Consider the following 57,671-nt stretch of genomic DNA (forward strand, 5'->3'; position numbering starts at 1 on the left):
TTTATAATCTATACGACCGGCAGACGTTTGAGACGGAGTATCTTTCGTTGGTACAGGATCAAAATCTGGCCGTGCTAAATTATTATGCATTGGCTAGTGGCTTTCTTACCGGCAAGTATCGAACGGAAGCTGATTTAGGCAAAAGCCAGCGAGGTGAAACGGTAAAACAATACTTGAATGAACGCGGTGAAAGAATTCTGGTTGCCTTGGAAGAAATCGCCGCCAATAAAAGTGCAACGAAGGCGCAAATAGCCATTGCCTGGTTGCTCCATAAACCTTTTATTACCGCGCCTATTGCCAGCGCAACCAATGAGAAACAGCTGCATGATTTAATTACGTCGGCAGACATCGCACTGAGTTCGGAGGAAATAAAAATATTGGATAACGCAAGTAGTTATTAGGGAGCAGTTAGCAGGGAGTAGTTATTAGGGAGTAGTTAGCAGGGAGTAGTTATTAGGGAGTAGTTAATAGGGAGTAGTTATTAGGGAGTAGTTAATAGGGAGTAGTTATTAGGGAAATAGTTAATAGGGAGAACTTTTTTCTTATCTGTTACCTAGCCTTTAACTAGTTCCCTAGCTCCAACTCACCGGTTCACTGTTCCCTACTCACTGTTCCCTTGTTCCCTATTAACCGGTTCACTGTTCCCTTAAAGTGCTTGAATGTACTGATGAAACAATTGAATCGCTTCTCTTTTTTTATCAGTAAGCGCAAAGTCGATAGCGTGATTAAGGTAATGAGCGATATCAAAATCGTCCCTTTTAGGCAAGTTGTCGATAACCTTATCTCGATTATCCAATCCGAATTTCATTGATTTATTGAAAAGTTCAATAAAACTGCTCGGTAAAGATTTGTTAGCGGCCCATACGGCGAAAGCAAAAGGTAAACCCGTAAAGTTCATCCACTCAGCTCCCATATCATAAACAAAAGGAAAGCTTTCCTTTTTTCCAAACGTCCGATCACCTATTTCGACGAATGCATCGGCATTTTGGTCTTCCGTAAGTTCAACCGGTTGTTTCCAGTAATTTTTTAACAGTACGCGAGCAAGGTTGTTAGAAGTGCGTGACTGCTTATCAAGTCGTAGCGTTTTTATTTCGTGAACCGGTTTGTTGCTAAAAATAAATACTGAATTAACTGCGCCGGTAGCGCCGATACAATAGTCTGAAATAATTTCATATTTCGGTATCTGCAATAGAGCGGCTACCGGTACCAAGCCTACGTCCACCTGACAATCAATTAGCTTTTGTGCGCAGGTACTTGGTATATCCAAGCTTAATTCTATTTCATCAATCAGTGGGGTGTTTTTTATACCATAGATAAATGGAGTCGTATTTGTATAGGATACGGCTGATACTTTAATTTTGTTCATGTGTTAATATAAAATGCTATTCGACGTCCTGAAGCTGTGCTAAATGGTTTATGTTGTAATGATCTTCAATCGTAAAGGTACCCTCATTATAGGAAACTAAATATAGAGCCGTATTCATATGAGGAAAGTCGTCCATTTGAGATAAAGGTTTGTTTATCAGTAAGCAAAGTAGAATACGCATCGCGCGACCGTGCATACAGATAAGCACATTGCGTTCATCGGGTTGGGAGGTGATATAATCCATAGCCTTTTTTTGCCTTTCCTGTACTTGATTAGGACTTTCGCCTCCTTCTATGGCGATATCTAATTTCCCTTCGCTCCATTGCTGCGTAATCGAGTTGAAACCTGTGATAATGTTAGTGGATTGCTCTTTACCTTCGTAAATTCCCCAACTAATTTCATCCAGTCCTTCGAGCTGTTCCCAAGGAATACCTTGATTAATAAAATTAGCGACTGTTTGATGGGTTCGGATTAGGGTAGAGGTATATATTTTATCAAATTTTATTGCTTGGTAAGCTTCATAGAAAGCCTGCGCCTGTTGATTTCCCAGGTCATTTAACGGTGTGTTGACACCCCTGCCCTGTACTATTCCCTGTTTGTTTAAATCGGTTTCTCCGTGTCTGATTATATAGAATAATTTTTTCATTAAAATGATTTGTTCTTTATCGGTGATGAAGCTTGCATAAATTATTCATTTTTCTTCGGTATATGGCAATTTATGCAGGTTTCATTCAAGTAATTTGTTCTTTAGTAGTTCAGGATAAAAGTATCAAGACATCATCCAAGCCTGATTATGGAGTAGTGAGCAAGTCTAGCGTCCCATTCCCTTACTCCCCAAGTCCAGTGATCTTGGGAACCGGTTAGCCATGAACAAGTCTAGCACCCCGTTGCCTTACTCCCTATTCACTTGTTCCCTATTCCCTAATTCAACACCGGCAAGCTGTAATAGCTTTTTTTAGGATTGCTTTCTTCGAACTGATAATCCTGATAATCCGTAACCACATTATATAAGGTGTCACGTTCAATCGGATGCCGTCCTACCTGCTTGATCAGCTCAACCAGTTGCTGCGTACTCATGGCTGGATTTTGCTCTTCAGCTCCTGCCATTGAATAGATTTTGGTAGTATCATCTAAGGTGCCATCTATGTCGTCCACACCAAAGCTCAAAGACAGCTGCGCTGTATCTCTACTGATCATAGCCCAGTATGCCTTTATATGCTGAAAGTTGTCGAGGTAAATGCGTGCTATCGCATAATTTCTCAAATCTTCGATGACCGAAGATTCAGGAATGTGCGACATTTGATTGTCTTTGTTTCTAAACTTGAGGGGGATAAATGTTTGAAATCCGCCTGTTTTGTCTTGCAACTGACGCAGTTGCTCCATATGATCAACGCGGTGATGAAATGCTTCTATATGGCCATAAAGCATCGTTGCATTTGAATACATGCCCAGTTTGTGCCACTCCTCATGAATGGCCAACCATTGTTCTGCATTACATTTATCCTTAGCGATCTGGTCTCGTATCTCCGGATGGAAAATTTCCGCTCCGCCGCCCGGCATGGACTCCAATCCCGCCTCCTTCATCATGCGCATACCCGTAGCGTAATCTACCTTTGCCTTCTTAAAAATATAATGATATTCAACCGGTGTCAATGCCTTGACGTGAAGTTGTGGGCGATGTTTTTTTATAGCAGAAAACAAATCCATATAAAACTGCATATTGTATTGCGGGAGCACCCCTCCCACTATATGGACTTCTGTAACCGGTTCATTATCATATTTTTTGATGGTTGACAGCATGTCTTCCATGCTTGCTTCCCATCCTTCTGACCGCTCTTTAATTAAACGCGAATAGGAACAGAACTTACAGTCATACACGCATAAGTTGGTCGGTTCTATATGGAAATTCCGGTTGAAATAGGTGTAGTTGCCATTTTTTTTCTCCCGAATATAATTTGCTAATACGCCTAAATAGCCTAATTCGCCTTTCTCGTAAAGTACTACCCCTTCTTCGAAGCTTATGCGCTCATTGTTAAGAACTTTTAATGCTATTTCTTTTAATTCTGCATCTAAATGGGGATCATCGATGACCAGCTGTAACCTATTATCTGCTTCCATACACAAATATCTTACCGACAAACTTAGATAAACTTGGCTGGATATGCAAACATGTAACCGTCTCGTTAAAGTAAGATTTACGGGCTGTAGGCTTTACGCGGTAAGCGGTAGGCACGTATTACGTATAACTTACGACTTAAAACTCGCCTCAAACAATTTTAAAACTCACTTGTTTGTTTTATTGGAAAGATTGAGGTAGCTTTAAATCAACAAATAACAACCTCCGTTTTTTGTTCTAATTTCTTGAGTTATGGATACATTAAAGGTAGAGCCCATTGTTTTGCGTAAACTAACCATTGAAGACGCGGAAATCTTCGACAATGTCTATACGAGACCGGACCTGTTCTGGAAAATCAATATCAATGATGAAGTTGGTGATGAGACGGTCGAAGAGTTTACTAAAAGAATGCTTTGGTTATGTAAGTACATTTATACGATTCGGTTGAAAAATGAACCGGAAAAGGTAATCGGCTGTTGTGTGTTGTATAACTGGAATAAAAAGAAAAAAGACATTTTTTTCGGAGGTTCTCTATTACCGGAATATTGGGGAAAAGGAATTATGCCTGCTGCTTTCAATCAAATGATCGAGATGGCGAAATATTGTTTGGGCGCTTCCTTTATAAAAATATGCATTAATGAGGATAATCAGCCGGCTACTCGAATGGTAGAGAAGCTAGGTTTTTTTAACGCATTAAAAGAGGAAGAATTTGTAACCTATACCCGTCCCATCGATCTACCGGCCTCTACGGCTAAGTTGATTCATAAGGATAAGGGATTTCAGCAAGCAATTTAATGTGAGTGATGCCTGCCTTCCTGTAGGCAGGAATTTTGAATGATGAACGAGTAGTGGCGGTAGCACCTACCGACAGGCAGGCTTTTGAATTTTTACCATCCCTACGGCAGTCAGGCTTTTGAATTTTTACTTTTTACTTTTGAATTTTAAAATAAAATGTATATTTGCGCCATACATTCAACAATGTATTGATCAATTCCTCTTTAAAAGAGTCTTGATTTATAAAGAAGTGGCGAGAGACCGGCTCTAAGACCCACTGGCAACCATCCGAAGCGTTCGGAAAAGGTGCCAAATCCTGTCCCAGATAAATGGGAGCATATAAATGAATAAGACAATGAAATCGCATTCAACTATCAGCACATTCAAGTCCGGTGCAGTACTTTACCGGCAATCATTCGATCATACCTTCACTGGCAAAAAGCAGTCTTTTTCTTATATACATTGCTCTTGCATGTATATGTGCTGTTGTTAAAAAGAACACTCTTTTTAACCGATGCTAAACATACATCGTTTGATGTATTGTATGTGCATACGTCTACACTAATAAACAAACGATTAAACACTTTAAAGAAGAATCCAATGTCAGCTAAAAATCTAAAATTTGATACTTTACAAGTCCATGCGGGACAAGAAGTAGACCCTGCTACTAATGCACGGGCGGTTCCTATTTATCAAACGACTTCCTATGTCTTTAACAATTCTGAGCACGGTGCGAATTTATTCGCTTTAAAAGAGTTCGGGAATATATATACGCGAATCATGAATCCGACAACGGATGTTTTTGAAAAGCGTATTGCGGCGCTTGAGGGAGGGGTAGCAGCGGTTGCGGTGGCCTCCGGACAGGCAGCACAATTTTTGGCCTTAACAAATATTTTGGAAAGTGGTGAGAACTTTGTGACCGGTTCCAATTTATACGGCGGCACCTATAACCAATTTAAGGTGTCTCTCAAACGTTTGGGTATTGAGGCGCGTTTTGCAAAAATGATGAGGCAGCCGCTATTGAAGCGCTTATTGACGATAAAACAAAGGCTATTTATATTGAAACAATCGGTAATCCAAGTTTCAACATCCCCGATTTTGAGGCGGTTGCCGCAGTGGCGCGAAAATTTGAGCTTCCGCTGATTGTTGATAACACCTTCGGTGCCGGAGGTTACCTATTTAAACCCCTGGAACATGGGGCACACGTGGTGGTCGAATCGGCAACAAAATGGATCGGTGGTCATGGAACTAGCATTGGTGGTGTAATCGTTGATGGTGGCAATTATGATTGGGGCAATGGTAAATTTAAGCAGTTCAGCGAACCTTCCGAGGGATACCATGGCCTGGTATTTAAGGATGTGTTCGGTGTAAATGGGCCTTTTGGTAATATACAGTTTGCAATCCGCGCCCGTGTAGAAGGACTGCGGGATTTCGGTCCGGCCCTCTCCCCTTTTAATTCATTCTTATTGCTTCAGGGATTGGAAACGCTTTCGTTGCGTGTACAACGACATGTTGACAACGCACTAAGTGTAGCTAAATGGTTGGAGCAGCATCCCTTGGTCCAATCGGTTAATTATCCGGGTTTGGAATCACATCCGGCGCATGCTCGTGCTAAGAAGTATCTACAGCATGGTTTTGGAGCAGTATTGTCTTTTGAACTGAAAGGCGAAAAGGAAAGTGCAACAGCTTTTGTGGATAGTTTGCAGTTAATCAGCCATTTAGCCAATGTGGGTGATACAAAGACGCTGATTATTCAGCCTTCGGCTACAACCCATCAACAACTTTCGGATGAGGAACAACTGGCTGCCGGTGTTACGCCAACAGCCTTGCGCTTGGCCGTTGGTATTGAACATATAGATGATATAATAGCTGATTTACAGCAAGCTTTCGAGAAGATTAAATAGAAAAATTTAACAGCGCATTTGGCGCCTATTATATATGAGTATCCATAAATTCAATTATAATAAAACCTTCCGGCTTGAAAACGGGAAGCGATTGAAGGGTTTACAGATAGCCTACCATACCTATGGTCGATTAAATACACGTAAAGATAATGTGGTATGGGTTTGTCACGCGCTGACTGCAAATTCGGATGTGTTCGACTGGTGGCCCGGTTTGTTTGGGGAAAGAGATTTGTTCAATCCGCAGGAACATTTTATTATTTGTGCTAATATTATCGGATCTCATTATGGGACAACCAATCCGTTGACAACCAACCCAAGTACCGATCAACCTTATTATTTATCTTTTCCGCAGTTCTCCATTCGGGATCTGGTGGCGGCACATGAGCTTTTAGCGCAGCACCTGGGCATTGATAAGATTAAAGTACTAATTGGAGGCTCGTTGGGCGGGCAACAAGCCATGGAATGGGCTATTATCCATCCTGATCGGATTGAGAATCTTGTCTTATTGGCTACGAATGCCCAACATTCGCCTTGGGGCGTTGCCTTCAATGAAAGCCAGCGGTTGGCGATCAGTGCCGACCGGACCTTTTATGCGAATAAACCTAATGGCGGAGCGAAAGGTTTGAAAGTAGCTAGGAGTATCGCCTTACTTTCTTACAGGACTTACGAAACATACGGCGCCACGCAACTGGAAAGCTCGGATGAGAAAATAGATGATTTCCGTGCCTCTTCCTACCAAAATTATCAGGGAGAGAAATTAGTGAAGCGCTTCAATGCCTACAGTTATTGGTTTCTGAGTAAGGCCATGGATGCCCACAACGTGGGAAGGGGTCGTGATGGCGCAGAGAAGGCTTTGCAGCATATCCGTGCAAAAACGTTGGTTATTGGTATTACAAGCGATATATTATTTCCTTTGGATGAACAAAAGTATTTGGCCAAACATATTAGAAACGCCAAATTTGCGGCCATCAACTCCTTTTATGGACATGACGGATTTTTGATCGAAACCAAGCAGATCAGTAAAGAAATCGCTGCTTTTTTGAAACAAAGTTATCCCAATCGTTTGGATAGAACCTTGCAACCACTTATTTAATAATATATAGAGAAGAAGATCTAACAGAACAATGAGTAAAAAGCTTACACTAGGATTGTTTGGCTTTGGCGTGGTAGGCCAAGGCTTATACGATATCATTAAAACCAAAAAGCTAAACCTGGAAATCAAACGTTTTGCTATTAAAAACCCCGACAAAAAAAGAACACTACCCCTGGAATTATTTACTACCCAAGCAGATGAGCTATTGGATGACGTGGAGATCAATACCATTGTAGAGCTCATAGACGACGCCGATGCCGCTTTCCATATCGTATCGAAAGCCCTAAAGAACGGCAAAAACGTCGTTTCAGCTAATAAAAAAATGATCGCCACACATTTGGAAGAGCTGGTAGATATTCAGCAGGCGTATGGAACGAGTCTTTTATATGAAGGGGCGGTATGTGGTAGTATTCCTATTATCCGTAACTTAGAGGAGTACTACGACAATGAGCTACTCCATTCCGTTTCCGGTATTTTTAATGGGTCGTCCAATTACATATTGTCCAAGATCTTTAACGAGCATATGGACTATGACACCGCGTTAAAACAAGCACAGCATCTAGGTTTTGCTGAAACGGATCCCATCTTGGACGTAGGTGGTTTTGATGCAAAATTTAAACTTGCTATTGTTGCTTCTCATGCGTACGGATTATATGTGAAACCGGAAGAAATTCTTAACATTGGTATCGATCAATTATCCGATTACGACATTCGTTTTGCACGGGAGAAAAACTACAAAATTAAATTAGTGCCGACGGCTAAGGAAATTGGAAATGAAAAAGTAATACTCTACGTAATCCCTAAGTTTGTGAATGAGAAAAGCATTCTTTATTCTGTAGAGAACGAATATAATGGTGTAGTGGTACAGGCTGCGTTTGCCGATCAACAGTTTTTCTATGGAAAAGGTGCCGGAGGGCATCCAACCGGTTCAGCTGTGCTGTCAGATATCGCCGCTTTACGGTATGACTACCGCTATGAATATAAAAAGCACCTGGAAGCAACCCAGTTGAATCATAGTAATAACCATAAGATCACCGTATACCTACGGTATAATGATGAATCTATTTTGGAAAAGCTAAACTTTCTAAAGGTATCAGAAAGACACTATGCCCGCGAATTCAAATACATTATCGGTGACATTAATCTGGAGTCTTTGATCGCCAATAAGGACTTATTGGCCGCCGATAAGGGATTTGTGGTTGAGGTACCTTAGGTTAGTTGTTAGTTATTGGTTTTTAGTTATTAGTTGTTGGTTATTGGTTGTTAGTTATCACTAATAACTAATAACGAGCAACAAATAACGATTACAAATGCTGCGCAATTACATAGCCACTTGCCCAGGCCCATTGGAAGTTATAGCCGCCTAGCCAGCCGGTTACATCAACGCATTCGCCACCGAAAAAGAGTCCGGTGCATTTTTTGGCTTCCAGGCTTTTCGAAGATAACTCTTCCGTGCTGACGCCTCCACGCATTACTTCAGCTTTGTCGTAGCCCTTGCTACCTGCCGGTTTCACTTCAAAGCGGTGAATCACCTGTTCCATTAGTTTCACGTCCTGTTTGCCGACGGATGCGATTTTCTTATCGATAGGTAGAAATTTGCCTAATGCTTCAGTAAACTTCTTAGTAAAGTGATCTTGCAATAGCTGTGCAAGGAGTCGCTTCCCCCCTTTTTCGCGTTCTAGCTGAATTAGTTGGGCAATGCGTTGTTTCGGGAGTAAGTCGATCCAAATCAGCTCGCCCGGATTCCAATAGGAGGAAATCTGTAAAATGGCAGGGCCGCTGAGGCCCCAATGCGTGAATAAAATATTTTCTTCAAAGCTTGCTCGATTGTTCCAGACTTTACTGAAAATCGAATTGCCCGCCAAAGCACTGAACCATTCGGCATCCTTTCCGGTGATTGTCAGCGGAACCAGTGCCGGTGCTGTGGCGGTCACGGCCAAGCCGAATTGCTTTGCTATACGAAGCGAAAAATCGCTAGCCCCCAATTTAGCAATAGGGAGTCCACCGCTGGCCATAACCACCTTGGGAGCCTCCAAGCTTTCCAAACGGTCTTTATGATGGAACATGACCTGAAAAGATCCGGTTGCCGGATTCTTTTCGATAGATTTAACCTCAGCCTCTAAAATCACCCGTTGCCCCAGTTCCTTAAGTAAGCGTTCAAATACAGCCACCACATCTTTAGCCTTGTTGGAAGTCGGAAACAACTGTCCTAAGGTCTTCTCCTGCCCTGCAATACCCTGTTGCTCAAAAAAATGGATGGTATCATCGACGCTCCATTGATGGAGTGCGGCAACACAAAAGTGTTCATTTTCAGAGATGAAATTAGTGGGAGCTGTGTATAAATTGGTGTAATTACAACGGCCCCCTCCTGAAATCAATATTTTGGCGCCTAACTTGTCGTTTCGTTCCAGCACTGCTACCCTTTTGCTTAAGTAACCAGCCTGCACCGCACACATGAGACCGCAGGCACCTCCACCTATGATGAGGACATCATATTCCATGGAAAATAATTTTAGTCAACAGATAACACACGTTTCTCGTCCCAGCTTCGTTCCGCCAATTGTAATAGATAAATCACATCCCGAGCCTGCTCAGCCGTTACGGCTAATTCTGCTTTTCCGAGAATGGCATCACGCACATTTTCGTAATAACCCGGATAATTTCCCTTTTGGCTGCGAATCTTTCTCCGGTTATTCGGTTCTTCAGCCGTTGTATTGAGGATGCCCCATATTTCTTCCGGTTCTTCGCCCCAATTTGGTAAGTCGGCCGGTGTTTTCCCCTCCCGAAGTGCCGCTTCCTGTGGATCGACACCCGGTTTTACAAAGGCTCCCTCCGTTCCATAAAGTGCAAAACGGGGCGTTGGTTCTTTTACCAACATACTTCCTTTGAGCGAAACCTTTATTTGCGGGTAATACAATAAAACTTCGAAATCATCCACCGCCCCTACTCCTTCCCGCATTTTACGTAGTGACGCAAAGAGTGCTTGCGGTTTGCCGAATAATTGTAAGGTCTGATCGATGAGGTGTGCTCCAAGGTCGAACCAAATCCCCGAACCGGGTAGGTCGTCCTCACGCCAGGCATTCGGCCGGAGGTAGTTGCGGAAACGGTCATAGCGGATTTCCATCGTTACCAATCGCCCGAGTTCGCCACTAGCAATCACGTCTTTTACGGTCAGGTAATCGCTATGCCAACGAGCGCTATGGAAGACGGATAATAATTTGCCTTGGCTTTTCGCTATTGCAATCAGCTCGTTTGCTTCTTCCAATGTATTGGTAAAAGGTTTCTCCACCACCACATGTTTGCCTGCCAATAGGGCCGCTTTACAAAGACTAAAATGTACATCGTTGGAAGTAGCTATCACAACCAAATCGACTTGCTTATCATTAAAGATATCCTGTACATCGGTTACGATGTTTACGTCCGGATATTTAGCCCGTAATATATGTTGCTGTTCTTTCCGACGGGCATAGACTTTTGTTAATCTTAAACCTACTACGGAGCTTATAAGAGGAGCATGAAGCACTTGTCCTGCCATGCCAAAACCGATCAATCCTACATTGAGTTGCATGGGAGACGAAGATAGGGAATTGAGGAGAGATGGGCAAGGGTGTAAAAATAAAATGGACTGATCAAACACCAATCCATTTTATTAAAATTAAAGTAAACTTAAAAAATTATCGCATTACATATGAGCCGAACGTAAATCCGACTTTTACGGGATTAACACCTACCGGTGTAAAATATTCAAGCCCTAAGTCTCCGGATTGATACAAACCAAAAACATACATTTGCCCATTGCTGGTATAATTTTTTGCATCACCAAGCACTAAGCGGGCAATTTCAGGAATATAAGTTAAGCTATAAGGTTGTTCGAAGCTAACGTTACTTAACGTGATATTTTGAACTGTCTTACTAACCAAATCTAAACTACAGAAGGTGTTTTTTCCATCATTGGTCCGATTACTACTAACCAAATATGCTTTTTTAACGCCTGGTACTACCACAATTTTCTCTGCTCCAAAGCTCATTCCTTCAACTTGATCATTTGCTGTATTAACAATATATAATTTAGAAGGTTTAGAAATTTGACTACCATTATAAATAGCAGAAGCATTTACATATAAAACATTCTTAGTCGTATCAGCAGCTATTGCGCTTATATTCTCTGCTACAACAATATCTTTTTCAATAGTTAATGTTGTAGGATTTACTACAGATATATGGTTGTCGTAAGTTCCTCCGTTCAACGCATCTCTCCATCCAGAGTTGGTTACATAAATTTTTCCATTAGTAGTTGTAAGTTGTTCTGGGCTTTTACCAACCGCAACACTATTTATGGAAAAACTACTCGTAGTATCAATGGCAAACAATTTATTTTCTCCATGGCTAGTAGCATATATTTTTCCTTTATGAGCCAGTAGATACCTAGGTAATGATATGTTTATCACCTTTAATTCCGATCTCGTTTTGGCATCTAATACAACAACCTTGTTTGCATCAGTAACGGAAATATAAACCTTACTTCCATATACTAACAAATCGTTTGCCCCAGAACCTAAATTTCCAGTGAAAGCGCTATTATTATATTGATTTGTTCCATAGCTATAGAATCCTAAATTAGAGGTCCCACCAAAGGCCCCCTCATTTAAAACGAACATTCCGGTGTTTTCAGGAAGTTGATCTATGGGAGCAACATCGTCATCACTGTTACTACACGCTCCCAGTGTAAGTAAGGTTCCGGCTAATAAGCTTAGGTAAAGAGAGTTGATTTTTGTCTTCATTTGTTGTTTATAAGGTGAATTTTTATTGTATGCTTGTTATAACGGCTTAACAAGTAAAATTGCTACTCTTAAGCTGAAATTTAATTGGTGTGTATATTGTCTTAGATCTATAAGCTGATATTTTCCTTCTGTTGACAAAAATAGCCATTCGGGATGATTATCCAAAAGTAATACTTGCCAGGCTTTGATTTTGTATGCAAGTTTATGAGTTTTTTGTTACCTTAGTTGCACAAACCTGAATACGGATGAAAATACTGCTCCCTTTCTGCCTATTGTTAATTTCTTATAAAATCTATGCCCAACCGATGGATACCCTATTTTTAAAGAATTTAATTGAAAGTCATCCCGAACTTTTTAAAGCTGTTCTCGATGATCCGCAACGAAAGCAGGTGCAAATTCTTTATACCCAAATAGATCGCGATAAACATAATAAACCACATTTTACTTCTTTTAGCTACCGATTAAATCCTAACTGGTATTTCTATCCCGCCAGTACGGTTAAGCTCCCGGCATCTATCTTCGCCTTAGAGAAAATCAATGAGCTGAAAATTAAAGGACTGGATAAAAATACCCCGCTGAAAATCGATAGCGCTTGGGAAAGACAAACAAGGGTTGAGATCGACTCTTCCTCCGCCAATGGACTGCCCAGTATCGGGCATTATATCAAAAAAATCTTACTGACCAGTGATAACGATGCCTTCAATCGTCTTTACGAATTCTTGGGACGGGCTGATATCAATCGCCGCTTGAAGAAACATGGGGCCAGTCATAGTCGCATTATCAATCGCCTAGCGATTGGCGATAAGGGTGAATGGGCGAAACATACGAACCCAATTACTTTTTATAAAGATGATCTGCTTATCTATCAACAAGCGGCCCAATACGATCCGCAAGATTACCCCTTGGATCTACAAAATCTAATTCGTGGTAAAGCTTATAGGGATGCCAATGACAGTCTCATTCATAAGCCCTACAGCTTTGAAGGGCTCAATGCATATGCGCTAGCCGATCAGCAGCTGATCATGAAAAAACTGCTTTTTCCAGAAGCCTTCCCGAAGAAAGAACGATTTCATCTGAGGGATGAAGACTATCGCTTCATCTACTACTATATGTCGCGTTTTCCACAAGAATCCGATTTTCCTAAATATGACAGCACTGAATTCTGGCCTACCTATAGTAAGTTATTGTTTTTCGGTCGGGAAAAAGGTGTCCATCCGGATGGTCGTATCCGCAGTTTCAATAAGTATGGTGATTCCTACGGCTACAATATCGACAACGCTTATATCGTAGATTTTAAAAACGGTGTCGAATTCCTGCTAACAGCTGTTGTGCAATCCAACAATAACGAAATCTATAATGATAGTGTTTATGAATACGAAGAGGTCACCTACCCTTTTCTGAAAAACCTAGGTAGGTTGGTTTATGAACATGAGCTAAAACGGGAAAAGAAGGTGAAGCCGGATTTGGGAAAGTTTATTTTTGGTGAATCGTTGAGTCAGAAATTAGCCGATTAGCCAATGTGATAATGTCGGCTTACTATCGCGATAGGTAGTTTCGCGTTTTAAGCGTACTTACCATGATTTATACCTTGTAAATCGTCAATTAGTCGAGTAGTTTTTATACGGCTAATGATGGTTCAGTAATAGTGATAAAGCACAAACCAACGAATAACCAATAACTAACAACCAATAACTAATAACCAACTAATAACCACAAACCTCACAAGGCATAATATTATTATTGCAGTTTAAGACATTGAAGTCGACGAACTCAGTGATGCCGGCGATTTTTCCGCGTTCACTATGTTGCCAGATATCCCACGGGCGATTGATATAATCAGGTTTATCCTCACGCTCGTAATGTGCAATCCATAAGGGGTATTTATCAAACTTTTCACCCAGGTAATCGCGGTAAAAAGTAGTATAGGTATAAACAACGGGACGGATACCGTAGTGGTTGTGCAGGGTATTCAGACAGTCTTGTAGACGCTTTTTCAAAACTGTTTTATCGGTACGATAAGTTTTTTCGATATCAACAACGGGAGGCAAACAGCCTTCCAACCTTCCCACTCGTTTAATAAAAAGTTCTGCTTGTTTTACACCGTCTTTATTCGGATGAAAAAAGAGATAGGCACCTCGTTTTATACCGTGTGCCTTTGCTTCTTGCCAGTTGGTTTTAAATTTTTTATCAGTACGCATCCCCATTGAGGCGCGCATATAAACGAAGGAGATATGAATATCGCTATCCTGAGGCATACATAAAGCATCCCAATCAATTTTACCTTGATATTGGGATATATCGATGCCGTGTGTATGGTATCCTGCTGGTATTTTAATGCCGTAATGCGTGCATTTATGGAATAGAAAATGGTTAACGACTGCAATGCAGGCTAATGCCAATCCACAGCACAGGGCTAATATCCATTTCCAGCGAGTGGGTCTTTCGCTACTCTTTTTCTTTCCTTTTCTTCTCTTTCTTCTAGTCGCACTCATTTATAAGCTGGCCCTCACCATTCTATCTGCGCCATGTATATCCTGTTTAAGTAGGATATTTTTGAATCCCTTTTTTGTTAGTAAATCTTTTACTTCCTGCCCGAAATTTCGATTGATCTCAAAATAGAGCTTCCCCCCTTTTTCCAGATGCGCTAAGGCGAATGCGGCAATCGTCTCATAAAAGAGTAACGGTGCCTGATCTTCCACAAAGAGAGCCAAATGTGGTTCAAATTGTAATACATTCGGATGCATTCCCTTCTGCTCGCTATTGGTGATGTAAGGCGGATTACTGACAATCACGTCGAATTTAACCTCTTCTGCAAAGATAATGTCCCATTCCAGGATATCGGCCAGCATAAAGTGAACAGGGCATTGGTTGTCCGCTGCATTCTGCTTTGCTACGGCCAGTGCTTCAACCGATACATCCAAGGCGTAAACCTGTGCTTGATTAACATACTTTTTAATAGCAATTGGAATACAGCCCGAACCCGTGCCTATGTCTATTAGTTTAGGTTCCGAGCTATTGGACAGTTTTAAATCCTGAATGATAAGATCTACAAGTTCTTCGGTCTCGGGGCGAGGAATCAAGACATGTTGATTCACATGGAGGGATAATCCCATAAAAGGTGTGTGTCCTATGATATACTGAACCGGTTCACCGGCACTTATACGGCTGGCGGCATCTTCTAGCTGGTCCAGTTGCTCGTCGTTCAAGCTCATGGATTTGTGAAGGAGTAAGTCTCTTCTGCTATACCCCAACAGATCCTCCAACACAATCAGAAAGATGCTTTCCGCTTCGGTAGCTTCGTATAAAACAGCTAATTTTTCTATGAATCGTTTTTTGACGGCTTCGAGTTGCATGGCATTCAAAAGTAAAAATTCAAAAGTAAAAATTCAAAAGTAAAAAGCCTGCCGTGAGGTATCAGGTATCAAGACACCTGCCTACCGGCAGGCAGGTAGATATCAAGACTTTTTTAGTTGTGCGTTGCGAGTTTTCTTCCTGTCCTATGTCTTCTTGCTATTTCCCTGTTCCACCACTCAACTATCCGCACTTTAAACTTCCTAGCAATGCACAAAAAAAACTTATTCATCACTCATCATTCCTGCCTACCGACAGGCAGGCAACATTCATCATTTAAAACTCCACTCAACATAACATAAAACTGTAAAAAAAATCGGCCTATTGATCGACAGCTACTAAAATTCATTAGGTTTGTGCATGCCTAATCACGAAATCTATATGCGGCGTTGTCTGGAACTCGCTGAGCTCGGTCAGGGTAGTGTCAGTCCAAATCCGATCGTTGGCGCTTTGGTTGTACATCATGATACCATCATTGGCGAGGGATGGCATCGAAAATACGGAGAGGCCCATGCCGAACCGAATGCTATTGCCGATGTTTTTAACCGTTATCCAAACGCTGCTGATCTATTGAGAGAATCGACCGTCTACGTTACTTTAGAGCCTTGCTCCCATCATGGGAAAACGCCCCCCTGTGCCGATCTGCTCGTCAAGCATCAAGTAAAACAAGTGGTTGTTGCTTGTAACGATCCGTTTGAACAAGTAAACGGTCGTGGTATTGCCAAATTGCGTGAAGCGGGAATTGACGTACTTGAAGGTGTGCTGGAAGAAGAAGCAAAATTTGTAAACCGTCGTTTCTTTACTCGGGTGCAGCACCAACGACCTTATGTTATACTAAAATGGGCAGAAACAGCAAATGGTTATTTTGCTCCTAAAGGTGAAAAACAGCAATGGATCACGGGCTCCGCTGCACAGGTGGTCAACCATCGGTGGCGTAGCGAAGAAGATGCGGTTTTGGTAGGAGCCAATACGGCGTTGATCGATAATCCACAACTGACTGTCCGCCACTGGTTTGGAAGAAATCCCAAACGGATCGTTATTGATAAAGAGCTTTCGCTCCCACCTCATCTTCATTTGTTTGATAAAGAAGCGGAAACAATTGTATTCAACGCGAAAAAAACCGATTGGCAAGACAGACTAAAGTTGATTGCGTTGGAAAATTTCGACTGGTATTTGCCACAAAATATTCTATATCAGCTTCACTTGATGGATGTTCAATCACTTGTTGTTGAAGGCGGTATAAAAACGCTCAATCTATTTATAAAGGCGGGTTTGTGGGATGAAGCGCGTGTGTTTAGAGGACAGGCTTATTGGAAGGATGGTTTAGACGCTCCCCGTTTGCAGGTTATACCTCAAATCAAGGAAAACATAGGGAATGATTCACTTACCGTTTATTTTAACAAATAGAGATGCTCTTAGTCCTTTTAAGTGTTTTGTGCAGCGTCACGGTATCGGTGATTATCAAATTGGCTAGGCGCTATTCGGTTAACACCCTGCAAATGATTGCATGGAATTATCCGATGACTGTCTTATTGAGCTACCATTACCTGAAGCCCGATCTAAGTAATTTTTCCATCGCAGAGGCGCCATTAATAAGCTATTTAGCATTGGGATTATTACTACCCTCCCTCTTTATTATCATTGCGGGATCTATACGCTATTCGGGCATTGTGCGAACGGAAGTGGCTCAACGTCTGTCTCTTTTTATTCCACTCCTGGCTGCATTCTTTATCTTTAATGAACATCCAAGTGCTACCAAACTTTTTGGCGTAGCCATCGGATTAGCGGCCATCGTATGCTCTATTAAATGGCAGAAACGCAATCAACACAGCCTTACAAGCAAAAATGCCTGGCAGTATCCGCTGATGGTATTTTTCGGTATGGGAATAATCGATATTCTTTTTAAACATATTGCCCAATACCAAGCAGTTTCGTATAGAACTTCGATTTTTTTGGTTTTCGTACTCTGTACCTTGGTGTCGTTTTTGTACCTCGGCTTTTTAGCAAGCACCAAAAAGGAAAAATTTTCGCTTTCAGGAACCCTTTGGGGATTGGGGCTGGGACTTTTTAACTTTGGAAATATCCTCTTTTATATGAAAGCTCATCAGGCTTTACCAAACAATCCTTCTGTTGTGTTTTCAGGAATGAATATAGGTGTCATTGTTGTAGGTGCAGTTGTTGGTTTATTCCTGTTTAAGGAGAAATTAAGTACTTTAAACAAAGTTGGATTGGTATTGGCAGTGATCTCAGTAATTATCATTGGCCTATTATAAGCTTTAAGCGAATTATTATTCATGAATTTATTTGAAGATACCTATAAAACGATTGAAAAACCGGCTGAAGGTCTGTTCAAGGACAAAGGAAGTAAATTTATTGCCTATGCCTACCCTTTTAGTGATCCGGAAGATCTCAAAAATGTGATAACCGAAGTGAAAGATCTCCATCCGAAAGCACGACATCACTGCTGGGCTTACCGTTTAACAACAGATCGTTCCGTATTCCGCTTAAACGATGATGGGGAGCCTTCCGGTACGGCCGGTCGCCCCATATTAAATGTACTTCTATCGCATGATTTGACGAACCTAATGGTAGTGGTAGTACGTTATTTCGGCGGTACACTGTTAGGCGTTCCAGGATTGATCAATGCTTATAAAAGCGCTACACAAGACGCCGTCAGTCAGGCCCGGATAATAGAAAAAACAGTCAATGACGTATATGAGGTGAGTTTCGATTACATGCAGATGAATGATGTGATGCGCATTGTTAAAGAAGACGATCTAATTGTGCAGCAGCAGGCTTTCGATAATAACTGTTCACTGACTTTTGAGATCCGCCAAACACAAGTCAATCATACCTTAAGTAAATTACAACATTTAACGAACGTAAAAGTAAAATACCTGCGAACCACCTAGCATATGAAGATGACGGATACCGATCTTATATTGAATGCCGATGGCAGCGTTTACCACTTGAATTTATTGCCTGAAGATTTGGGCGATACCATTATTACCGTAGGCGATCCTGACCGTGTTGGTCAAGTAAGCAAGTACTTTGATCGGATTGAAGTGAAGAAAGGTAAACGAGAATTTATTACACATACCGGTTATGTGGGACAAAATAGGCTGAGTGTTATCTCAACAGGAATCGGCACAGATAATATCGATATTGTATTAAATGAGCTCGACGCTTTGGTAAATATCGATCTGCGTAGTCGTACAGTTAAATCGCAGTTACGATCATTGAATATCATAAGGATTGGCACATCAGGTGCCCTACACAATGATATTCCTTTAGATTCCATTTTGATATCCACTTTCGGTATCGGGCTCGATCCGCTGTTGCATTATTATCGAAAAGAAGAAGCTGCGGTTGAATTGGAATTGCAGACGGCCTTTCAAACGCATTTATCAACCCAATATATACATCCCTATGTGGCTGCTTGTTCCGACAATTTGTTGCATCAACTGGCCAAAGGCGTTCCGCAAGGAATCACTTTGACGGCTCCGGGGTTCTATGCACCGCAGGGGCGAGTTACACGTGCAGAACAACACCAAACGAATTTGTTAAACAAGCTTTGTTCCTTCCGTTATAAGGGAATGCGCATCGCCAACTTAGAGATGGAAACAGCGGGTATATATGGCTTAGCTAAATCGTTGGGCCATCAAGCGATTTCCGTAAATGCGATATTGGCAAGTCGCTTAGAGGCCGTCTTTAGCAAAGAACCGCAGAAGACCGTTGAAAAGGCAATACGTTTAGTATTAGCGCATTTCTAAGTCCCGGATACGACTTTTAGCTAATAATCCACAGGTAGCTTCTTCATAAAGTCAGCCACTGGCATGTGATCTGATTTTCTGAAAGGACATTTTAGATCAAACAACTTTTTAATTCTTGATACCCTGAAGTCGCGATACTCATGGCGAAGGTGGCACCAAGCGATGAGATGCCAGCTAAAGGCGTAAAAAATAAGTCCGATTGCTTCCACTTCACGACAACTTCGCTCACCATTTTCCTTTTCATAATCGATACGCAAGATTGATTTATTGGTGATGGCATGCTGAATGGTGGATAAATATTCAAAATCATTTTGGAGGCGGGATGGAATTTGTAATTTAATATGCTCGTTCAGGAACTCCAATTGCTCTTTTTGTTGACCTCGCATTACATTTTTGACTTTGTTTAATGCTGCGGTATAGTGTTTTTGTATAGAACGATCAGCGAAACCCGCTAGAAAACGTTCCATAAGGATCAGTGCATTGGCTTCGTCATTTGTGAAAGATATCGGTGGCAGAAAGTAGCCTTGAACAATATAATAACCTTTGTTCGCTTCAAAACTGATAGGAATACCTTGCTCATTAATTGCTCGGATATCTCGGTAAACTGTTCGGGTGCTAATTTCAAATTTTTCCGCGATCGCCTCTACTCCGACATATCTGCGTGACTGAAGTAACGTTACAATACCAAAAAGTCTGTCGATTCTATTCATGTGAGTTCGAGAACCTAATTCTAGAAAAAGATTGACAAGTATAGAAAAAAGTCATTTAAGATAAGTAAAAGTTTATCTTTGAAATTTAGCCAATAGCGATGATTAAAAGTTTAACCCGGCACGACTATGAACGTGTCATGGAGATTTGGGAAAGTGCGGTAAGAGCGACTCATCATTTTCTTAAAGAAGAAGATATTTTGTATTATAAAGAACTGATTTATAATAAATACCTCGACTCAGTAGATTTATACGGTCACATCAGGCAAGATGGCATACTAACCGGCTTCATTGGGATCTCCGGCCAAGCCATCCAAATGCTATTTATAGATGCAACCAAACGCGGGATCGGAATAGGTAAAAAATTAGTGCAGTATGCCTTGGATGAAAAGGATGCAAGAACCGTTGATGTCAATGAGCAGAATCAGCAAGCGGTCGGCTTTTACAAGCATATGGGTTTTGTGGTTGTCGGCCGTACCGCTGTAGATGATGCAGGAAAACCCTATCCCATCTTAAGTATGGAATGGGGAAATGTTTAATAATATAAAAAAAGTGTCTAAAAAGTCCATCACCATCGTTCCTCGCAATGACCTTCGAGTCCTACAGAGCGAGGATATAACTAAATCGTCCTTTGGGCTCCTTTGTTTTTGTTAAAAAACTGACCGCTCGCAATGACACTTTTTTTAGGTGTTAACTACCTTTAAACACTTTCTTACATTGTTTTACCGTCAACAATTATGCTTGTTTTGCAAGCTGTATATTGCTCACTAATTTGATGTCTTCACCAAGAGCAAGGCCTCCTGTTTCAGTTAGTGCATTGTAAGTAAGACCGAAGTCCTTACGGATAATTTTTCCGGTAATTTCAAAGCCCGCTTTGGTATTGCCGTAAGCATCTTTTTCAATCCCGCCAAATTCAGCTTTAAGCGTAACAGGTTTAGTTATTCCTTTCATCGTTAAGTCACCCATTAATTCAAATTCATCATCCCCAATCTTTCTCCAAGAAGTGGAGTTAAACGAAATTTCAGGATGGCTATCTGCATCAAAAAAATCACCGGTTCTTAAATGGTTATCGCGATCAGCATTTTTAGTGTCTATGCTTTTTACATCAATTCTAAAATTCGCTGTTACCTCTTCAAAACCATCTGTTGCTGTCGCTTGACCGTCAAATTGATTAAACGCACCGGTAACGGTGGAGATTACCAAATGTTTGATCTTGAACTGTACATCCGAATGTACAGGATCTACTACCCATGTTGTTGCCATATTTTTAAATTTTTAATACATTTCTGTCTTGATGAATCAAAGATAAATACTTTAATATTAAATTAATGTTTAAACATTTATTGTGAAATTGCTATGACGGTTTAGTCATTAGGTTTTAGGTGTTAGGCATTAGGCATTAGGTTTTAGGCTATAAGCAGTAAGCTTTATAGTAAGTTTTAAGGTATAAGCTATAAGCAGTAAGCTTTAAGCTATCGGAAATCAGCAATCAGCCCATGATAACGTTAGCTAATCATCCCATTGGCTAATTGGCTAATCATCACATCGGCTAATCATCCCATTGGCTAATTGGCTAATCATCACATCGGCTAATCATTCATTGGCTAATTGGCTAATCATCACATCAGCTAACCGACCGTAGGGAGCTCATGAATGCCTTTAAAGTGAACACGAATGAATAATTATCCCATTGACTAATAAACTACTTCCCTACTCCACTACTTAACTACTCCACTTCCCCCTCCCCAACTCTTCTTTAGAATAATTTTTAATAAGAATTGTATTTTCAGGTTTTAGTTCTTTTCTTTGCAGAAATTTAGATAAAGTCCAAATAAGAATGAGACCGCTCTCCTACCTAACTGTTTTATTTGTCACTATTCAATCCTTATTTCTACCATCAATTATTCAAGCACAACAGATTGCTAACCTAAAGGGGGTGGTGTTGACCGCTGACGGTAAAGGTGCTGAAGGCGTTTCCGTTACCTTAAAAGGTTTAAATCGTGGCGCATCGACCGATGTTGATGGACACTATGAGATCAAGCAAGTCCCTTTCGGCTCTTACACACTTCGCGTAACGGCCTTAGGATTGAATACCCAAGAGTTGCAAATTAAGGTGGACGACCTTGAAGTGGATGTACAGACGATCATCTTAACAGAAAGTGCCGCCACGCTCAGCGAGGTGGTGGTTAATGGTGTAGGCGCTAATCCGTATACGAGAAGAAAAAGCAATTTTGTCTCCAAACTACCGCTTAATAACCTCGAAAACCCCCAAGTTTATACGACGATTACCAAAGAAGTGCTGAGAGATCAAATAGTCACAAACTTTAACGATGCGTTAAAAAATAGCTCAGGATTAGATAAGCTATGGAGTTCGACCGGTAGAAGCGGCGATGGGGCCGCGTACTTCACCTTAAGGGGCTTTTCTACACAGCCAAATTTGATTAATGGAGTTGCTGCACTGACCAATGGCGATTTAGACCCCGCTAATATCGAGCAAATAGAGGTGGTCAAAGGGCCGTCGGGCACGTTATATGGTGGAGCACTGGTTAATTTTGGAGGTCTGATCAATATCGTTACTAAAAGACCCTTGGATACGGTAGGTGGAGAAGTTTCTTACACCATAGGCAATTATGCTCAACATCGGGCAACCTTAGATTTGTACGGTCCGCTCAATCAAAAAAAGAATCTATTAGGACGTGTAAATGCGGCATATCATAAGCAAAACAGTTTTCAGGATGCGGGGTTCAGGAAATCATTTTTCATCGCACCTTCACTGGAATATCGAGCTACTAGTCGATTGACTTTGAACTTAGATGCTGAATTATATCATTATGAAGGAACAAACCCGCTAATGATTTTTCTGAATAGAACACGACCTCTCCATGCAAATACACCGGACGAATTACAATTTGATTATAATCGGTCATATACACATGATGATGTAACGTTTAAAACCCCTACAATTAATCTAAGAGGACAAGCTTTGTATAAGATATCCGATCAATGGACATCTAGAACCCAAGTCAATTATAACCGAAGAAAAACCGATGGTTATTATCAGTATGTGATGTATACGGATGTTGATAATGAACGGTTAGGCACCATTGCAAACGACACGATATTGAGCCGTTATGTTACCAAACAAAACGCAGTAAGTGAAGTGATTAATATTCAGCAGAATTTTACGGGCGACTTTAAGATTGGTGGTTTACGGAATCGTTTGGTTTTTGGTTTAGACTACCTAAGACAGGTGAATAAAAATAATAATGCTCCTTATATTGTTTTTGATCGACTGAATTCGAGTATTGATGATCCAAATTACTACAATTACAATAAGGAGGCAATTGATGAGCGACTGGCCGCCAGTACCGGTTCTTATACCTACAATCGCGCCAGCAGTAATGTATACGGAGCTTACTTGTCTAACGTACTTAATATAACCGATCAGTTGATCGCCATGGCGAGTGTGCGCGTCGATCGCTTTCAGAGCGGTGGAACGGAGAACTTAAATACAGGTGTGGTAACGGGCGACTATGGACAGACGGCTGTTTCACCGAAATTTGGTGTCGTGTACCAAGTGATCCCTAACCAAATATCGATTTTTGCCAATTATATGAATGGCTTTCGGAATGTGGCTCCGGTTACGCAACCGCTCCCGGATATACCCAATACGTTTAAACCGCAGCAAGCTAATCAATGGGAAGGCGGCGTTAAATTGGATGTACTGGATAATCGATTGAGCTTTACTGCCAGTTACTATGATATATCCGTTAAAAATATTACGCGAACTGAATCAATCATCAGAGATGACACTACATACAACATCACCGTTCAGAATGGTACACAGTTGTCACGAGGCTTTGAATTGGACTTAACTGCACGTCCGGTAGAGGGCTTGAATATTATTTTCGGCTATAGTAATAATACCAGTAAAATTACCAATGCCGATGTGAATGTTAATGATCGCCGACCTGTTTCGGCAGGCCCCAAACATTTGCTTAATTACTGGGTTAGTTATCGTTTTCATCAAGGAGCAATTAAAGGGATTGGTTTAGGTTTCGGCGGCAATTCTGCCAGCGAGAATATTATTACCAACGATTTGCTGACCGGTACTTTTACTTTGCCGGGATATACGGTGTTGAATGCCTCTGTTTTTTATGATCATCCTAAATTTAGGATCGGATTAAAGATGGATAACTTGACTGATAAGGAATACTTTAAAGGGTGGACAACGATCGAACCGCAGATGCCGAGAAGCTTTTTGGCTAATTTAACGTATAAATTCTAAATATCGGGTTAATGGCACATGGTAAGACGAAAGCAAAGAAGAAAAAAGGAGCGATCAAAAAAATCGCTGCATTTCTGCATTTATGGCTCGGTTTGATTTCAGGCATCATTGTTTTTATTGTAGCCATTACGGGTTGTCTTTTTGTCTTCCAACATGAAATTAGCAACCTGATTCATCGCGACAAGTTTTATGTTGAAGTGCCGGAAAACGCAAAGGTGCTGCCCTTAAGTAGTTTACAAGCAACTGCTGACAAAGCGCTGGGCAAGTCGGCAACCTATATCACAAGCTATCGCGCACCGGAGAAAGCATGGGAGTTCATGTGTTATGAGGCGGGCAACCAACAAGCCCTCACCTTTTTCGGCGCCATTAACTGTTACGAATCCGTATTTATCAATCCCTACACCGGTGAGATTACCGGTCGTATTGATTACACCAGGGAATTTTTTACCATTGTGAAATATATCCATTGGAGTTTGCTGCTGAATACACCCTATGGTCAGCCAATCGTAGGATATGCTACACTCCTATTCGTCATTCTTTTAATAACAGGTTTAGTATTATGGTGGCCTAAAAATCTAAAAAAATCGAATGTCAATAAGAGCTTCAAGATCAAATGGAAAGCAGGATTTAAGCGCCTGAATTACGATTTACATAATGTGCCCGGTTTTTATGCCTTGCTAATTACACTGATTTTGGCATTAACAGGAATGGTTTGGGCCATGAAGTGGTTCGAAACGGCGGTTTATGTAACCGCTTCGCAATCAACCACACCACCGCCCTTTGTTACGAAACAGTCGGATACCACAGCAGTCGCCGTACTTTCCCCATTGGATGTTGCATTCGCTACGGCCAATAAGGAATTTGATAAAGGGTATGATCGTATTGGTTTATCACCGGCTTTCGGCAAAGAAGGTGTAATCTATGCAGCTGGTTATCGAGGCGCAGAGCTCTATTATAACACAGACGAAATACAACTAGATCAGTATACAGGGAAAAGACTTTATCGTCGTAATTACGCAGAGAAAAACAATGGTGAGAAGCTTATTGCTATGAATTACGATATTCATGTAGGCGCCATTTTAGGTTTACCCGGGAAAATCCTCGCTTTTATCGCTAGCCTAATTGCCGCTTCTTTACCGGTCACAGGCTTTATTATATGGTATGGCCGGAAGCGAAAAAGCAGGCCGGCCATACCACCAAAGGAAAACGATTTACAGTACCAGCTGTAGACCTGCGGTAAAGCCTACATTCAGCGCTTGATAATCTTTGCTGTTCTGCTTGTCCCAAATTTTCATTTTAACCAGCTTTTTGCCATCCTCATTATCAGTATTGATGTAATTAATCGATGGACCGCCATATAGATATATATTAGGTCCTATTTTGATGGAAGGTAGAATACGTAAACCATTTTTATTAAAGTAATTGCCATCAAAATCAGTTAGCGTGATGGATGAGATTTCAGCAGCGAGCCTAAAGTTGGTTCGATTTAACAGATTCGCACCGATACCTCCTTCTACGCCGTAGCGAATGGCCTCATATTGCGGATTGAACCCAATTCCGAGGATTCCATATAAAATTTGGCCACCGGAGCGGAAGCTGGCAAAAGTCGACAGATCTTCATCTATTCCAATGCGGATACTCTTTTCCCCATTTTTCACGATATTCACCAAGCCGAGGGTATAATCGCTGCTATCCGCGATATTCAGCACCCCGAATTGTATGCCCCTTACGTTTTTTGCTTTGTTGATGACCCCAGCTATTTGGACACCCTTTACGTTGTCAGCCTGATTGTAAAGTCCTGCCATCTGCACACCATCCATTTGCTTGCTCCTGTTGCTTACACCACTTGCTTGCAAGCCCTTGGTAGAAATCGCTGTATTGAGCACACCGCCCAATTGTAGATGAACATTTCCCCTACTTTGGTTGAACAAGCCCGCAAATTGATAACCCTTAGCTGCATCGCCTGCTAAATTGACGGCACCGGCTAACTGTACGCCATGGAGCGTGCCGGAAACCTGGTTGAATACACCGGAAGCTTGCAATCCGGAAGCATTGCCCTTAACAATTCCGGCAACACCATATAATGCGAACGCTTTCTCTCCACCAGATAGACCTGCTATAGCATGTAAGCTAATGGTGTTGCTATAATTGGCTGCTTTGCCACCATGGGTACTTAATGGATATATGATGCCTACGTGAGCAGGGCTATCTTCTTGAGCAGAGAGGTTAAAAGATCCTACTATTAATAAAGTAAGTGCCAGCAGGGTCTGTTTGTAGCTAAATAGTTTTCTTTCCATAAATCTTGTCATTATCTTCGTTTAACTAATGACAAGCTAGCTAGACTTCCCCCCTATTCTTTTTAGAAAAAAGCAACACCCAATTCAAGTCCTACCCACCATTTAAAGCGTTCTTTGTTTAGAAGGTATGGATATCCGGCCGAAGGAATGTCTTGTGCGTTTTCAATAACCTGTTTATTCTTGCTAAGGAAATTAATCGTTGGCGCAACGTACAATTTTGTTTTTTGACCTAAAGAATAATTGTAAAGGATATTCATCTTAGTCCAACTGCTCACGTTTTCATAGACTGATCGGTGTAATTGCTGGCTCAAAAGTTCTACCGCAAAATAATTATCTTGATTTCTTCTTCTAAACTCATGCCCCAATCCGAAGCCCGTAGCAAAAGTTTGCTCACCATTCCAGCTTCCGTAGCCCGCAGAAAGAATGCTGTATAAATTTGCGTTTCCACTTTTAAATGCCAGATTGGTATACAGGACCTCATTACTTGATACACTCAGTCGTTTCATTCCGTTTTTTGAAATATTAACCAATCCAATGCTGATTCCCGAAGAGGTATCAGCCATATTTATTAAACCAAATTGTAAGCCGTGGTTCGTTTTCGTCCTATTGAGAATTCCGGCAATTTGTACGCCCCTTAGTTCCTCAGCATAGTTCATTATGCCGGCCAATTGAACGCCATTTGCATGTTTTTTAACAAAGTTAAAGACGCCGGCGGCTTGAAAACCCTTTAAGCTATCAATAACCGTATTATAAATTCCGGAGAGTTGAACCCCCGACATATTACCCCCTACCATATTGACAGCACCCGCCGCCTGAACATATTTCACGTGATAGCGATCGATATTGAATATTCCAGCCAACTCTACGCCATTGACTCCCGCGGTGTAACCACCAATGAGATTAGCCGAGAACTTGTTGACGACCTGACCACTCATCATGCCATGTGAGCTTAAGCCGGGAGTTAGCGAAACCTGTACGGGGGTATAGGCGAAAAAGTTTCCCAGATTTAATGCATTTAGCTTTTGTTTAGAACTTAAAAATAAACGAGCGAGCGCGGTATTGGAGACAGATTCTTCCCCATCTCCCATATATCCATAATGCCCACTACTATTGATGTTTTTTCCTAGGTTGACGGTAGGCAAGAAAACGGTGGTGGTATCTTTGTAAAGTTCTTTGCTAACCGTTAAAATCATGGGATTTCCGTCCTTGGTTTTCAGCTTTAATTTAAAATAACCCTTTCTATCGGTCATCGTTCCCACGAGTAGCCGTTTTTCATAAACGCTGGCATTATGGATTCCTGCTCCGGTTTTTTCATCCACTACATAGCCTTTAATGGTATATATTTTTTTTCCTTCGCCCAATTCTTCAGGCATGAGCGTTAAACGAAATGGAGCCGGACGGATAATTAAATGATTCGGACTCTCTTGATATTCGTAACTATCACCCAGTAATGTATTGAGTGCCGTCTTTACGTCGCCATTGAAATGCTGGATGCTAACCAAACTGTCACTTCGGATAATGCCGCTGCTATAAGAAAAATGAAAGCCACCTTGCCTTCCGATATCTTCCAGTACGGTTACAAGTTTTTGTTGGCTCACATGAAGTTTAACCGGCTTAAAAAGATAGTTTTGACTAAAAGCGGTGAAACCCGCTAAAGACAATACGAATGTCAATAGCAGGCTTTTACAAGAATGCAATAATTGGTTCTCCAAGGGGATAGCGATTATGTTATATTATAACGTTTCTTTTTTTAATATAATTGTTTTACCATTTTTTCCATTTCCAATCGTAATGTTTTACATAACGTATGCAAGATGCCGGGTAAAGAATCATTGTCAAAGGTAGTAGTTATTGGCAAATTGCCTGTGGCTATATTCTCCGGTACAATCCGCACTTGATAAACTTCGTTGAGTACTTCTACAAATCGCCACAAAGGGGTCCCGTCTAATTTAAACATCCTACTTCTGTAGTAGTCATACAGTTTATCGTGTTGCTTTTCCTGTTTAAGGCCCTTTTGTTCTACCATTGCAATGGCTTTTTCGTCTGGCTTTAATTTGATAATTACATCTTCTCGACTTACTTGAACAGCTCCGGTCTCCACAATAACCTCCGTCAATTTTCTGTTGCTTTTTACATTAAACGAAGTGCCCAGTACGTTGATCGTCAAATCTTTTACGGCTACATTGAAAGGGCGTTTCTTGTCGCTGGCCACATCAAAAAAAGCCTCCCCCGACATATATACTTTGCGTTGGCCGTTAAATAAATCTTCGGTATAGCTGAGTTTAGCATGACTGTTAAGTGTTACAACGGTTCCGTCCGGTAAAGTATCGGTTAGGGGCGTTTCATTAGCCGTCACCTCAATGCTATGCAAATACGGATGCTTTGGTGCTATAATGTAAAGGTAAATACCTGTCATTAAACCCATAACCGCTAGGATGCTTGCCGCTACCCTTAACCATCCCGTACCCTTACCTTGATATTCTTGAAGATGTGGTATTGAATCGCCCTCGTCGACATCTTCTGGGGGTCTTTCAAAGCGTTGATCTCTCAGCAGTTGAAACCTTTTCCATGCTATATCTTCGTCCATAGGTTGCTGCAACGCAAGCTGCTTGCTGGTATCCCAAATCAATTTGAATTGTTCAAACTTTTTCCGGTTGGCCTGGTCCTCTGCAAGCCAAGCTTGTACATCTTGATCTTCCTCAGGAGATGCTTCCTTAAGAAGGAATTTTATAAGTAATTCATCTTTCATTGCCCGAGAAATAATTTTAGTAAACAATAAACCATAAGCGGCAAATAATCAGCCAATTCCGTCCGTAATATTTTCAGTGCCTTTCCCATTTGATTCTCCACGGTCTTAATCGATATCTCTAGTCTGTCTGCGATCTCCTGATACTTTAACTCCTCAAAGCGACTCATCTGAAAAACTGTTCGACATTTTTCCGGTAATACGTTTAAGGCCTTTTGAAGTTCCCTTTTTAGTTCGTTTTCATGCAGCTGATTAGCAGTATGTTCGTAGGTGAAATCATTTACATAAGTAATATGATCTTGGTGTCTTTGTTTTACCTGCCAATGCTTAATGGTGTTCATGCAATCATTGTAAGTAGCTCGATATAGGTACGATTTTAGTGAGCTTCGTATGTCCAGATTCTCTCTTTTTTCCCAGAGTTTTAAAAAAAGTGATTGTACGATCTCCTCTGCTGCAACGGCATCTTTTAAAATTGTAAAAGCGTAAGCATGTAGACTATTGAAGTGCTGTTTAAAAACATTTTCGAAAATTTCTTCATTCCCCTGTTGCAACAGGTTAAGCGTGACGTTGTCGCTCTGCATATTTAATTGTGTTAGCATATAAGCTATATCAAGTCAAACTTAGATAAACTCGCTGTCATATACAATTCTTGCGCGTATCCTAGCACGTTTATCATTTTCTTCCTCTATTTTTTTATGAAATACCGATAACCTTCCTCATTCCGCTTCCCTTCTTTGCTACTATGACAACCGTTCCTTCATCTACCCCTATGGCTTCAATTATTTTTTTATTAGGGAAATAGTTGAGTGGTTGAGTAGAAAAGTAGTTTATTAGCCAATGTGATGATGAGCCAATTAGCCAATGTGATAATTATTCATTCGTGTTCACTTTAAAGGCATTCATGAGCTCCCTACGGTCGGTTAGCTGATGTGATGATGGGCTTTTGTGGGCTTAAAGCTTACTGCTTATAGCTTATACCTTAAGGCTTACTATAAAGCTTACTGCTTATAGCCTAATGCCTAATGCCTAAAAGCCTAAAGCCTAATTCACGCCTGCTTTGCTAAAAGTAATGGTATATGGGTTACATAAGCCATCCGCTCGGTAATGTCTGTTAAGAAGAGGCTTTCAAAAAAGTTTCTTTTCTTCTCAATATGGACGATTAACGAGATGTCATGCGACTTGGAGAACTCCAATATTTCCCTTACAATATCAATTTCGCTGATGGCATAGTACTTGGGATTGTATCGACTAATTTTTTCCTTTACAGCGGTAAAATTATGATTGTGCAAGGTTTGTAGCGGTATGCCTTCGCTTTCATGACTGAGCACGTAGAGTTCGAGGTGGTTATGGAAATGCAAAGGATTCAATAAATTGGTTATTGTTTGCGCCTGTTTAGGATCTTGCAGATCGATCACCGATGCGATTTTAGTGATAGGTGTAAGCTTTGCAGACTCGGGCACAATTAATAGGGGCCGGTTGACAGTTTTAGCGATCTTTATGGTATTGCTTCCTATTAGGGTTTGCTCAAGTTTACTTTTACCGGTTAAACCCATCACCACGTAGTCCACCTGATATTTGTTGATTAAATCATTGGTAAGCTCATCCAAATCACCTTCTTTTGCTAAGTAGGTCAATTCGGTGTCCGTATGTTTTAAAAATTTCAGTTCATTAACCAATCGCTTTAAATGCGTCATCGATTCCTCTTTGGTTTCGTGTGTTTTATTTACTACCAACGGACTGCTGGGAATTGATGTAATACTCGGCAACTTATTGAATAATAATATACGTGCGATTTTCAACTGCTTCGCTAAGATAGCAGCGTATTTCGCAGCATGTGTGGCTGCGTCAGAAAAATCCGTTAGTACTAAAAGCGTCTTCATAAAATTAAATTTAAACTCAAGCGCTAACACTTAAAGCAATATACTAATAAGCTAAGTTAATATGCAAGTCATCCGATTAAATTTCCGCAAAAGTATGATGAAAAAAACTCCGGTCAATCAGATACAAAAACTGTATTTTAGCTTCCATATCCGTTGAGGGCATGATAGATCGCTTTATTAAATTTGTGTTTTTTGGAAACATTTTTGTCGGTATTCTGGCCATCGCCTTATCGCTGGAAACCGCCGTTCAACTTGCCATTCCTTTTAATAATACAGCTTATTATCTGCTTTTGTTTTTTGCAACGATGGCATACTATACATATGCTTATATCAATGTAACAGTAAGCAGTAGACATAACAATCCGCGCACCCAATGGTATCAACAAAATATCCGATTTGCTAAAGGAAACTTAGGATTTTCCATTTTGATCAGCCTACTGCTTGCTTTAGGGCTGATTTGGCAAAACATACAGTCGTTGAGCTCCCTACATTGGATTTATTGGTTGATTCTTATTATTGTACTCGTTGCAATTATTTTATATTACGGACTTTTACCCCGATCATTTATGGCGCTGAATATTCGAAATTCGGGTTTATTGAAGGCCTTTATCATCGGATTCGTCTGGGCATGTTGCGTCAACCTTTTTCCTATTATTATGTTGAAAATACAGCACCCGCTAAATTCGGTCGATCCCTTTCTTGTGCTATGGCTTTTTGTTAAAACCTTTATGTTCTGTACGGTAAATGCCATCATGTTCGATATTAAAGATTATGCAGAGGATGCCAATAAGCAATTAAAAACGTTTGTCGTGAGATTTGGTCTTCGAAATACAATCTTTCAGCTATTAATTCCATTGCTATCCGTAGGTGTCCTATCCATGGTCATTTTCGGCTATTATAGGCATTTTAGCTTCATTCCTTTAGTGATCAATATTTTCCCTTTCGCCTTATCTTTGGTAGTGGCTTATTCTATGCATAAGCGGCATCGGATACTTTATTACCTAATTGTTATTGACGGTTTGTTACTGGTGAAAGCAATTTGCGGAATATTTGCCATGCAATTTGTGTAACAATACGATGAAGAATAACTATGATAATATTGCGCCCTTATATGATAGGTTAAGCCGATTGGTGTTCGGGCGGGCGCAGGTCAACGTTCAATTAGATCTGATACACAGCATTGCAGCGGATAGTCGTATTTTGATTGTTGGAGGTGGATCGGGATGGATACTGGAGGCGCTGGCCAAGTTACATCCCGAAGGTTTAACGATAACCTATGTGGAAATTTCAGAAAAAATGTTGCGAATGGCCCGAGATCGTAATTGTGCTAATAACAAGGTTGTATTTGTTGAGCAAGCCATTGAAGATTTTGAGGCACTTCAAAATTCTTATGATGTGATCATCACTTCCTTTTTGTTCGATAATTTTTTGCGACCAAAAGCGGAAAAAGTATTTGGTCATTTGACGAGATTACTGGCAAGCGAAGGCCTCTGGCTTTATGCTGATTTTTATCTTGATCCGAATAAGAAAAACGGCTGGAAAAAGGGAATGCTCAAACTTATGTATAAATTTTTTGGGTATCTGTGCCAAGTTGAAGCACGCAATCTCATCGATATGAGCCCCTATTTTCAGCGCAACCGGTATCAGATGCTTTTCTCTTCCCTACACTATGCCGGTTTTATAAAGGGTATTGTTTATAAGAAATCCAAAACTGGTCCCGAATAAATAGCTGTTGGTAGAATTAGTGCTTAAGTTGGTGTATTCTATTTCGCAATTCGGTAAATGTCTTTTATTTTAGTCCGGTTTCCATGCTGTGAATTAACATATTTTACATGATTTTTTCGTTGAGTTTAAAAAAAGAAGTTATAAAACAGATTGCTTGTTTCCTACTCGCACTCATCAGTGTCTTTACGGTACATGGCCAAAAGGCAATCACCTTGCAAGAGCGTGTCAATCCTACGTTGTCCCTTTCCGTGAGCGAACTACCCGACCGGATCTTATTTCAGGACATGCGTACAAAGGCTATAGTGAATGAATTATTGGTGCCTGGAAGAGGTGTAGGCGGTTTGTTGACCTTTTCGCCGGACGGACAGTTTTTGGTAGCCTCGGGGAATGACGGACAAACCACAATTTACGCACTAAGTAGAGATATCATACGCCAGCTTGCGCGGCTTCCTTTTAAAACGAAATTGGCTGCTTTTAGCCCTGTAAAAAAAGAATGCGTATTTGTTCATTCCGTGAAAACTTTTAATGCAAGAATGACCAAGTATGATACAAACACATGGAAAGCGATTGCGACTAGGAATATTGCATCCGACATTAATGCGGTCGGTATCAGTTACGATGGTAAGTTGATTGGATTTACAAACAATCGGCTTATCCAGTTATTAGATTACGAGTCGCTAACCAAAGTAAACGTTAACTGGGAAAAAGAAAAGCAACGCTTATTGATCTTCCATCCCAACAAGCAAGAAATAGCAAGTGTAACGGCAGAAAATAACATACAGATTCGCGATTTTCAAGATACCTTAATTCGGGAAATCAAAACAGGCTCATCAAAAATTACTTGGTTGGGTTACGATCGTGTCGGCGAAAATATAGTTAGCGTTGATGTGGACGGTCGCCTATCCATTTGGAATCCCGTTCAAAAAAACAAGGAGCAAGAACTATCAAATATTTTTACTCCTCCAGGTTTTACTAAAGATAATAATATACTCATAAAAAAAGAACAAGGTTGGACAACAGTTCCCATAGACATAGAAGCTTCACAGGAAATACATGATCGCTTGTCTTCTTCTAAAAACCATGAAGGGAAAAGGCTGAAATTTTTGCCACAACCCATCATTGGGTTCAAGCGAGAAGCAGGTTTTATTGTAGGTGCGGGCGCTACGATGATTTGGTACCCAAAGACCGGTCATGCTTCCCGATTTTCACAACCAACCATCTTTGCTCCAATTGTCAGTTACGGCTTCAATGGAAAGCAATTGGCAGTGGGCGCTTATATGGAAGCTTACTATAAAGAAAAGTGGTATTTTACGAACAATTTCTTGTTTACAAACAATGCAAAAAACTATTTTTTCGGCATTGGAAGAGAAAGCAACGATCGTCATAAAACGGCCTATGTTTCGGACAATTTTGTGTTAGAAGGATCGGTGAGCAGGATTTTATCCGATCAGTTCTTTGTAGGAATTAACTATAAATTGAGAAAAGATAATGAATTGGATTTTGAGGAAAAGCCCACGTCCAATTTTCACGGCGGCCAAGGAGGTTGGCTTTTTGGTATCGGTCCTACCCTACGCATGGACAAGCGAAATGATGTTCTATTTCCCACAAAGGGAAGTAGGTTAGAGATTAATTATTACTGGTTTAATCAAGAAATTATCAGCGATTATCAGTATCAGGAATTGAAATTTGATTATCGGAAATTTATACCTGTAGATTGGCTTGTACAAGGCGATGTATTAGCTTTCCAAGGAATGTTTAACGCAACGTGGGGAGGTGAAGCTCCTTTTTATCAGCTGCCTTATATAACCGCCGATAGAGCATTTAGGGGCGTTTGGCGAAATTTATATATCGCAGAGCAGGTGTTTAGTGTGCAAGCGGAGTATCGATCTTACTTTTCAAGCGCCGACCGTCGCTTTGGATATGCCATTTTCGCCGGTTTGGGAGATGGTGCAAAAAATTTCTTTAAAGATTACAAAGCCTCCATTAAGGCATTCTATGGTGTTGGCTTTAGGCAACAGCTTATTCCAAGATATCGATTGTATACCCGTGTCGATTTTGGTTTAACAAGTAAGGGCGATTTTGGCGCTTTTGCGGGCACCGGTGTTGCGTTCTAAAACGAAATTTTAAGGGAAGGATGATGCAGCAACTTAAAATATTGATTCACAAGCAGTGGAAACGTTTTGCTGTTCTTTCCCTGTTTGGTGTATTTTTATACTGTTTTGTTTTTTTTATTTCTTATGTGTCTAATCCGCAGGAGGCGGTATTTTACTTTGGTAGACGCTATGGTTTTGTTATAAATGCCATCCTTTTTATAACAGAAAATGTATTGTCGTACTTTTTTCTAATTTTTTATATTATACTTCCGGTTATTCGCGAAGGAAAATGGAAAAAACCAATCCTCTGTTTTATTATCCTCTACCTTATCAAATTTAGCTATGGATATTTTGATTCTTTGGAAACCAACTCCATGCATTCGGTTCGTCATATACAAGACTCCAAAACGCTCATTCCGGAAGATAGCTTTGCATGGTTTATGCTATGGTTCATTGTGTTTTCCATTTTTGATATACTCATTTGCATTGGCGCGTCTTTAACCATCGAGTGGTGGCATCGGAAAAGGCAGCAAATAGTTTTAGAAAAGCAAAGGGCACAGGCCGAATTGAGCGCTCTTAAACATCAGATTAATCCTCATTTTTTATTCAATTCCTTAAGTTTTATTTATTCAAAGAGTATTCGACTCGATGAAGATCTGGCCAAGGCTGTATTGTTGTTGTCTGATATTATGCGCTATGCTTTAACCGTAGAGGAAGATAAGGAAGGAAAGGTGGTGCTCGAAAAAGAGATTGTACACTTGCAGAACATTATTGAAATTAACCAGAAAAGACTCAATAGTCGACTGAATATTAAGTATGACGATCAGGTGAAGAATAAGCAACTCAAGATTATCCCGTTAGTTTTGATAACCTTGGTAGAAAATGCATTTAAGCATGGCGATTTGTTGGATGTTAAATGTCCACTGGAAATCAACTTGTTAGAACAAGACCAACATTTCTTTTTCTCCATAAAAAATAAAAAGGGAGAAGGACGCAAGGAACTTTCGAATGGTATAGGCTTAAGTAATATCCGGCAGCGGTTACATTTAATCTATGGAGATAAACATCGCTTTGTAGTGCAGGAAGATAAAGCGACATTTTCCGTATTATTGCAAATTCCGATCGAACAATAGTTTTAGCCATGATAAAAGAAGATACCCGCCAAAGGATGAGCTGCTTTGTAATTGACGATGAAGAACACGCGATTGATCTTTTAACACATCATATCGGAAAAGTTCCATTTCTGGAGCTAGTTGGCTCGTCTACGGAGCCAGTGAGCGCTTTGTCGGCAATCAAAGCAAAGCCGGTTGGTCTACTTTTTTTGGATGTGCAGATGCCCTACCTTACCGGAATAGAGTTACTTAACGTCCTAAATATGGATGTACAAGTTGTTCTCACAACAGCTTACACGGAGTATGCACTCACGGGCTATGAATTTGCTGTTGTTGATTATTTGCTTAAACCTATTTCCTTTGACCGATTTTTGCAGGCTGTTAATAAAGTTCAAAATCATCAAGATAACAAAAACGAAGTTGAACTACCAGGTAGTCCGTACCTCTTTATAAAAACAGATCGCAAAGGAAAACTATTTAAAATAGACGTAAGTAAGATTGTCATCATTGAAGGACTTAAAAACTATATTTCTATCTATTTAGATCATGGCGAACGAATCATTGCATTCATTACCATGAAGGAAATAGAAAAGCATTTAAGCAAAACGGCTTTTATGAGAATTCATAAGTCCTATATTATCGCACTAAAGCATGTTCGTGCGATAGAGGGAAACCAAATTAGGTTAGCTTATTATCCTCAAAGAAGTATTCCTATTGGAAACATCTTTAAGGACGCTTTTTCAGCTTGGCTAGATAAAAAGACCTTGTCTCGTTAATTTGTAGGGACTACGTCCAGTATATCAAGTATTTCCTGCCAATTATTAGCGCGAAGATGATGGGTTATACCGGCATTATGACCAGCGCTAAACAAAATGGGTTTTCCTTTGCAGAAATCCAGATTCTTACAATAGTCATCAATCATAAAGTCGGTATCAATAATACTTTTGTCTCCGCAAAAAATGATGTTGTGCCAGTGAATAAATGGAAAATGTTCAGCAAGCCATTCCTTCTTTTCAAATAGAGAAAGTGGAAATTCCATCGCGGCAGAAACAATGTAAACTTCATATCGCGTCTGAAGCCTCCTTACAGCTTCCACTGCTCCCGCCATTACCGGTATCGTTCTAAAAAAACCCGGTGTATAAAGGTATTTAAATATAGATCCGTTTGGCAAAGCTTCCGCCTCGGGGACATTATGGAAGATGTCCTTCGTTAAACGCTTTCCATATTCCTGCTCATAATAATGTAAATACTGACTTTCCGTGTCGGCTAAGACGCCATCCATGTCAATAGCAATTGATCGTTTTTTCATATATTGCAATTTAATGCAACAAAAATACATAATATTTGCAATTTATTGCAATATATTTTTATTAACTTTGCATTAAATTGCAAAAAGATGATCAAAGCAGAAAGGCAACAGCGATTAACGGAGCACATAAAGAACAAACAGTCGGCGCAACTGAAGGAGTTAAGTGAGTTACTAAATGTTTCGGAAGATACCGTGCGGAGAGATATCAAGGAGTTGTCCGACCTAGGGATTGTGAAAGCTGTGCGGGGAGGTGCCATTGCTCACTCGCCGGTTCCCCATCACTATCGCGATCGGGAACATTTACAACTGGAACAAAAGCGATTAATTGCTGAAAAAGCGTTAAATTTTATTGAGGATGGACAAGTAGTGTTTTTTGACGGGGGAACATCAAGTTTGGCGGTGGCCGCTGCCCTCCCCCCCGAGCGGAACATTGTTGTTGTTACAAACAGTTTTCCCATTGTCAACGCATTGGAGGATCACCCCTTAGCAGAAGTTATATTTTTAGGGGGGCGTTTAAATAAAGGTGCCTTTACGACTGTCGGTGCTGATACCGTAGATGCGATTCGTACGATTAAATCAGATCTGGCTTTTTTGGGAATTTGCAGCATTGATTTAGTAGCCGGGATCACTACGCGTGATTATGATGATTGTATTATCAAGCGAAATATTGTAGCCAATGCGAAATATGTAATAGCCTTGTCAACCGTTAATAAAATTGCTACGGCCGAACCTTTTTTCGTAGGACCGGTTCATTCGATCGATCTGATTTTGACCGATGCAGAACTCGACGCTACACTGCAAGCCGCGTTTAAAGATGAAGGCGTTTCTATACAGTAGAACCGATAGCGTATATAAAACGCTACAATAAATGTAATGAAGACTCTTTTGGGATCGGTCATGCCGAATTGATTCCATGACGTTTTATGGCCTATTTTAGATAAATCAATGCATTTTTATTGCTTTTTACCATTTTTTAAAAAAACTGTGTTTTTAGCTCATTTAAAGCGATTTGGTACGAAAAATGTGGTTTGTAGCCCATTAGGGCAAGATCATCTTGTCGTCAAATTATCACTTAAATAAAAAATTACTACAATGGACAAATTTGGAAAGTTAAAAGAGCTTATTAGCTCAGTTGAAGTTGATGCCGACAAATTCTACAACAAAGGAAATGCAGCTGCCGGTACACGGGTACGTAAAGCAATGCAAGAGTTAAAGAATCTTGCCCAAGAGATTCGCAATGATGTTACCTCTATCAAAAATTCGGGTAAATAATCATTAAAAAATTATTACCTATGAAATACCGGAGCCCGAGGAAATCGGGCTTTTTTGTTTTAAGCATTAGGCTATAAGCTTTAGGCAGTGTCGACTATAAGGGCATTGGTACAAGGCCTGCCTACCGGCAGGCAGGCAAGTATCAGGATTTCCTATCCCGTGTCTTATGTCTTATATCCGATGTCTTTTATCTTATGTAGTACCAACGATTCAACAGCTCATCCACCACTAAAAACCCTACGATACTACTCATATCTCAAAGCTTCTATAGGGTCCAGTGCTGCGGCTTTTACCGCAGGATAATAACCAAAAAAGACACCGGTAATAACACAGACAAAGAATGAAATGACGATTGATGATTCGGAAATCAAGATCGGCCAATGAACGAGACTGGATATCGTGAAGGAGGCTATAATTCCAAGTATTGCTCCCATTACACCGCCTGTCATGCTAATAACGACGGCTTCCGTTAAAAACTGCCACAAAATATCCCGGCCACGAGCCCCTATTGACAGCCGTAATCCAATTTCCCGTGTACGTTCTGTAACCGATACATACATAATGTTCATGATACCAATTCCGCCAATGAGAAGTGAGATACCGGCTACTGCAGTCAATAAGGAGGTCATCATGCCGCTTGTTGAACTGAGCATTTGTATAAGTTCGGCCATGGTGCGTACTTCAAAATCATTTTCAGTACCTTCCCGAATACGGTGATTTTCTCTTAAGACGGTTGTGATATGTTCCATTGCTTGATTTGACAAAGCTTCGTTCGGTGTTGCTGCATAAATATTTTGAAGATAGGTTGTAGCCAAGATACGTTTCATGACGGTTGTATAAGGAGCAATGATGATATCATCCTGGTCCTGTCCGAAAGTATTTTGCCCTTTTGCATTAAGTACACCAATAATCTGAAAAGGAATTTTTCCAAAACGGATAATCTGGCCCACAGGATTCTCGTTTTCTTTGAACAAATTATCAACAACGGTTTGGCCTATTAAACAGACCTTGGCAGAAGCCTTCACTTGTTCTTCCGTAAAGTTTGATCCATCCTTATACTTAATTGGCGTATCTGTAGGTAGTCGCTGGAAACACCTTGTAGCGATGTTGGCCAGTTATTGGCTCCCCGAATTGCCTGTCCGCTACTGGAAACACCAGGTGAAAGCGCGTTAATTTCACTTACCTCCTGCTTGATCTTGTTAACGTCGCTAAGGGTGAGCGATTGCACACTGGCTGCGCCTAGACGAACACCGCCCGGCATCGGACTGTTGTTGTAAGGCATAATCGTAATCATATTAGAACCCATGCTTGAGAAGGTATTCTGTATACTTTGTTTGGACCCTTCGCCAATAGACATCATGGTAATCACAGCGGCGACACCAATGATAATGCCCAGCATGGTAAGAAAGGCTCTCAGTTTATTCCTTTGAATCGCCCGGAGCGCTATGCGTAATAAATTGACGTAATTCATAAATTGAATTTTCTGCAAATGCGTTAATAATCATCATTTGTCGGTAAGGCAGCCAAGGCCTCTTTAGCGGAACGAATCGCCGTATTTGGTGTATCTCGTTGAATCTTTCCATCCCGCAATAGGATGGTTCGGCTGCTGAATGATGCAATGTCAGGTTCATGTGTGACGAATACAATGGTCTTTTGTTGCTCTTGATTCAACTCTTGCATCAAGGTCATAATTTCGTACGAGGTCCTCGTATCGAGATTTCCCGTTGCTTCATCTGCTAAGATCATCACAGGCTCATTCACTAAAGCTCGGGCAATAGCCACACGCTGTTGCTGCCCACCTGAAAGCTGGCTCGGCGTATGATCATACCGGTCTTGCAGTTTTACCATTTCCAGTGCATGCATCGCTTTTTCCTGCCGCTCTTTATGAGAAATGCCGGATTGGTACAATAAGGGTAGTTCCACATTTTCCAATGCCGACGTTCTAGGCAATAAATTGTAGGCCTGAAAAACGAAACCAATTTTATTGTTTCTCAATTTGGCTAATTCATCCCGATTTAAACTTTTAACATTAATTCCATCTAAAAAATACTCACCCGAACTCGCTTTGTCCAGGCAGCCTAAGATATTAAGCATGGTGGATTTACCCGAACCACTACTTCCCATGATCGTAACAAATTCACCCGTATTTACATCGAAGTTTACACCTTTCAAGGCACGTACCACCTGCGATCCGACGAGAAACTCTCTTTTCAGATCCTTAATATTTAATATCGCTGCCATTATCGTCTTCTCCTTGGTGTCGGCAAGAAAGGGTTTGACCCCATATTTTCCGGTGTACCTTGTCCGGTACTCACAATAGCTGTTATAATGCTATCTTTGGCGCCTACCCCTCCTTCTACCTGAACCTTTGTATTATCATTAATGCCTACTTTGATGGCCTGCCTAAACACTTGATTTCCTTTCAGTACCCATACGGCATTCTGGGCCGTATCGGCGGCTTGGTTTTCGATGAGTCGATACGGTGGTGTAACCTGCCCTGGTTCGATGGTGAGTTTCAGGGCACTGACAGGAACTGTAAGTACGTTGCTAGCTTCTTTTGTGTAGATCGTTACTGTAGCGGTCATACCTGGTTTTAACTTCATATCAGCATTACTGGTTTCAATAATCGTTGTGTACGTGACAACATTATTGGAGGTACTGGGTTGTAAACGAATTTCAGAAACTTTGCCTTCAAAAGTTTGATCGATATAGGCATCCACCGTAAAAGTAACACGATCACCCATTTGGACATCGCCAATATCGGCTTCGTCTACTTTGGCCTGTACTTGCATTTTGGTAATATCTTTGGCTAAACTGAATAAAGTAGGCGTATTAAAACTGGCGGCCACTGTTTGCCCAACGCTGACACTTCGATTAAGCACAACCCCATCAATTGGTGAATAGATTTTAGTAAAAGATAAATTCTGCTGCGCCGATCGCAACTGCGCCTTAATGCTGTTGACACTTGCCTGCGCCGTTTCATACGAATTAGTTGCCAGATCGTAAGTGGCCTTGCTGATCGCCCCTACTTGGAAAAGCTCCCGTTGGCGATTGAAATTGATTTGCTGATAATTAAAATTACTTTGCGCCTGCGCCAGCTGTCCCTTGATTTGATCAACCGTTGCCTGCATTAAGGTCGGATCTAGCTCCGCTAATAGTTGACCTTTTTTTACCTGCGCGTTGTAGTCGGTATAGATGCTGGCTATAATACCGGAAACCTGCGTTCCCACGGCTACCGTGTCAACCGGCTGAATAGTACCCGTTGAGGTAATGATGGATGCAATGGGGCCTTTTTCAGGCACTGTTGTTTCAAAAGCTACTCCGTTTTCCTTTTTCCTGCCGAAAAAGAAATAAAGTAAAACAGCGAGCATTAAAATCAGGATACCAATAATGATTATTTTTTTACGATTCATATATATAATTCAAGAGTTTGCACTTATTGTTGATTTTCCAAAAAATCGCCCTTGTAGAAATTGAATACATTGAGCGAAAGCATGGCACTATATTTTGCTTGCGTATATGCTTGTAATGCTTGTATGTATAGATTTTTTTGCTGTATATATTCTACTGTATTAGCCGATCCTACACGTAATTCTTCACCTGCTATCCGGTATGCTTCCTTATTATAATTTAACTGTTCGGCGGAGGCATCGTATTGACTATATGCATTCTGCGTGTTGATGTAAGCCTTTTCCACTGTTTGTGAAAGAATAGTTTTTGTATTCAACAGATCAAGCTCTGCTTGTTTAATGGCAATATTGGACTTTGCTACATTGGTTTGATTAACCTTTCTGCTGAACAAGGGGATGGTCGCAGTAATGCCGATTTGTTGATAGAAATTATTATCAAATTGCCTAAAGGTACCTATATTGGTGCCGTTGTTGTAATTGGTGCCTATCCCGCCATTCAGAGATATAACCGGCAAATAACCCGCTTTTGCCTTTTTGAGATCGAGCTTTGAATTTTCGATATTGAGTAAGCTATTCTTTATCTCGGGCCGCTTGTTTATTGCGTCCTGGATCACTTCATGTAACGAAGGAATGGCTGCAAGGGCAAAAGTCGTATCGGCTTTTACAATATCGAAAGCGCTGTCCACCGGAAGCTGAAGCAATTGTTTCAGGGTAATTTTATCTTGTCTTTCCGCATTCTTAGCACTGGTTAATGTATATTGATCAGAAGCTAGTTGCGCCTGCAATTGAATTAAATCTTTTTTCGCTGCCGCACCGGCCTTATACTGTTGATCCATTTGTTCAGTTTGCGCTTGGGATGTTTGTACCAGGTCCTGCGCATAAACAATGGTTTCTTTATCAAGCATAATGTTGGTATAAGCTTGAATAATCTGTAAGTATAAGTCGTTACCTGCCTCAGAAACGTCCAAATCAGCCATTTCAGTAGCTAATTGTGATTGGCGAATATCGGCTCTTAGGGTTCCCCCATTAAAAAGCGTTACGGAAGAGTTTAAACCCGCACTTCCATTTAAATTGATCGATTTACCGGTATCCCCCCAGGCTGTCCCGTAGTGAGTCGCATTCTGTGAAGCTGAGGCATTTAAATCGGGCAATACAGAAGCTTTGGCACTGATGAGGTTTTGATCCGCACTTTGTTTGGCCAAACGTAAATTATTGAGGGTTATATTATGTTGTTGGGCATAAGCCAAGCATTCTTTTAAAGACCATTGTTTGATATGCGTTTGTTCTTGCTGGGCATTACCAGCCAATGTGCACGATATGAGCGCGAAAAAACTCATATATTTTAACCATCTAATTGCCATATTTCATGTTTTGGAACGGCACAAAAAGACAAGCTTTACGAGATATAAAAAAGCTTTCTAGATTGAAAGGACGGTATGCTCGACAGAAAGTGTTATTTTGCAGATAAAACCAGCATTGTTAAATTGTGTTGTCTAAAAAGGCGTTAAAAGATGATTTTGTCGGTTTGGACGAGAAAATCTGACTCTCTATCGGTTAATCTTTACAGAGTTTGGGATATCCCTTAACATTGTAAGTCAAATGCGAAATAATGGAGAAAGCAAATAGAAGAACACTTGGTATTATTTTTACGCATATTTTGTTGTGGGTACTGTTAGGGTTTACCCTACTCGTTTATCCTCCACTTAGTTGGGGAATTAAGTTACCTGCTGCATTTTGGATAAAGCATGTCAGCATTATCTTTTTTTTCGTTGTTATTTTTTACAGTAATTACCTGCTCTTTACCCCTAGACTCCTTTTTAGGAACAAGCGATTGCTTTTTCTTATATGGTTATTGATTGCACTTTTCTTTGGGCAAGGGCTTGCCCTTTTACTTGAAAGATGGCTGGATTTTCAGGTAATGATGGCGAATGCAAGACAGCGGCCGCCAAAACATGAAGAACTTATCGATGGTTTCACTTTGATGTTCAGTTTACTGGTACTGGGAATAAGTACAACAGTGGCAGCCGTAAGACAATGGCAGCAAGAGGCACGTTTAAAAGACGAGTTGCAGAAACAGCAGATAGCATCCGAACTTTCTTTTCTTAAAGCACAGATCAACCCACATTTTTTCTTCAATACACTTAACAATATTTACGCTTTATCGTTTTCCGATGTGGAGCTCTCCCGAGAGGCCTTGCATAAATTATCGAGAATGATGCGTTATTTGCTATACGAAACAGCGCAAAACGAAACTAGCTTAGTAGAGGAGTTAAAGTTTTTGAAAGATCATATTGAGTTGATGCAATTACGGTTGCATGTCAATAATCAGGTAATCTATAAGGAGCCTGTTTTGTCCCATGATTACAAGATAGCACCGATGCTGTTATTACCCTTTGTTGAAAATGCGTTCAAGCATGGTATTAGTGCAACGAAAGCAAGCGAAATACGGATTGAAGTCTCGGTAAAGGACCAAACTTTACACTTAAAGGTAAGCAATACCTTACAAGAGAAAACAAGCAATCCTTTAGAAGAAAGCGGTATCGGTTTACAGAACACAAAAAGACGCCTTAATTTGTTGTATCCAGGCAGGCATCTTTTAACAATTAACAAAATTGCCAACGATACCATTTATCAAGTCGATTTAACACTTATATTATCATGAACTTGAATTGCATTGCAATCGATGATGAGCCGCTAGCATTGGGGCTAATTAGCAACTATATTGAGAAAACGCCTTTTTTAACGCTGGTAGGCTCTTATGGTAGTGCAATAGAGGCTTTGGATGTATTAGATAAACTTTCCGTCCAACTGATATTCTTAGATATTTATATGCCTGAACTAACAGGAATGGAATTCTCGAAGTTAATGGCACAATCAAATCAAAAAAATACCTGTCGAATTGTATTTACAACTGCTTTCAATCAATTCGCTATCGAAGGTTATCAAGTTGATGCGCTTTATTATCTATTAAAGCCGTTCAATTATAATGAATTTTTACAGGCGGCTAACAAGGCGAAAAGTTACTTTGAATCAATGGAAACGTTACCAGTCGACCAAGATAAAGGTAAAAAAGAGCGTTATCTATACATTAAGTCGGATTATAAACTGATTCGGATTGATTTGAATGATATCGCCTATATCGAATCTATCAAAGATTATGTAAAGATCCATCTGCTCAATAAAGAGCAAGCTATCAGTTCGTTAACAACTTTAAAGAGTATCGAAGAACGGCTTCCTGAAGCGGATTTTATCCGCATACATCGTTCCTTTATTATTGCCGTTAACAAAATAGATGCGTTGGGAAGAAATAGTGTATATGTTGGCTCAGCAGAAATACCCGTTGGCGATCTGTACAGAGAATCGTTTAAAAAATTATTGAACCAATGGGCTTAATTCTCCATTATACAATCATTTTATAACCTACTGCACGAACATTTACGATAGAAATACGATCATCCTTTTGTAAATAGGTCCGAATTCGACTAATAAATACGTCTAAGCTTCTGCCAGTGAAGAAACGATCATGAGGCCATACGGCATGGATAATATCTTGGCGGTGAATGACTTTATTTTTGTTTTCGTAGAGCATTTTGATCAGTTCACACTCCCTGAAAGACAAATTAATTTCCTTCCCTTCCCGATGCTTCAATGTTTGTCGCATACTATCCATGGCATAATCACCGATATGTAAAAAGCGTTTTTGATTTTGCCATTGATTACGTTGTACCAAGGCATTGATACGGACTTTCAGTTCTTCCAGACTAAAGGGCTTACGTAGGTAGTCGTTTGCCCCTAATTCAAAAGCGTTAACAACATCTGCTGTTTGCGTTCGGGCCGTTAGAAATAAAATAGGAGTTTCTGTATCCACTTCCCGTATTTTTTTTGCGATTGCAAAGCCATCCAAACCGGGGAGCATCACATCGAGAATGACGATCTCCGGCTTCATCTGATAAAATAATAAAAGACCTTGCTCCCCATCTGAACAATGGTTCACGTCAAATTCAGCAGATCGCAAATTATCAGCAATAATAAGTCCCAAATCGGTTTCGTCTTCGATTAATAAAAGTGGTATCATATGTTCAGGGGTAAATAAATAGTAAAGGTGGTGCCCTTGCCCGGCGTGCTAATAACCTCAATTTGTCCTTTGTGTTGGGTGATTACTTGTTTTACATAGTGTAATCCCAAGCCAAAACCCTTCACGCGGTGGATATTACCCGTTGGCACTCGATAAAATGGCTGAAAAATATGTTTAATATCGGCAGAAGCAATACCAATGCCGTTATCAGCAATACTCAATACCCATTGCCCATTCTCCATTTTGCTGATTACCCGAATATTGATCGGTTCGACGGTATACTTAATCGCATTATCTAATAAGTTGTTAACGGCATTAACAATATGCATCTTATCAACATTTATTAAGGGTACCTCTTCCTCTATCGATAAGGTGACTTGATGTTGATTGATGAGTTGATGTGTCTCCACCAATTGTAGTAGTAGTTTGTTGGTGTCCACCGGTTCGGGGTGTAAATGCATTCCCTTCTTCTCTCCTACCGCTAAATGCAAAATTTGATCGATAAGGTTCGTAAGGTGCGTCGCCGATCGATGCGTCATTTGCAAATATAGATCGGCTTTTTGCTGATTATCTTTTAACCTCAGCTGTTGCAATGTCTCAGTTGCCGCTAAGACAGTCGCTAGAGGCGTTTTCAGCTCATGCGTCATATTGTTTACAAAGTCGTTTTTTATATCCGCCAGTTTCTTTTGCTTAAAAATGGTGTAAAGCAAATACACAAGACACCCAATCGTAAGGCTTGTAAGTGCAAACGACGAAAGGAGTGCCCATGCCAGGTGCCTAAAAATCCACCAAGTAGGCGTTTTTAGGTATAAGGACAGAAAAAGGTCTTTGGAGGGATCAAGCATCATCGTTGTCGCCTGTATCGGAAAATCAACGATCACTTTTGGATTGGTTTTCCCAAAAGGTACGGAGAAGTGATGACCTCGCAGTGAGCCATTTCGATCTGATCCGGAACGCATAGCTATGCCAAAAACCGGTCTGGTGAGGGTGTGTAGCCTAATCGGTTCAGCAGGTCTCGCCGGTAGCGATCTCGTTACGCTTATGGTGGTCTTTGAGGAACCGCTCATTTTAAATAAGCGAGGCGTTGGCCCAACCATACCGGCTTCAATGCCTTTATCATCCACTCTCTTCGCTTTCAGCGTATCAAGAAAAAATACATTCTGTAAATCCGGACCTAATTTGTTGCGATACCTTTTTTGCAGTGCATGAAAATCCATATGCATGAGAGCAACAGGAAATACCCCTTGCATCGGTAGCGAATCATGTGCAAGCGTATCGTTTGCGGCTATCGCCGTTGCGGGCACACCGCTTATAGCCAGTGCAGCAACTCGATTCTTTTCGTCTGCCTGTTGATAAAACAGCTGCCTAGCCGCGGGAAAGCCGCCTTGTTTTAAAGAGGTATATGCCTCTGGATAAGCGGATCGAAACTGTAGCTCGCGTTCCTCCTGCATGCTTTCGAAGAGTAGGCGCTCGGCATAAGCAATGAAGTTCTCTTTCTCGTGTTGGTAATTACCAACAAGCCAAAAACACTGAAACACAATGGTTACTAAACTGGCCAAGGTAATTAATCCCAATAGATAACGGTGTTGTTTAGACATGCATTTTAAAATAAGAATGAGGCAAAATTAAGAGTAACTCAGTGTCAATGGGTTAAGCTTAACTATTTTTAACAATATGTAACAGTATTTAACACTATTCCTGCACACCTTTGCCTCAGTTGAGCAAGCGAGTTTATGTTTTAAGTTCATCTCGCCCTCTTAATTTGATAATCACTTGATTTATGACGATAATAAAACCCGGACTTTTAGGAACGAAGCTTTTTATTTATTCCTCTTTGATTTTTCTTCTGGTTTCCTGTACGAAAGATGGTACCATTAGCTTGAGCAATACCAATGATAATATCGGCGCAGAAATCGTGGATAGCATTACCGTTCGCACGGCTACCTATCAGCTAGATCCGCTACCCTCCAACGGGCAGGGAGTCCTATTGGTCGGTCATATGAATGATGAAGTAATGGGTAATCTAACGGTCTCCAGTTATTTCCGAATCGGCAATTCGGCCATTAGTAATGTAACTTTACCTGATGACGCGGCTTTCGATTCATTGTCACTTGCCTTGCCGTATCAAGGTTATTATTATGGCGACACTACTTTAACTCAATCTTTTAATCTTCATCGGGTCACGGAAGAGATCGAACTTATTGACGAATCCAATGCTTGGGAGGAAGATGAAAAACCCGTATTTGCCAGCGGTTCTACGCTATTTACGAACAGTGCATTTAGCTACGATGCTATCCCTTTGGGATCTGTCAGCTTTAAACATCGGCCTAAGACTAAAACTTATTCCAAGTCGGATACGGTGTTTGTCAAAGCGAATCAATCATTTGGGGAAGATTTATGGGCAAAAATAAAAAGTGGCAGTAGTCAGGTTAGCAATTCCGAAGAATTTTTGGAATATATAAAGGGCTTTGTATTAGTGCCCACTAGTAAGACTTCTATGTTAACGGCTTTCGCCACCGATTCAATTTTAATGAAAGTCTATTATTCCTATACGCGGAATACAGATGGTAAAAAAGTGCAAGATAGCTTAAATATGAAAGTGGATGATGGCAGCTATCAATTCAATAGCATTAAGGTTGATCGCAGTCAAAGTCTTATCAGCGCATTAAAAGCCGACACCGAAGCTGAGCTGCCCGGCACTGAAACAAAACAGCAGGTTATGTTGCAAGGACTGACCGGTTTGGTTACCAAAATTCAGTTTCCTTATCTCTATGAATTTGTTAACCGGAATGACGTCATTATCAATAAAGCCGAGCTCACCATTGAAACGCCGCCCAATTCACATATACCTTACACACCTCCTCCTAGCTTAAATATGATGCTGGCTGACGAGCATGGTGTGCCCAAATCCTTACTAACCTCCAGTTATGAAACCACTACACAAGTTGCCTATTTGGCAAACGACTTAAGTGGTGGTGTTGGTAATTCAAAATACACCTTCAACTTAACCGAATATGTAAGTAATTATCGAGGGGCAATGGAAGACAAGAAAAGCTCCTTGTATTTAACGATACCTGTAAGTGATCTGCTTACGAAAGTTGACCGGCTATTGATTGGCAAAGGCGATGGTAATTCGCCGATTAAGCTTCGCATATTATATACTAAATACTAATAAAAAATGAAGACTAGATTTATTAAATTGACCATGATGTTTCTCGTGCTGATTACCGCTGCTGCATGTAGCAAGGATCAGGAAGATGATGACGATGAAGAATGGGTACGGGGTGTTGATTTTGACGGACTCCCTAGAAGTGGTGCAGCCAGTTTTATCATTAACGACGATGTTTATATTACAACAGGCTACGGAACCAGCAGTACTCGTTTCAATGATACTTGGGTTTATGATGTGGGAACGGCTACCTGGACGGATCGGGCCAGTTTTCCGGGAGAGGCCCGTAATAACGCTGTTGCCTTTGCCATTAATGGAAAAGGTTATGTGGGATTGGGTACGAATGGAACAAAAATGTTCAATGACTTTTATGAGTATGACCCTCAGCAGGACACCTGGACCCCCATCGCACCTTTTCCCGGTACAGCTCGATATGGCGCGGTAAGCTTTGTAGTCAATAATATCCCCTATGTTGGTTGCGGACAGGATGTTGATGCACAGGATTATAACGATTTCTATACGTATTCGCCGAGTAGCAACAGTTGGACGAAAGTAAACAGTGCGCCGGAAAAAAGAAGTTTTGCCTTCAGCTTTGTGATCAATAATGTCGCCTACCTCGGAGGTGGGACCAATAATAAAGCGTATGTTTCCAGCTTTTATGCCTTTGATGGACAAAACTGGATTGCAAAAGAACCGCTCAGCGGCAGAACGGACGACTATACATATGATTTGCGGCGAAACTTTCCGGCGGTTTTTGTCATCGGTAGCTACGGATTTATAACGGGAGGAACTAATAGCTCTATACTAAGTTCAACCTGGCGATATGATCCGTCGGTTGATTACTGGATTGAACATGACGATTTCACCATAGATGGTGCGTCTTCCCGGCAGCAGGCGGTCGGATTTTCATCGGGTGGTGTGGGGTATGTTGTCGGTGGAAGAAGCGGAAGTACACCATTTGATGATATATGGAAATTCACTCCCGATTTGGTGAAGCATCCGAATTAGTTAGAGTTGAGTGGTTGAATGGTTGAGTAGTTGAATAGTTCGGTGGTTGACTACCAGTACTATTTACCGTTATGACTACTTAACCACTCAACCCATATCTTACTCCAATTCTGCTGATTTTGCCCAAATATTGATGTCGCCGTCTTGTGCATAGCGGTCGATGGCACTCAGCTCTTCTTCCGTAAACGCTAAATTGTCAATAGCGCCGGCGCAATCAATCACTTGTTCCGGTTTACTGGCGCCAATTAAAGCTGACGTCACTTCATTTTTTCTCAACACCCAGGCAATAGCCATTTGAGCCAATGTTTGTCCGCGGGCGGCAGCAATGTCATTCAATGAGCGTATGTTAGCCAGATTACGTTCACTTAGGAAATCGGGGTTTAAAGATTTATGTTGGTTGGCGCGACTATCCTTTGGAATATCCTTTAAATATTTTGTTGTCAGCATCCCTTGTGCCAAAGGCGAAAATACGATGGAGCCCATTCCGGTGTCTTCTAACGCTTCCAATAAACCATCCTTCTCAATCCAGCGATTTAGCAGCGAATAACTTGGTTGGTGGATTAGACAAGGCGTTCCCAATTCGCGCAATATAGCTGCAGCCTCTCGCGTCCTTTGGGCATTATAGGAAGAAATTCCAACGTACAGCGCCCTGCCGGAACGTACAATGTGATCAAGAGCCATCATTGTTTCCTCCAACGGCGTATTTGGATCGAAGCGGTGCGAATAAAAAATATCGACGTAGTCCAAACCCATACGTTTTAAACTCTGATCACAGCTTGCAATGAGGTACTTCCGACTACCCCATTCGCCGTAAGGACCTGGCCACATATCATAACCCGCCTTAGAAGATATGATCAGCTCGTCACGAAGACCGGCAAAATCTTCTTTCAGAATCCGTCCGAAAGCAAGTTCTGCACTTCCGGGAGGCGGTCCATAATTATTCGCCAGATCAAAATGCGTAATACCCAGATCAAAGGCGGTTTGGCAAATGGTTCTTTTTATGTTATGTGGCGTGTCATCGCCGAAGTTATGCCAAAGACCTAGCGAGATGGCGGGAAGCTTTAAGCCGCTGCGTCCACAGGTGTTGTACACCATCTGTTTGTATCGATCGGGATTTGGAGTCCAATTCATTTTCGTATATTTTATGCTTGTTATGGAAGGCTAATATATCATTTGTTTTATAGAAATGATGTCGTGAAATTGCTCATAATAAAATTAGCATAAAAATTACACGGCACGAGGCTTGTTTAGATCGAGTCGCGTCGCGAAGCCATCACTTGTTTCCTTTTTTCCTGCTCTTGCAGTATTCGTTCCAGATGCGGTTTAAATTCCTTGACCAGTTGCTCCTCTGTGATGTTAGTGGCTTTCGGATCTTGCAATAACTTAAACCAAGGTTTATCTCCCTCATAGTCGTACGACCCAAAAACAATAACAGGCGTTCCTTCTGCCAATACATGCTGGTCTTTCTCTACGACCCACTGTTCGGCCCAATCATAGAGCCACTTGGCATCATTTTCCAATAAACGTAAACAAGAATGCGAAGCAGGATAACCCGGCATGGTGTACTGATGCCAGCCAATTCCTTCCTTATTCCGGATATTGAAGTTCCATCGAAGGAGCCATTCGTCGTCCGCCGTACTTACATGCTCCTCCGCCTTCCAGTTGGTAAAAGAAAGTCCTGTTTTAGTAGGGTATTTCTTACTGCCCATGCTACTAGGGCCCCAACGGATAAGCTGTCCGTTTTCATAAGCGGCAAAAGCCTGAATCGGATAAGAAAAAAACACCATTTTATCAACAGGCTTCAGCTCTTTTACCGTTAAGGGAAAAGGCGTATAGCTATTGATATCGGTTTGTACAGAATCAGGAATAAGCAAGGAATCGACATTATTAAAATTATTGAAATCAATACGGTTCAGTGCTAAAATAACGTGCTGTTGCTGCGCAGTGTACCGTTTTTTAAAACTTTTGAATGCGGTGTCATTATCCTTGATAACGAAAGTTTTATACCCTCCTGAATAAAGGTTAATTTTAGGTGTTTTACGTTCAGGTTTACCTACATCAGTTTGATCGTTTGTTTGTCTATTTTCGCTGCAGGCTATTAGTAGTCCCATAGAAAGGGTTACAACTATCCAATGAACGTGTTTTGTCATACTCATTTTAATTTGTTTAATTAAGTAACAGCCATTTTGTGAAATTGTGTGAAGGTGTTGTTTATTTGAATAAAGGGTAAGGGAATGATGGGATCATATATATTTGGTTTGACGATTTAAAAAGAACCTTTTTTATTAACTTAAGTAACAAGCTACTATTCGATACTCAGTAAAAATTAGCTAAGTTTGAACTATGATTTCTGAAACTACCTATCTCGCTGCAAAAATGATTTCCGCGACATTGGAAAAGTATTTTGCTGAACAGGCTGAATATCAAATGGGAGCGTCGGAAAAGCGCTACCTTCCGAAGGCTAATATCATTGAAGCCGTCATTGATGCAGCGTTTTGGGCCAGCCTACGACGAGAAGAGGGGTATTCACCAAAAATTTCGATTGCGCTAATGGCTTCGGATAATGTCGTGCAGCCATTACGTTTTGCTAATCCGGTACGATTTACCCCCCATAATTTGGTGAAGCTCTCCCCTGCAGTTATTCAACCAAGCATTCATTTGGGCGTTTGGCATGAAGAAGACAATCTGTTTATTTGGGGAACCACTCATGATATTTCCGAATGGTGTTTGGTTTTGGAGGTCATAGAACCGGGACTTTTAGTGGTGAAACATAAAAGGCACGAAGGGTATGGAAAGTTTGTCAATATTGCCGTGCTAAAAGGTGATCAAATTAAAATGGTAGATGAGCGTAATTTAACCTTAAACGGTTATCCCGATTTGCTAGCCTCGCTATTAGGTATGCCGTTACCCGATGCTATTGACGATTCCGTCAATATTTTGGTGGAGTTGGCTGTTGCGATGCGCAGACATAATCGAGGTGGACTATTACTGGTGGTACCCACTCATCAAGATGAATGGAAAGAATCCATTGTACATCCCATCGGTTACTCCATTGATCCGGTGTATTGTGCCCTCGGTGAATTAATCTCAAAACAAGCGGAGGACGAATCGGGAGGTGTTTGGCGAGAGGATATTCTAAGAACGATTGATGTGATCGGTGGATTTACCGCAATAGACGGTGCTACCATTATTACTAAAAATTATGAATTATTGGCCTTCGGAGCGAAAGTAGCCCGAGCAGCGAGAAACGCGCCGGTTCCCAAAGTACTGATCACCGAGCCGGTGGCGGGGCAGGAAGCTGAGATTGTCGATCCGGTAAAGATCGGCGGTACGCGCCATTTGGCAGCTGCGCAATTTGTGCACGATCAAAAAGAGGCTATGGCCTTAGTAGCTTCGCAGGATGGACTTTTTACGGTTTTTGTTTGGTCCGAAACGCTGCAAATGGTTCACGCGCATCGTATTGATACGTTGTTGCTGTAGTTAAGGAGATCAGGTGTGAGGTTTTAGGTGTAAGGTGTAAGGTGTAAGGTGTAAGGTTTTAAGTTTTAAGTAGGTATCAAGACTTTTTTAGTTGTGAGTTGCGAGTTGTGGGTTGCTGGTTTTTTTCCTGTCTTATGTCCTATATCAATATTAAGCTATAGGCGATAGGCTTTAAGCAACACTATGCAAAAAATTCATCGTTCATCATTCCTGCCTACCGGCAGACACTCATCACCCATTCATATACTCAACCTACCCCAAACTTGCTTTCAATTGTTCCAATAAATCGTTGGTACGCGTGGCCTTCACTTTCATCTTACGTACTTTTGGTCGTTTACCTTTTGCTCTTTCCTTGATAATCTTAAGCAGTTCGTCTGTGTATTCGTCTTTGTAAGCAGAAACATCGAAAGAGGTGCTATGCCTATTCACGAGCTCGAGAGCCATATCGATTTCCGCTTTCGTCAATTTTACATTTTGAGGGATGTTTAGTTCCTCGGGTGAGCGTATTTCCTGTTCAAAGCGAAGCTTATTAAGGATCAAAATATTTTCTTTTGCCCGAATCATACAGAGATTTTCGCCTGCACGCATAACAAAGGTCGCAAGCCCTACCATGCCTGCCTTCTCGAGTGCTTTTACCAATAGATGGTACGCCTTTTGTCCACCCTTTTGCGGCTCAATGTAATAGGGAGTTTCAAAATACATGCTATCCACCTCTTTTTCCTTTACGAAGGATTGGATATTGATCATTTTATTTTTTTCAGGACTTGCCTCCTCGAAATCCGTATCTTCCAGTATGATATAATTGTCATTCAACATATAGCCTTTGACGATATTTTCCCAAGCTACTTCCTTTCCGGTGTTTTCATTTACCCGTTGATAGCGGACTCTGGAATGATCCTTTCTGTCCAACATGTCGAAGTCCAGTCGACTTTGTTCTGTAGCACTAAATAATTTAACCGGTATATTTACTAAACCAAAGCCGATAGCGCCTGTCCAAATTGCTCTCATATGCTAATTTATTACAATCTTATTACAGGAAAATAACAGTCGAGATTGTGTTAAGTTTGTTATTAATAATGCTTTTAAAATTGTTTGCAAAATCTTATATTCGGGCCAATATTTTTGGAGTATATCAAAAAAACGCAATTATATTTCCATTTGGTTCAGTTTTTGTTTAATGCGTTTTGATTTTATGACAAAAATTTTTGTATAAAAGTATTAAGGAAGAATTATGTATTGGACATTAGAATTGGCTTCGCATCTAGAAGATGCACCATGGCCGGCAACAAAGGATGAATTAATTGATTATGCTATTCGTTCCGGTGCACCAGAAGGCGTATTGGAGAATCTGAATGAAATGGAAGATGATGGTGAGGCATACGAGAGTATCGAAGAAGTATGGCCTGATTATCCTACTAAAGACGATTTCCTTTTCAATGAAGATGAATACTAAGGTTTTATAGGGCGCCGAGATTTGTAATTTTGGATCGGCGCCTCTTATTTCAGGTCATTTTGTCAGTATCCATCAAACTAACCCCTGGGCTAACATCGCATCTGCAATTTTTACAAAACCACCAATATTCGCTCCCTTTTCATAATTGACATAACCATCCTTTTCTTTACCGTATTTGACGCATATACTGTGTATATCATGCATAATTTGCTTTAGACGTTGATCTACTTCTTTACGAGTCCAGGCATAACGTAAGGAATTCTGAGACATTTCCAGTCCCGATACGGCCACACCTCCGGCGTTAGCCGCCTTGCCAGGGGCAAAATAAATATGTTCTTTATTAAAAACGGCGATGGCAGCTGGCGTACAAGGCATATTCGCCCCCTCGGCTACGCAAATACAGCCATTTTTTGCCAATTGTTTTGCATCCTGCTCATCCAATTCATTTTGCGTTGCATTAGGTAAAGCGATGTCACACTTTATACGCCAGGGCTTCTCATTCGGATAGTATTCGCACCCGAATTTTTCAGCGTATTCACTAATTCTTCCCCGCTCCTTGTTCTTTAGGTCCTTAATATAGGCTAAACCTTCCAAGTCAATACCTTTTTTATTGTAAATGAAACCATCCGAGTCCGATAAGGTTAGTACCTTTGCCCCTTCCTCAATACACTTTTCAGCGGCGAATTGCGCCACATTGCCCGAGCCGGAAATGACGACGGTTTTGCCCTTGATCTCCTGTTTCTGTTGTTTCAGAATCTCCTCTACAAAGTAAACCAAGCCATAACCGGTAGCTTCCGGTCGAATTTGACTTCCGCCCCATTCAAAGCCTTTACCCGTAAGTACACCGGTAAACTCACCCTTAATGCGTTTATATTGACCAAAAAGATAACCGATCTCTCTTGAACCGACACCGATGTCGCCCGCAGGAATGTCAATATCGGCTCCGACATGCCGATAAAGTTCTGTCATGAAACTCTGACAAAATTTCATTACTTCATTATCTGATTTTCCTTTTGGATCGAAATCCGATCCCCCTTTTCCGCCTCCCATTGGCAAACCCGTGAGACTATTTTTAAAGACCTGTTCAAAAGCAAGAAATTTCAAAACACTTAAGTTAACTGAACCATGAAAGCGCAAACCACCCTTATAGGGGCCGATGGCACTATTCATTTGTACACGAAAACCACGATTTATTTCCACCTCGCCCCGATCGTTTAACCAAGGAACCCGAAAGATAATGACGCGTTCCGGTTCGGCTATGCGCTCCAATATCTTAGCGTTTCGATATTCTGGATGTTTTGCAAAAAGGGAATAATGGTTTCAGCAACTTCCTCAACTGCCTGTAAAAATTCAGCTTCCCCTGCATTTCGCTTTTTGATATCTTCAATAAACTGCTCTTTTGATAGATCCATATAAAAAATTGCGTTAATATAGTTTTAAATGATTGCAGCTGAAATGTAAGGAAATTTTGTCAAAAGCAAAGCAATCATTGAAATTATCGTCGTTTTTTCATCAAAAAGATGATTTTATAGTGAATATGTTAGTTTTTTGATTCCGGTCGAATTTAAAATACTAAAAATATTAGTATATATTTGTGATGTAAAATGAACGAGATGGAGCAAAATAAGCATATCATCCACATGGATCAGGACGCCTTTTTTGTATCTGTTGAGATGCGTAAAAACAGCAGCTTGACGGGAAAGCCTGTTATTATTGGTGGTACCTCTGATAGAGGAGTGGTTACTTCTTGCAGCTATGAAGCCCGTAAATTTGGGGTACACGCAGCCATGCCCTCCCGTATGGCAAAACAGCTTTGTCCACATGCTATCTTCATAAAGGGTAATATGGACGATTACACCAAAGCATCACAGGAGATTACGGCAATTTTGGCGGAGAAAGTCCCCTTGTTCGAAAAGGCGAGCATTGATGAACATTACATTGATTTAACGGGCATGGATCGCTTCTTTGGTTGCATGAAATACGCGCACGAATTGCGACAGTTGATTATAAAAGAAACGGGTTTACCGATATCTTTCGGCTTATCCATTAACAAAACGGTATCGAAGATGGCGACGAATGAATGCAAACCGAATGGAGAACAAGAAGTGCAATCTCGGGATATACGCTCTTTTATGGATCCCCTATCTATAAAAAAAATCCCGGGATTAGGATCCGCTACCTACATCAAGTTGAGTGAAATGGGAGTTCGTTATATTCGCAAGCTTATTGAGATTCCACCCGAGATGATGTTTAAAGCGATGGGACAAGCTGGCCTGACCCTTTGGCACCGGGCAAATGGCGTCGACCCCACACCGGTAGTACCTTATCGAGAGCAACAGTCAATCGGAACACAGCGTACTTTTGCAGCCGATAGTATGAACATCGAAGTGATTAAGGAACTTTTAGTAGCGATGGTGACCAGCATTGCCTACGAGCTTCGACAAAAACATAAGTTAACTGCTTGTATTACCGTTACCATCCGTTATGCC

53 protein-coding genes, 2 pseudogenes and 1 riboswitch (2 of these 56 running past the window's edge) are annotated in these 57,671 nt (G+C 40.9%); of the genes and pseudogenes, 27 read left to right on the forward strand and 28 right to left on the reverse strand.

Annotated elements, in window-relative coordinates; all coding sequences use genetic code 11:
* On the forward strand, nucleotides 1-401 hold the end of the coding sequence (locus tag QT327_RS12875) for an aldo/keto reductase (protein ID WP_149105699.1). Its footprint begins 553 nt before the window's first position; 401 of the gene's 954 nt are visible here — the last part of the coding sequence; its start codon lies beyond the left edge, outside the window; the stop codon is at nucleotides 399-401.
* A gap of 245 nt (nucleotides 402-646) precedes the next feature.
* Here QT327_RS12875 and QT327_RS12880 read toward each other — a convergent pair whose 3' ends face one another.
* The 3 genes from QT327_RS12880 to mqnE all read right to left on the reverse strand — a co-directional run bounded on the left by QT327_RS12880 (nucleotide 647) and on the right by mqnE (nucleotide 3,484).
* Entirely contained in the window at nucleotides 647-1,366 is a 720-nt protein-coding gene (locus tag QT327_RS12880) for a menaquinone biosynthetic enzyme MqnA/MqnD family protein (protein WP_130857775.1), read from the reverse strand.
* A 16-nt stretch (nucleotides 1,367-1,382) separates the two neighbouring features.
* Nucleotides 1,383-2,012: a histidine phosphatase family protein gene (locus tag QT327_RS12885; RefSeq protein WP_013666636.1), complete on the reverse strand. Its 630-nt coding sequence runs from the start codon at nucleotides 2,010-2,012 to the stop codon at nucleotides 1,383-1,385.
* A 275-nt stretch (nucleotides 2,013-2,287) separates the two neighbouring features.
* On the reverse strand, nucleotides 2,288-3,484 hold the full coding sequence (gene mqnE, locus QT327_RS12890) for an aminofutalosine synthase MqnE (protein ID WP_013666637.1): 1,197 nt from the start codon (nucleotides 3,482-3,484) through the stop codon (nucleotides 2,288-2,290).
* Between the two features lie 250 nt (nucleotides 3,485-3,734).
* Here mqnE and QT327_RS12895 point away from each other — a divergent pair, with 250 nt between their 5' ends.
* The 4 genes and pseudogenes from QT327_RS12895 (at nucleotide 3,735) to QT327_RS12910 (ending at nucleotide 8,466) form a co-directional block, all read left to right on the forward strand.
* Complete coding sequence (locus QT327_RS12895; RefSeq protein ID WP_013666638.1) at nucleotides 3,735-4,277, forward strand: GNAT family N-acetyltransferase; 543 nt, start codon at nucleotides 3,735-3,737, stop codon at nucleotides 4,275-4,277.
* Between the two features lie 216 nt (nucleotides 4,278-4,493).
* Nucleotides 4,494-4,602, forward strand: a riboswitch (SAM riboswitch).
* Between the two features lie 254 nt (nucleotides 4,603-4,856).
* Nucleotides 4,857-6,160, forward strand: a pseudogene (locus tag QT327_RS12900) (O-acetylhomoserine aminocarboxypropyltransferase/cysteine synthase family protein).
* Nucleotides 6,161-6,194: 34 nt separating this feature from the next.
* Nucleotides 6,195-7,253: a homoserine O-acetyltransferase family protein gene (locus QT327_RS12905; protein WP_013666640.1), complete on the forward strand. Its 1,059-nt coding sequence runs from the start codon at nucleotides 6,195-6,197 to the stop codon at nucleotides 7,251-7,253.
* Between the two features lie 31 nt (nucleotides 7,254-7,284).
* A complete protein-coding gene (locus QT327_RS12910; RefSeq protein ID WP_013666641.1) occupies nucleotides 7,285-8,466 on the forward strand; it encodes a homoserine dehydrogenase in 1,182 nt (393 codons plus the stop codon).
* Between the two features lie 91 nt (nucleotides 8,467-8,557).
* On the opposite strand, the gene QT327_RS12915 is transcribed toward QT327_RS12910, so the two are convergent.
* From QT327_RS12915 to QT327_RS12925, 3 genes are all read right to left on the reverse strand, one after another.
* On the reverse strand, nucleotides 8,558-9,754 hold the full coding sequence (locus tag QT327_RS12915) for a BaiN/RdsA family NAD(P)/FAD-dependent oxidoreductase (RefSeq protein ID WP_130857773.1): 1,197 nt from the start codon (nucleotides 9,752-9,754) through the stop codon (nucleotides 8,558-8,560).
* An 11-nt stretch (nucleotides 9,755-9,765) separates the two neighbouring features.
* Nucleotides 9,766-10,821, reverse strand: a complete 1,056-nt coding sequence (locus tag QT327_RS12920; protein ID WP_130857772.1) for an oxidoreductase — start codon at nucleotides 10,819-10,821, stop codon at nucleotides 9,766-9,768.
* A gap of 106 nt (nucleotides 10,822-10,927) precedes the next feature.
* A complete protein-coding gene (locus tag QT327_RS12925) occupies nucleotides 10,928-12,034 on the reverse strand; it encodes a YncE family protein (RefSeq protein WP_130857771.1) in 1,107 nt (368 codons plus the stop codon).
* A gap of 245 nt (nucleotides 12,035-12,279) precedes the next feature.
* Between QT327_RS12925 and QT327_RS12930 the strand changes: the two genes are divergently transcribed.
* Entirely contained in the window at nucleotides 12,280-13,548 is a 1,269-nt protein-coding gene (locus QT327_RS12930; protein ID WP_130857770.1) for a serine hydrolase, read from the forward strand.
* A gap of 189 nt (nucleotides 13,549-13,737) precedes the next feature.
* Here the strand turns inward: QT327_RS12930 and QT327_RS12935 are convergent, their stop codons facing one another.
* A complete protein-coding gene (locus QT327_RS12935; protein ID WP_130857769.1) occupies nucleotides 13,738-14,526 on the reverse strand; it encodes a glycoside hydrolase family 25 protein in 789 nt (262 codons plus the stop codon).
* Nucleotides 14,527-15,387 (reverse strand): peptide chain release factor N(5)-glutamine methyltransferase, encoded by an 861-nt coding sequence (gene prmC, locus QT327_RS12940; RefSeq protein ID WP_130857768.1) that lies wholly within the window; start codon nucleotides 15,385-15,387, stop codon nucleotides 14,527-14,529. It abuts the gene before it with no gap.
* Between the two features lie 358 nt (nucleotides 15,388-15,745).
* Between prmC and ribD the strand changes: the two genes are divergently transcribed.
* Genes ribD through QT327_RS12960 form a run of 4 tightly spaced genes read left to right on the forward strand, consistent with a single transcriptional unit; the run spans nucleotide 15,746 to nucleotide 19,158 of the window.
* Nucleotides 15,746-16,792: a bifunctional diaminohydroxyphosphoribosylaminopyrimidine deaminase/5-amino-6-(5-phosphoribosylamino)uracil reductase RibD gene (gene ribD, locus QT327_RS12945; protein ID WP_130857767.1), complete on the forward strand. Its 1,047-nt coding sequence runs from the start codon at nucleotides 15,746-15,748 to the stop codon at nucleotides 16,790-16,792.
* Between the two features lie 2 nt (nucleotides 16,793-16,794).
* Nucleotides 16,795-17,658 (forward strand): EamA family transporter, encoded by an 864-nt coding sequence (locus tag QT327_RS12950; protein ID WP_130857766.1) that lies wholly within the window; start codon nucleotides 16,795-16,797, stop codon nucleotides 17,656-17,658.
* A gap of 21 nt (nucleotides 17,659-17,679) precedes the next feature.
* Nucleotides 17,680-18,297: an IMPACT family protein gene (locus QT327_RS12955; RefSeq protein ID WP_013666650.1), complete on the forward strand. Its 618-nt coding sequence runs from the start codon at nucleotides 17,680-17,682 to the stop codon at nucleotides 18,295-18,297.
* A gap of 3 nt (nucleotides 18,298-18,300) precedes the next feature.
* Nucleotides 18,301-19,158: a nucleoside phosphorylase gene (locus tag QT327_RS12960; RefSeq protein ID WP_289553036.1), complete on the forward strand. Its 858-nt coding sequence runs from the start codon at nucleotides 18,301-18,303 to the stop codon at nucleotides 19,156-19,158.
* A gap of 20 nt (nucleotides 19,159-19,178) precedes the next feature.
* On the opposite strand, the gene QT327_RS12965 is transcribed toward QT327_RS12960, so the two are convergent.
* Nucleotides 19,179-19,868, reverse strand: a complete 690-nt coding sequence (locus QT327_RS12965; RefSeq protein WP_130857764.1) for a helix-turn-helix transcriptional regulator — start codon at nucleotides 19,866-19,868, stop codon at nucleotides 19,179-19,181.
* Between the two features lie 98 nt (nucleotides 19,869-19,966).
* Here QT327_RS12965 and QT327_RS12970 point away from each other — a divergent pair, with 98 nt between their 5' ends.
* Nucleotides 19,967-20,404: an acetyltransferase gene (locus tag QT327_RS12970; protein ID WP_130857763.1), complete on the forward strand. Its 438-nt coding sequence runs from the start codon at nucleotides 19,967-19,969 to the stop codon at nucleotides 20,402-20,404.
* 196 nt (nucleotides 20,405-20,600) lie between these two features.
* Here the strand turns inward: QT327_RS12970 and QT327_RS12975 are convergent, their stop codons facing one another.
* On the reverse strand, nucleotides 20,601-21,128 hold the full coding sequence (locus tag QT327_RS12975; protein ID WP_130857762.1) for a YceI family protein: 528 nt from the start codon (nucleotides 21,126-21,128) through the stop codon (nucleotides 20,601-20,603).
* A 574-nt stretch (nucleotides 21,129-21,702) separates the two neighbouring features.
* Here QT327_RS12975 and QT327_RS12980 point away from each other — a divergent pair.
* The gene (locus QT327_RS12980) at nucleotides 21,703-24,153 is read left to right on the forward strand and encodes a TonB-dependent receptor (RefSeq protein ID WP_130857761.1); all 2,451 of its coding nucleotides are present in this window, start codon (nucleotides 21,703-21,705) and stop codon (nucleotides 24,151-24,153) included.
* A gap of 11 nt (nucleotides 24,154-24,164) precedes the next feature.
* Complete coding sequence (locus QT327_RS12985; protein ID WP_289553038.1) at nucleotides 24,165-25,382, forward strand: PepSY-associated TM helix domain-containing protein; 1,218 nt, start codon at nucleotides 24,165-24,167, stop codon at nucleotides 25,380-25,382.
* Here QT327_RS12985 and QT327_RS12990 read toward each other — a convergent pair.
* The 5 genes from QT327_RS12990 to QT327_RS13010 all read right to left on the reverse strand — a co-directional run bounded on the left by QT327_RS12990 (nucleotide 25,365) and on the right by QT327_RS13010 (nucleotide 31,076).
* Nucleotides 25,365-26,450 (reverse strand): hypothetical protein, encoded by a 1,086-nt coding sequence (locus tag QT327_RS12990; RefSeq protein WP_289553040.1) that lies wholly within the window; start codon nucleotides 26,448-26,450, stop codon nucleotides 25,365-25,367. The genes QT327_RS12985 and QT327_RS12990 overlap by 18 nt on opposite strands.
* Nucleotides 26,451-26,512: 62 nt before the next feature.
* The gene (locus QT327_RS12995) at nucleotides 26,513-28,123 is read right to left on the reverse strand and encodes an LA_2272 family surface repeat-containing protein (RefSeq protein WP_130857758.1); all 1,611 of its coding nucleotides are present in this window, start codon (nucleotides 28,121-28,123) and stop codon (nucleotides 26,513-26,515) included.
* A gap of 77 nt (nucleotides 28,124-28,200) precedes the next feature.
* A complete protein-coding gene (locus QT327_RS13000; protein WP_289553041.1) occupies nucleotides 28,201-29,199 on the reverse strand; it encodes a FecR domain-containing protein in 999 nt (332 codons plus the stop codon).
* Nucleotides 29,196-29,795 (reverse strand): RNA polymerase sigma-70 factor, encoded by a 600-nt coding sequence (locus QT327_RS13005; RefSeq protein ID WP_198140273.1) that lies wholly within the window; start codon nucleotides 29,793-29,795, stop codon nucleotides 29,196-29,198. The genes QT327_RS13000 and QT327_RS13005 overlap by 4 nt, the downstream gene beginning before the upstream one ends.
* 447 nt (nucleotides 29,796-30,242) lie before the next feature.
* Nucleotides 30,243-31,076, reverse strand: a complete 834-nt coding sequence (locus tag QT327_RS13010) for a universal stress protein (protein WP_013666661.1) — start codon at nucleotides 31,074-31,076, stop codon at nucleotides 30,243-30,245.
* A 161-nt stretch (nucleotides 31,077-31,237) separates the two neighbouring features.
* On the opposite strand from QT327_RS13010, the gene QT327_RS13015 reads away from it, so the two are divergent.
* The 5 genes from QT327_RS13015 to QT327_RS13035 all read left to right on the forward strand — a co-directional run bounded on the left by QT327_RS13015 (nucleotide 31,238) and on the right by QT327_RS13035 (nucleotide 36,782).
* Nucleotides 31,238-32,146, forward strand: a complete 909-nt coding sequence (locus QT327_RS13015) for a UbiA family prenyltransferase (protein ID WP_013666662.1) — start codon at nucleotides 31,238-31,240, stop codon at nucleotides 32,144-32,146.
* Between the two features lie 7 nt (nucleotides 32,147-32,153).
* Nucleotides 32,154-32,801: a class I SAM-dependent methyltransferase gene (locus QT327_RS13020; protein ID WP_130857756.1), complete on the forward strand. Its 648-nt coding sequence runs from the start codon at nucleotides 32,154-32,156 to the stop codon at nucleotides 32,799-32,801.
* Between the two features lie 107 nt (nucleotides 32,802-32,908).
* Complete coding sequence (locus tag QT327_RS13025; protein ID WP_130857755.1) at nucleotides 32,909-34,915, forward strand: BamA/TamA family outer membrane protein; 2,007 nt, start codon at nucleotides 32,909-32,911, stop codon at nucleotides 34,913-34,915.
* 20 nt (nucleotides 34,916-34,935) lie between these two features.
* Entirely contained in the window at nucleotides 34,936-36,027 is a 1,092-nt protein-coding gene (locus QT327_RS13030) for a sensor histidine kinase (protein ID WP_289553042.1), read from the forward strand.
* Between the two features lie 8 nt (nucleotides 36,028-36,035).
* A complete protein-coding gene (locus tag QT327_RS13035; RefSeq protein ID WP_289553043.1) occupies nucleotides 36,036-36,782 on the forward strand; it encodes a LytR/AlgR family response regulator transcription factor in 747 nt (248 codons plus the stop codon).
* Here the strand turns inward: QT327_RS13035 and QT327_RS13040 are convergent.
* Entirely contained in the window at nucleotides 36,779-37,315 is a 537-nt protein-coding gene (locus tag QT327_RS13040; RefSeq protein ID WP_246860290.1) for a 5' nucleotidase, NT5C type, read from the reverse strand. The two genes, QT327_RS13035 and QT327_RS13040, sit on opposite strands and share 4 nt — an antisense overlap.
* An 87-nt stretch (nucleotides 37,316-37,402) precedes the next feature.
* Here QT327_RS13040 and QT327_RS13045 point away from each other — a divergent pair, with 87 nt between their 5' ends.
* Both QT327_RS13045 and QT327_RS13050 read left to right on the forward strand, forming a co-directional pair.
* On the forward strand, nucleotides 37,403-38,152 hold the full coding sequence (locus QT327_RS13045; RefSeq protein ID WP_130857751.1) for a DeoR/GlpR family DNA-binding transcription regulator: 750 nt from the start codon (nucleotides 37,403-37,405) through the stop codon (nucleotides 38,150-38,152).
* Between the two features lie 255 nt (nucleotides 38,153-38,407).
* Nucleotides 38,408-38,587: a BF3379 family histone-like protein gene (locus tag QT327_RS13050; RefSeq protein ID WP_013666669.1), complete on the forward strand. Its 180-nt coding sequence runs from the start codon at nucleotides 38,408-38,410 to the stop codon at nucleotides 38,585-38,587.
* 245 nt (nucleotides 38,588-38,832) lie between these two features.
* Here the strand turns inward: QT327_RS13050 and QT327_RS28230 are convergent, their stop codons facing one another.
* The 5 genes and pseudogenes from QT327_RS28230 to QT327_RS13075 form a co-directional block, all read right to left on the reverse strand.
* Entirely contained in the window at nucleotides 38,833-39,336 is a 504-nt protein-coding gene (locus tag QT327_RS28230) for an ABC transporter permease (protein WP_354004817.1), read from the reverse strand.
* A 42-nt stretch (nucleotides 39,337-39,378) separates the two neighbouring features.
* A pseudogene (locus tag QT327_RS13060) lies at nucleotides 39,379-40,058 on the reverse strand (ABC transporter permease); the annotation flags it as partial.
* Between the two features lie 23 nt (nucleotides 40,059-40,081).
* Nucleotides 40,082-40,828: an ABC transporter ATP-binding protein gene (locus QT327_RS13065; RefSeq protein WP_013666671.1), complete on the reverse strand. Its 747-nt coding sequence runs from the start codon at nucleotides 40,826-40,828 to the stop codon at nucleotides 40,082-40,084.
* On the reverse strand, nucleotides 40,828-42,000 hold the full coding sequence (locus tag QT327_RS13070) for an efflux RND transporter periplasmic adaptor subunit (protein WP_130857749.1): 1,173 nt from the start codon (nucleotides 41,998-42,000) through the stop codon (nucleotides 40,828-40,830). Before QT327_RS13070 ends, QT327_RS13065 begins: the two co-directional genes overlap by 1 nt.
* A 23-nt stretch (nucleotides 42,001-42,023) precedes the next feature.
* The gene (locus tag QT327_RS13075) at nucleotides 42,024-43,358 is read right to left on the reverse strand and encodes a TolC family protein (RefSeq protein ID WP_242627364.1); all 1,335 of its coding nucleotides are present in this window, start codon (nucleotides 43,356-43,358) and stop codon (nucleotides 42,024-42,026) included.
* 248 nt (nucleotides 43,359-43,606) lie between these two features.
* On the opposite strand from QT327_RS13075, the gene QT327_RS13080 reads away from it, so the two are divergent.
* Nucleotides 43,607-44,659, forward strand: coding sequence for a sensor histidine kinase (locus tag QT327_RS13080; RefSeq protein ID WP_130857748.1), 1,053 nt, complete (start codon nucleotides 43,607-43,609; stop codon nucleotides 44,657-44,659).
* Nucleotides 44,656-45,390 carry a LytR/AlgR family response regulator transcription factor gene (locus QT327_RS13085; protein WP_130857747.1) on the forward strand — a complete coding sequence of 245 codons (735 nt, stop codon included), beginning with the start codon at nucleotides 44,656-44,658 and terminating at the stop codon, nucleotides 45,388-45,390. Before QT327_RS13080 ends, QT327_RS13085 begins: the two co-directional genes overlap by 4 nt.
* Nucleotides 45,391-45,397: 7 nt before the next feature.
* Here the strand turns inward: QT327_RS13085 and QT327_RS13090 are convergent, their stop codons facing one another.
* Nucleotides 45,398-46,072 (reverse strand): response regulator transcription factor, encoded by a 675-nt coding sequence (locus tag QT327_RS13090; protein ID WP_013666676.1) that lies wholly within the window; start codon nucleotides 46,070-46,072, stop codon nucleotides 45,398-45,400.
* Nucleotides 46,069-47,670, reverse strand: a complete 1,602-nt coding sequence (locus QT327_RS13095) for a sensor histidine kinase (protein WP_130857746.1) — start codon at nucleotides 47,668-47,670, stop codon at nucleotides 46,069-46,071. The genes QT327_RS13090 and QT327_RS13095 overlap by 4 nt, the downstream gene beginning before the upstream one ends.
* A 182-nt stretch (nucleotides 47,671-47,852) precedes the next feature.
* Between QT327_RS13095 and QT327_RS13100 the strand changes: the two genes are divergently transcribed.
* Nucleotides 47,853-49,244, forward strand: coding sequence for a DUF4270 domain-containing protein (locus QT327_RS13100; protein ID WP_130857745.1), 1,392 nt, complete (start codon nucleotides 47,853-47,855; stop codon nucleotides 49,242-49,244).
* 6 nt (nucleotides 49,245-49,250) lie between these two features.
* Nucleotides 49,251-50,249 (forward strand): Kelch repeat-containing protein, encoded by a 999-nt coding sequence (locus QT327_RS13105; protein WP_013666679.1) that lies wholly within the window; start codon nucleotides 49,251-49,253, stop codon nucleotides 50,247-50,249.
* Between the two features lie 99 nt (nucleotides 50,250-50,348).
* Here QT327_RS13105 and mgrA read toward each other — a convergent pair whose 3' ends face one another.
* Together mgrA and QT327_RS13115 are read right to left on the reverse strand one after the other, a co-directional pair.
* Nucleotides 50,349-51,380: an L-glyceraldehyde 3-phosphate reductase gene (gene mgrA / locus QT327_RS13110; RefSeq protein WP_130857744.1), complete on the reverse strand. Its 1,032-nt coding sequence runs from the start codon at nucleotides 51,378-51,380 to the stop codon at nucleotides 50,349-50,351.
* A 116-nt stretch (nucleotides 51,381-51,496) separates the two neighbouring features.
* Complete coding sequence (locus QT327_RS13115; protein ID WP_242627363.1) at nucleotides 51,497-52,405, reverse strand: L,D-transpeptidase; 909 nt, start codon at nucleotides 52,403-52,405, stop codon at nucleotides 51,497-51,499.
* 187 nt (nucleotides 52,406-52,592) lie between these two features.
* Between QT327_RS13115 and QT327_RS13120 the strand changes: the two genes are divergently transcribed.
* Nucleotides 52,593-53,729 (forward strand): putative sensor domain DACNV-containing protein, encoded by a 1,137-nt coding sequence (locus QT327_RS13120; protein WP_013666682.1) that lies wholly within the window; start codon nucleotides 52,593-52,595, stop codon nucleotides 53,727-53,729.
* A gap of 252 nt (nucleotides 53,730-53,981) precedes the next feature.
* Here QT327_RS13120 and ku read toward each other — a convergent pair whose 3' ends face one another.
* Nucleotides 53,982-54,737 carry a non-homologous end joining protein Ku gene (ku, locus tag QT327_RS13125; RefSeq protein ID WP_130857743.1) on the reverse strand — a complete coding sequence of 252 codons (756 nt, stop codon included), beginning with the start codon at nucleotides 54,735-54,737 and terminating at the stop codon, nucleotides 53,982-53,984.
* A 223-nt stretch (nucleotides 54,738-54,960) separates the two neighbouring features.
* On the opposite strand from ku, the gene QT327_RS13130 reads away from it, so the two are divergent.
* On the forward strand, nucleotides 54,961-55,182 hold the full coding sequence (locus QT327_RS13130) for a DUF2795 domain-containing protein (RefSeq protein WP_013666684.1): 222 nt from the start codon (nucleotides 54,961-54,963) through the stop codon (nucleotides 55,180-55,182).
* Between the two features lie 72 nt (nucleotides 55,183-55,254).
* On the opposite strand, the gene gdhA is transcribed toward QT327_RS13130, so the two are convergent.
* Both gdhA and QT327_RS28520 read right to left on the reverse strand, forming a co-directional pair.
* Nucleotides 55,255-56,451, reverse strand: a complete 1,197-nt coding sequence (gene gdhA / locus QT327_RS13135; RefSeq protein ID WP_502910532.1) for an NADP-specific glutamate dehydrogenase — start codon at nucleotides 56,449-56,451, stop codon at nucleotides 55,255-55,257.
* The gene (locus tag QT327_RS28520) at nucleotides 56,439-56,594 is read right to left on the reverse strand and encodes a hypothetical protein (RefSeq protein WP_502910533.1); all 156 of its coding nucleotides are present in this window, start codon (nucleotides 56,592-56,594) and stop codon (nucleotides 56,439-56,441) included. Before QT327_RS28520 ends, gdhA begins: the two co-directional genes overlap by 13 nt.
* A 201-nt stretch (nucleotides 56,595-56,795) precedes the next feature.
* Here QT327_RS28520 and dinB point away from each other — a divergent pair, with 201 nt between their 5' ends.
* On the forward strand, nucleotides 56,796-57,671 hold the 5' portion of the coding sequence (gene dinB, locus QT327_RS13140; RefSeq protein ID WP_130857741.1) for a DNA polymerase IV. The gene runs 282 nt beyond the window's last position; the window shows 876 of its 1,158 coding nt (coding positions 1-876); it begins with the start codon at nucleotides 56,796-56,798; its stop codon lies beyond the right edge, outside the window.

Origin of the sequence: Olivibacter sp. 47 (assembly GCF_030372825.1) — a bacterium.
In the GTDB taxonomy this organism is placed as follows: domain Bacteria; phylum Bacteroidota; class Bacteroidia; order Sphingobacteriales; family Sphingobacteriaceae; genus Olivibacter; species Olivibacter oleidegradans.

Coding starts and splice junctions, on each gene's coding strand:
- QT327_RS12880 (WP_130857775.1), bottom strand. CDS start 1,366: ATGAACAAAATTAAAGTATCAGCCGTATCCTATACAAATACGACTCCA.
- QT327_RS12930 (WP_130857770.1), top strand. CDS start 12,280: ATGAAAATACTGCTCCCTTTCTGCCTATTGTTAATTTCTTATAAAATC.
- QT327_RS13100 (WP_130857745.1), top strand. CDS start 47,853: ATGACGATAATAAAACCCGGACTTTTAGGAACGAAGCTTTTTATTTAT.
- QT327_RS13085 (WP_130857747.1), top strand. CDS start 44,656: ATGAACTTGAATTGCATTGCAATCGATGATGAGCCGCTAGCATTGGGG.
- ribD (WP_130857767.1), top strand. CDS start 15,746: ATGCCTAATCACGAAATCTATATGCGGCGTTGTCTGGAACTCGCTGAG.
- QT327_RS13080 (WP_130857748.1), top strand. CDS start 43,607: ATGGAGAAAGCAAATAGAAGAACACTTGGTATTATTTTTACGCATATT.
- mqnE (WP_013666637.1), bottom strand. CDS start 3,484: ATGGAAGCAGATAATAGGTTACAGCTGGTCATCGATGATCCCCATTTA.
- QT327_RS12950 (WP_130857766.1), top strand. CDS start 16,795: ATGCTCTTAGTCCTTTTAAGTGTTTTGTGCAGCGTCACGGTATCGGTG.
- QT327_RS12910 (WP_013666641.1), top strand. CDS start 7,285: ATGAGTAAAAAGCTTACACTAGGATTGTTTGGCTTTGGCGTGGTAGGC.
- QT327_RS12925 (WP_130857771.1), bottom strand. CDS start 12,034: ATGAAGACAAAAATCAACTCTCTTTACCTAAGCTTATTAGCCGGAACC.
- QT327_RS13070 (WP_130857749.1), bottom strand. CDS start 42,000: ATGAATCGTAAAAAAATAATCATTATTGGTATCCTGATTTTAATGCTC.
- QT327_RS13095 (WP_130857746.1), bottom strand. CDS start 47,670: ATGTCTAAACAACACCGTTATCTATTGGGATTAATTACCTTGGCCAGT.
- QT327_RS12970 (WP_130857763.1), top strand. CDS start 19,967: ATGATTAAAAGTTTAACCCGGCACGACTATGAACGTGTCATGGAGATT.
- QT327_RS12955 (WP_013666650.1), top strand. CDS start 17,680: ATGAATTTATTTGAAGATACCTATAAAACGATTGAAAAACCGGCTGAA.
- QT327_RS12990 (WP_289553040.1), bottom strand. CDS start 26,450: ATGGAAAGAAAACTATTTAGCTACAAACAGACCCTGCTGGCACTTACT.
- QT327_RS13005 (WP_198140273.1), bottom strand. CDS start 29,795: ATGCTAACACAATTAAATATGCAGAGCGACAACGTCACGCTTAACCTG.
- QT327_RS13020 (WP_130857756.1), top strand. CDS start 32,154: ATGAAGAATAACTATGATAATATTGCGCCCTTATATGATAGGTTAAGC.
- QT327_RS13065 (WP_013666671.1), bottom strand. CDS start 40,828: ATGGCAGCGATATTAAATATTAAGGATCTGAAAAGAGAGTTTCTCGTC.
- QT327_RS12965 (WP_130857764.1), bottom strand. CDS start 19,868: ATGAATAGAATCGACAGACTTTTTGGTATTGTAACGTTACTTCAGTCA.
- QT327_RS13000 (WP_289553041.1), bottom strand. CDS start 29,199: ATGAAAGATGAATTACTTATAAAATTCCTTCTTAAGGAAGCATCTCCT.
- QT327_RS28230 (WP_354004817.1), bottom strand. CDS start 39,336: ATGGAACATATCACAACCGTCTTAAGAGAAAATCACCGTATTCGGGAA.
- ku (WP_130857743.1), bottom strand. CDS start 54,737: ATGAGAGCAATTTGGACAGGCGCTATCGGCTTTGGTTTAGTAAATATA.
- QT327_RS12960 (WP_289553036.1), top strand. CDS start 18,301: ATGAAGATGACGGATACCGATCTTATATTGAATGCCGATGGCAGCGTT.
- QT327_RS13105 (WP_013666679.1), top strand. CDS start 49,251: ATGAAGACTAGATTTATTAAATTGACCATGATGTTTCTCGTGCTGATT.
- QT327_RS12935 (WP_130857769.1), bottom strand. CDS start 14,526: ATGAGTGCGACTAGAAGAAAGAGAAGAAAAGGAAAGAAAAAGAGTAGC.
- prmC (WP_130857768.1), bottom strand. CDS start 15,387: ATGCAACTCGAAGCCGTCAAAAAACGATTCATAGAAAAATTAGCTGTT.
- QT327_RS13090 (WP_013666676.1), bottom strand. CDS start 46,072: ATGATACCACTTTTATTAATCGAAGACGAAACCGATTTGGGACTTATT.
- QT327_RS13075 (WP_242627364.1), bottom strand. CDS start 43,358: ATGGCAATTAGATGGTTAAAATATATGAGTTTTTTCGCGCTCATATCG.
- QT327_RS12985 (WP_289553038.1), top strand. CDS start 24,165: ATGGCACATGGTAAGACGAAAGCAAAGAAGAAAAAAGGAGCGATCAAA.
- QT327_RS13025 (WP_130857755.1), top strand. CDS start 32,909: ATGATTTTTTCGTTGAGTTTAAAAAAAGAAGTTATAAAACAGATTGCT.
- QT327_RS13120 (WP_013666682.1), top strand. CDS start 52,593: ATGATTTCTGAAACTACCTATCTCGCTGCAAAAATGATTTCCGCGACA.
- QT327_RS13035 (WP_289553043.1), top strand. CDS start 36,036: ATGATAAAAGAAGATACCCGCCAAAGGATGAGCTGCTTTGTAATTGAC.
- QT327_RS13040 (WP_246860290.1), bottom strand. CDS start 37,315: ATGAAAAAACGATCAATTGCTATTGACATGGATGGCGTCTTAGCCGAC.
- QT327_RS12895 (WP_013666638.1), top strand. CDS start 3,735: ATGGATACATTAAAGGTAGAGCCCATTGTTTTGCGTAAACTAACCATT.
- QT327_RS12885 (WP_013666636.1), bottom strand. CDS start 2,012: ATGAAAAAATTATTCTATATAATCAGACACGGAGAAACCGATTTAAAC.
- QT327_RS12980 (WP_130857761.1), top strand. CDS start 21,703: ATGAGACCGCTCTCCTACCTAACTGTTTTATTTGTCACTATTCAATCC.
- QT327_RS13015 (WP_013666662.1), top strand. CDS start 31,238: ATGATAGATCGCTTTATTAAATTTGTGTTTTTTGGAAACATTTTTGTC.
- QT327_RS13030 (WP_289553042.1), top strand. CDS start 34,936: ATGATGCAGCAACTTAAAATATTGATTCACAAGCAGTGGAAACGTTTT.
- QT327_RS12975 (WP_130857762.1), bottom strand. CDS start 21,128: ATGGCAACAACATGGGTAGTAGATCCTGTACATTCGGATGTACAGTTC.
- QT327_RS13130 (WP_013666684.1), top strand. CDS start 54,961: ATGTATTGGACATTAGAATTGGCTTCGCATCTAGAAGATGCACCATGG.
- mgrA (WP_130857744.1), bottom strand. CDS start 51,380: ATGAATTGGACTCCAAATCCCGATCGATACAAACAGATGGTGTACAAC.
- QT327_RS12905 (WP_013666640.1), top strand. CDS start 6,195: ATGAGTATCCATAAATTCAATTATAATAAAACCTTCCGGCTTGAAAAC.
- QT327_RS13045 (WP_130857751.1), top strand. CDS start 37,403: ATGATCAAAGCAGAAAGGCAACAGCGATTAACGGAGCACATAAAGAAC.
- QT327_RS28520 (WP_502910533.1), bottom strand. CDS start 56,594: ATGGATCTATCAAAAGAGCAGTTTATTGAAGATATCAAAAAGCGAAAT.
- QT327_RS12920 (WP_130857772.1), bottom strand. CDS start 10,821: ATGCAACTCAATGTAGGATTGATCGGTTTTGGCATGGCAGGACAAGTG.
- QT327_RS13115 (WP_242627363.1), bottom strand. CDS start 52,405: ATGAGTATGACAAAACACGTTCATTGGATAGTTGTAACCCTTTCTATG.
- QT327_RS12915 (WP_130857773.1), bottom strand. CDS start 9,754: ATGGAATATGATGTCCTCATCATAGGTGGAGGTGCCTGCGGTCTCATG.
- QT327_RS13050 (WP_013666669.1), top strand. CDS start 38,408: ATGGACAAATTTGGAAAGTTAAAAGAGCTTATTAGCTCAGTTGAAGTT.
- QT327_RS13010 (WP_013666661.1), bottom strand. CDS start 31,076: ATGAAGACGCTTTTAGTACTAACGGATTTTTCTGACGCAGCCACACAT.